Below are 57,671 nucleotides of genomic sequence, written 5' to 3' on the forward strand. Positions count from 1 at the left end.
GGGGTGCCAGCCTCGCCTCGTGCGACCCGTGCCGACCCATCCTCCCTACGACCAGCTCCTCGCGACCGCCGAGTGGGTCGCTGACGCGCGTCCCGAGGTCGACCGGGAGATGGCCCGTGAGGTGTTCGCCGAGGCCGCGACCCTGCTCCACGACGGCCTGGTACTCGACGATCTCGACGAGCACGACGCGAGCGCTGTGGGCACCGGGCTGTGCCTCGACCTCGTGTCACCGGACCCGGGAGCGGCCCTCCGCGAGCGGGCCCGGCTCGTCACCGAGACCCCGGGCGACCTGCACGATCCGGAGTCGGTCGCCCGCTGCTACGCGATCATCGTTCGCCTCTTCCAGCTCTGACCGGGACGACGCCGGTCAGTTCTCCTGGGGCGCACGCGCGATGGCGAACGGGTCGTCGTCGAAGGTCTCGTCGTCTTCACCGTCGTGGGTGAAAAGAGTCGTCACGAAGCGGACCTGCTCGAGGCCGGGGGTCTCGTCGAGCCGGTGGACCGCGTCGCCGTGAATGATCTCACTGGCGGCGCTCACGACGTCCTGCACGCGGAAGGCGGCGTCCTCGTCGGTGTCGTCGCTCCAGTGCGCCAGGTAGCCGCGGCGACCGGACTCCATGAGCGCGTCCGGGTCGGTGACGCGGTAGTCCCAGCGCCCGACGACCGTGAGGACCGGCCCGCTGGCGTCGTCCGGCTCGTCCTCGACCTCGTCCTCCTCGTCGTCCCAGGCGTCGACGCCCAACGGGGAGATACCGGTGAGGTCGAACGCGGCGTCGTCGAACGCGGCCGCCACGGAGCGCAGCCGATCCGAGATGTCGACCAGGTCCGGGAGCTCGGCCTGGCGTCCCTCAAGCGTCGAAAGCGCCTCGACGTAGTGGTTGACGGCGGTTCGCACCTCGTCGGCGCGGGCCAGCAAGACCTGCCTGGCCTCCGGGCTCCACTGGTCCGGACCGTCGTCCAGGGCGTCCGCCTCGTCGTCCATGCGGCGATTGTAGACGGATGCGTCGCAAGGGTTTCGAGGTCGCGCGACATGCCGACCGGCGGACCCGCACGTCCGCATGTCGCGAGACCTCGACTCCGTGTCGGGCCTCAGACGTCGTGGTGGAGGGCCTCGACCGGCGGGTCCTCGGCCGCCGTCGCACCTCGGAGCCGGCGGCGCGAGAGCATCCCGCGCAGCTCGACGAGGTACATCGACGCGACGACGAGGCCACCACCGAGGAGCAGCCGCGCGGTCGCCGACTCACCGCCGAGCAGGACCGCGAAGAACGCCGCGAACACCGGCTCCATCGCCATGACGATGGCCGCCCGGGTCGCGGTGAGGTGCGCCTGCGCCCAGGTCTGCGCCCACAGGGCGGCGGCGCCCGCGACGAGGGCCATGTAGAGCACCGAGGCCCACTGCCCACCCCCGGAGGGGAGGGTGAGCCCGCCGGGCACGGCCGCGACGGCGGCGACGACGGCGATGACCGCGGCCTGGACGGTGGCGAGCCCGACGGCCGCCCGCGGTGTGGACCAGCGGCCGAGGACGATGATGTGCCCGGCGTAGAGGACCGCCGAGGCGAGCGTGACACCCTCGCCGTAGCCGACCGCGAGGCCACGCAGCGACAGGACCGCCAGCCCGGCCGTCGTGAGCAGCACCGCGACCCAGGTGACGCCGTCGACCCGGTCGCGCAGCAGGAGTGCGCCGAGCACCGGCGTGAGGACGACGTAGGTGCCGGTGACGAACCCGCTGACCGACGCGTCCGTGTGCTGCAGCCCGACCGTCTGGAGGACCTGCGCGAGCCCGTAGAGCACCCCGAGCCCGACGCCGAGGCGTACGTCGCGGCGGGAGAGCGCCAGGGTCTGCCGGCGGAAGACGGCGCCCATGACGAGGGCCGCGATGGCGAAGCGGACGGCGAGGAAGTCGGCCGGCGGCACTGACACGACGAGGTCGCGGATGAGGAAGAAGGTCGAGCCCCAGACGGCCGTGACGAAGAGCAGGAGGAGCGTCGCCACGCGGGCGAGGCGGGGGGAGTCGGGCACCGGCGGTCAGACGATCGTGACGGTGACCGTGCTGCCCTTGGGCGCCTGCCCCCGGTCCGGGTCCTGGAACCGGACGGTGCCGAAGATGCCGCCGAGGGCCTTCTCGACCACCACCTTGAAGCCGGCGGCCTCGAGGATGCGGCGGGCGTCGTCGACCTGCTTGCCGATGACGTCCGGCACGTCGACCATCACCGGCCCCTTGGAGACCACGAGGGTGACCTTGTCGCCCTTGAACAGCGTCCCGTCGCGCGGGGACTGGCTGATGACGTCACCCTTGGCGACGGTGTCGCTGTTCTCCTGCTGCGTGGCGTCGACGGTGAGGCCGAGCTTGGCGAGCGCCTGCTGGGCCTCGCTCGCCTTCTTGCCGGTGAAGTCCGGGACCTTGATCGGCTGGCGTCCCCGGGAGACGACGAGGGCGACCGCCGCGCCTCGCTTGAGCTGGGTCCCGGCCTTCGGCGTGCTCGAGACGACCTGGCCGTCCGGGACGGTGTCGGAGTAGGCCTGGGTGACCTTGCCGAGGGTGAGGTTGGTCAACGCGAGCTGTCGCCTGGCCTCGGCCGTGCTCGAGCCGGCGAGGTCGGGCACGGCGTAGCGCTCCGGTCCCTTGGACACCGTGACGATCACCTCGGAACCGCGGCGCACCGACGCCCCGACCCCCGGGTCGACCTGCACGACCGTGCCGGCGGCGACCGTCTCCGAGAACGCCTGGGCCACCGTGGGGTCCAGGTGGGCGTCGCGCAGGGCGGCCACGGCCTGGGCCTGCGGCCGGTCGAGGACCGACGGCACGGTGGTCGTGGCGCCCGGGCCGAGGAGGAAGAACCACCCGGTGGCGGCGGCGAGGAGGGCGGCCACGAGGGCGGCCGGCCACCACGAGCGGCGCCGCCGCCCGTCGTCGAGGACGACGCCCTCGAGCGGGCGCGGCTCGAGCGCGATGGCCGTCGTGCGCGCGGAGTCGCCGGTGGCGAGCGCGGTGCGACCGCGCACGGGCAGGGCCGCCGTGGCGGTCGGGGTGCTCACCGCCGCGGCCGCGGCGACCCCGGCCGGGCGGGCGTCGAGGACGGCCGGGGTGAGGCTGGCCCGGGTGCGCCGGACCAGTTGGAGCAGCTCGGCGGCGTCGGCGGGGCGCTCGTCGGGGTCGCGGGCGGTCGCCACGGCGACGAGGTCGTCGAGGGCCGGCGGCAGGCCCTCCACCCGGGAGGACGGCGCCGGCACCCCACCGTGGACGTGCTGGTACGCGACGTGGATCGGGGTCTCTCCGGTGAACGCCTTGGTCCCGGTGAGCATCTCGAAGAGGACGAGCCCGGTGGCGTAGACGTCGGAACGGGCGTCGGCGATGCCGCGCTCGACCTGCTCGGGGGAGAGGTAGGCCACGGTGCCCAGCAGCACGCCGGACGAGCTCGTCATCGTCTGGCTCGAGACGGCGCGGGCCAGGCCGAAGTCGGCCACCTTGACCGTGCCGTTGTCGTTGATGATGACGTTCTCGGGCTTGACGTCGCGGTGGATGAGGCCCTTGTGGTGCGCCTCCGCGAGGGCCATGAGCACCGGCTCGACGAGGTCGAGCGCGGCTCGCGGCGACAGGCTGCCCTCCTCGTTGAGGACGTCACGGAGGGTGACGCCGGGGACGAGCTCCATCGCGAGGAAGACCTGCCCGTCGTCCTCGCCCTGGTCGTAGACGGCGACGACGTTGGGGTGGGAGAGCGCCGCCGCCGAGCGCGCCTCGCGCCGGAAGCGGCTGACGAAGGTCTCGTCGTGGACGAGGTGCGGCCGCATCACCTTGAGCGCGACCTCGCGCTCGAGCCGCTCGTCGACGGCGAGGTAGACCGTGGCCATCCCGCCCTCGGCGATCCGCGACAGCACGCGGTAGCGGCCGTCGAGGGTGCGCCCGATGAGCGCGTCGCCGGTGGATGACACCGTAGGAGTGTACGTAGTCACGACCTGTCCCCCGTCTCGCCGCCCACGCGTCACATGGTGCGGCGCAGCTGGAGGATGGTGCGCACGTAGGCCTTGGTGTCGGCGTACATCCCGTGCTGCTGCACCGACGCCAGGCCCTGGTAGTACCCCGCGACGGCCTGCTCGGTGCTCGAGGAGGCCCGGCCCAGGGCGCGGAGCATGACGACGCCGGCCGTGATGTTGTCCCGGGTGTCGAGCAGGTCGAGGCGCCGGCCGACGAGGCTCGAGGCCCAGTCGCCGCCGGAGGGGATGACCTGCATGACGCCGACCGCGTTCGCCGGCGAGACCATCCGCTGGTTCCATCCCGACTCGTTGTACGCGACCGCGAGGGCGAGGCGCGGGTCGACCCCGTGCCGGCGGGCGGTCTCGGCGACGAGCCGGCGGGTCTCGGACCGGCTCGGCACCGACCGCTTGGCGAGGAGGTCGTGGTTGCGGCGCGCGGCGGCGACGACGGCCGCCGGGTACCGCACCCCGTTGAAGGTGTCGGACACGGCGTGGGCGGCCGAGACGGGGACCCGCAGCCGCTGGCCGACCTGGAGCAGCGACCCGGGGGAGACCCGGCTCGCGCGCGCGAGGTCGGCGACGGTGACGTCGAACCGGGCGGCGATGCCGCTCAGCGTGTCGCCGGGGCGGACCGTGTAGGTCTTCGTCGCCGGCGTCGTGGCCTTCCGGGCGCTCGCCTTCGTGGCGGACGACGCGACCGCGCCGCCGCGGACGACGACCCGGTCGCCCGGGTGGATGATGCTGGCGGCGGAGAGACGGTTGGCCTTGAGCAGCCCGGCGAGGGAGACGCGGTAGTGGGCCGCGATGTGGCTCATCGTCTCGCCGGCCCGGACGACGTGCACGGTGCGGGCCACGTCGGGCGCCGTGCGGGCGGGGGCGGTGCGCGGGACGGCGACGCGGTCGCCGGCGTGGATCAGCCCGGGGTGGCGCAGCCCGTTGTGGCTCGCGAGCACCCCGACCGTCGTCCCGAACCGGCGGGCGATGCCGTCGAGCGTGTCCCCGTCGTGCACGACGTACGTCGACCATCCGTGCGGGGCGACGCGCCCGGCCACCGGCGCGGCGGTGTGGACGTGCTCGACGGGCGGTGCGGCGGGCGGGGGAGCGGCGGCGACCATGTCACGGGGTCCTGTTCGTCGGGTGTGGTGCTGCAGTGCGTCGTGGGGCCTGTGTGATAACTGGGGCCCACGGTACCGGAGTGACCAGTGATGTGTGTGGTGAAACCGAGGCCGGACGCCCGGGGCCGAGGACCCGACGGGCCACCGCTGTGGCACGCTGGCGCCGTGAGCGAGACCCCGACCGACCCCGTCGCCGACCTCGAGACCGTCGTCCCGGCCTGGCTGACCGTCCCCGACCTCGCGGAGCGGCTCGGCCTGCGGCTGTCCGCCGTGCGGACCCTCCCCGCGGGCCGTCAGCTGCTGGCCCTCCGCCGGGGCCCCAACCGCGCGGTCTCCGTGCCCGCCGGCTTCGTCGACGACGACGGGCCGCTGCCGGCCCTCAAGGGCACCTTCACCGTCCTCGCCGACGGCGGGATGGACGACGTCGAGATCATCCGCTGGCTGCACACCCCGGACACCACGCTCCCGGTGGAGGGCAGCCCGCTCGACGCCATCCGCGCCGGCTTCAAGACCGAGGTGCGCCGGCGCGCCATGGAGGAGGCCTTCTAGCCTCCCGGGGCCCGCGGGCTCAGGCCGTGCGGGCGGTCGCCGTCGCGACGAGCTCGAGCAGCACCCGGCGGGCCTCCGGCTCGAGGGCCGGGGCCGCGGCGAGCGCGGCGCGGGCGGAGTCGGCGAGCCGGGCGATCTCGTCCTCGAGAAGCCCGACCGCCCCCGACCCGGTGATGATGCCGCGCAGCTCGTCGACGTCGGCGTGGCCGAGGTCGGAGCGGCCGACGAGGTGCTCCACCCGCTCGCGCTCGCCGGAGCCGACGCCCGCGAGGGCGCGGGCGAGGAGCACGGTGCGCTTGCCCTCGCGCAGGTCGTCGCCGGCCGGCTTGCCCGTCTCGTCGGGGTCGCCGAAGACCCCGAGCAGGTCGTCGCGCAGCTGGAACGCCTGGCCGACGTCGAGGCCGTAGCGCGAGAGGGCCTCGAGGCCGGCGGGGTCCAGCCCGCCGACCGTCGCGCCGATGAGGAGCGGGTGCTCGACCGTGTACTTGGCGCTCTTGTACCGGATGACGCGGCCGGCGCGGGCGACCCGCTCGTCGTCGGGCAGGCCGTCCCAGGGCCGCACCGACTCGACGACGTCGAGGAACTGGCCGGCCATCAGCTGGGTGCGCATCCGGTCGAAGACGGGACGGCCCCGGGCGAGGTCGGGGGCGGGGAGGCCGCAGGTGGCGTAGAGCTCGTCGGTCCAGGTGAGGCAGAGGTTGCCGGCGAGGACGGCCCCGGCGAGGCCGAAGCGGGCGTCGTCGCCGGACCAGCCGCGGTCGACGTGCCGGGTCGCGAGCGCTCGGTGCGCCGCCGGACGGCCGCGCCGGGTGTCCGAGTCGTCCATCACGTCGTCGTGGATGAGGGCCGCGGCCTGGAACAGCTCCATCGCCGAGGCGAGCCGGACGAGCGGGTCGGAGTCGGGGAGCCCGGCGGCCCGGGCTCCCCAGTAGAGGAAGGCCGCCCGCAGCCGCTTGCCCCCGCGCAGCAGGTCACCGACGGCGTGGAGGAGGTCCTCGACGTCCGGGCCGAGCTCGGCGAGCACCCCGGCCTGGGTGGCCAGCTCGTCGTCGAGGACGCGCTGGACCCGCCGCCGCAGGTCGGCGGTGTCGAGCACGCTGGTCACGCGAGGGCTCCTGGCTGGTCGGCGGGGGCCGGCGGTCGGTCGGATACCGGCGCCCCGAGCCTACGGTGTCGGGCCTCGCGTACCCTCGCCGCCATGGCCCACTACGGCGGAGGAGGGCGCCCGGAGCACCTCGTGGCGTCCATCCCGGCACGCCTGCGCGAGGACCGGCCGGCCGTGAGCTTCGAGTTCTTCCCCCCGAAGGACGACGCCGCCGAGACCCAGCTGTGGGACGCCGTCCGGCGCCTCGAGCGGGTCCGGCCGGCGTTCGTGTCGGTCACCTACGGCGCCGGCGGCACGAGCCAGGACCGCACCGTCCGGGTCACCGGCCGCATCGCCGACGAGACCTCGCTGACGCCCTTGGCGCACCTGACCTGCGTCGGGCAGTCGGTCGCCGACCTGCGTCGCGTCGTGGGGAACTACGCCGCGTCCGGGGTCCGCAACGTGCTCGCCCTGCGCGGAGACCCGCCGGGGGACGTCGGCGGCACCTGGACCCCGCACCCGGACGGCCTCGACCACGCCGAGCACCTCGTCCGGCTGGTCCGCGGGCTCGGCGACTTCACCGTCGGGGTCGCGGCCTTCCCCGACGTGCACCCGGACAGCCCCGACCTCGACCACGACGTCGAGGTGCTCGTGCGCAAGGCCGACGCGGGGGCGCAGTTCGCGATCACCCAGATGGTCTTCGACGCCGACACCTACCTGCGGCTGCGCGACCGGGTCGCCGCCCGGCGCGACCTGCCGGTGACGCCCGGGCTGATGCCGGTGACCAACGTCCGGCAGATCCAGCGGATGTCCGAGCTGATGGGCACGCCGCTGCCGCCGCAGGTGGTCGCGCGGCTCGAGGCGGTCAAGGACGACCCGGCCGCAGTGCGGGCCGTCGGGGTGCAGATCGCCGTCGAGCTCGGCCGGCGGATGCTCGACGAGGGCGCGCCGGGGCTGCACTTCATCACGATGAACCGCTCGACGGCGACGCTCGAGGTGCACGAGGCACTCGGCCTCTGAGCTGCGGCCCCTCGTCCGGCCGGGAGGCGGGCGGTCGCGACGACCGGCCGACGACACGGAACGGGGACGTCGGCCGGTCGGACGCGCACGGGAGAGCGACCTGCGTGCCCTTCGTGTCGTCGGTCCGTCGCGACCCGGTCGGCACCTCACGATCCCGAGGGGTCAGGCGACGTCCATCGGCTGGCCGCCGGTGATCCGGATCAGCTCGTCGTAGGTCGTCGCGAAGACGGCGTGGCTGTGCCCGGCCGCCGCCCAGACGCGGTCGTAACGGCCGAGCGTCACGTCGACGACGGTGCGCAGGTGCCGGGGGTGGCCGACCGGGGCGACACCGCCGATCGCCATCCCGGTGTGCTCGCGGACGAAGTCGGGGTCGGCCCGGTCGAGCGAGGCCACCTCGAGCAGGCTCGCGACCTTGGCGGTGTCGACCCGGTGGCCCCCCGAGGCGAGGACGAGCAGCGGCTCGACGGTGCCGTCGGGGTGCGTCGCGGCGAAGACGAGGCTGTTCGCGATCTCGGCCGGGGTGACCCCGAGCGCGTCGGCGGCGGCCTGCGCGGTGCGCACCGCGCCGGGCAGCTGGCGCAGCTCGGGGCGGACGTGGTGGAGGGCGAGGGTCTCGAGCACCGTGGCGACGCGGCGGTGCGCGGTGAGGTCGCGCTGCGGGGCGGGGTCCTCGGGGGCCACGCCGACGGGCTCGGGCGTCATGACCGGAGCGTAGTGACCCGGCGCACCGGGTGCCCGCGGCTCGCCGAACCGCTTGACGGGACGTCGGGACCGGGGGGTACAGTGGTGGAGTGATCGAACACGCGTTCGATCACTCCACCACCGGGGTCGGCCGGCGGGCGGCCTGCCCACCGGGCGCTCGGTGCTGCCCGCGGGAGGTCCCCATGGTACGTCGGCACGACGAGCCGGTCCGGGTCCGGGCGGCGGCTCCCGCGGGGGTGGCTCCCGCGGGGGTGGCTCCCGCCGGGGTGGCTCCCGCCGGGGCGGCCCCCGACGGGGCGGTGGGGACGCAGGACGTCCCGCGCTCCTTCGTCTGGCGCGGGCGCCGCTACACCGTGTGCGCGGTGCTCGACGCCTGGCAGGAGCGGCGGGCCTGGTGGCGCGGGGTCGGCGAGGACGCCGCGCCCGGCGACACCGAACGGCGGGTGTGGCGGGTCGAGGCCCGTCCGCCGGCCGGCCCGGTCGGGGTCTTCGACCTCGGCCGCGACGACGACCACTGGCTCCTCCTGCGGGCCCACGACTGAGAGGGACCAGACCCGATGCCCCACGCCGCGACCACCCTCGACCTCCTCGAGCGCTCCCACGAGGCCCTCGCCTCCGGGTACGCGGCCGGCCGGGCGGGCGAGCGCTACCTCGAGGCCTCGCTCGCCGCGCTGCGGGCCGCGGCGGCGCTGCTCGCGGCCCGTCCCGTCCCGGCCACGCCCGGGGCCGGCCCGCACGACGTCTGGGTGCTCCTCGCCCGCACCGCCCCCGAGCTCGCCGAGTGGGCCGAGCGGTTCGCCGCCGTCACCGGGCAGCGGGTCGGGGTCGAGACCGGGTTGGTGCGGGTCGGCGCCCGCGAGGCCGACGACCTGCTGCGCGAGGCCGAGACCTTCGTCGACCTCGTCGCGGCGCGCCTCGGCGTCCCCGTCGCCCACGGTGCCCGACGGCTGGCCCCCGTCCGCTCCGCCTGAGGCCGGCCGTGTCCGCCGCCGACGGCTTCGCCCACCTCCACGTCGCCTCGGGCTTCTCGATGCGCTACGGCGCCTCGATGCCCGAGGACCTCGTCGCCCGTGCCACCGACCTCGGCCAGGGCGCGCTCGCGCTCACCGACCGCGACGGCCTCTACGGCGCGGTCCGGTTCGCGCAGGCGTGCGGCGCGGCCGGCATCGACCCGCTCCTCGGGGTCGACCTCGCCGTCGAGGAGCTGCTGCCCGTCCCGCGGGCCGCCCGCACCCGCACCCCGGTGCGCGGCGGCGCCGTCGTCGACCCGCGCCGGCCCCGGGTCACCGTCCTCGCCAGGGGCGGCGCCGGGGGAGTGGCCGCCGGCGCCGGCTGGGCGGCGCTCTGCCGGCTCGTCACCGAGACCCACCTGCGCGGCGAGCGCGGGGTCCCCGTGACGACGCCCGCCCTCCTCGCCCGCTGGTCCGCGCCCGGCGGCGACGACACCGCGGCCCCGGCGCGCCTCGCCGTCCTCCTCGGTCCCGACTCCGACGTCGGGCGGGCCGTCCTCGCCGGGCAGCGCGAGCGGGCCCGCGACCTCCTCGCCCGGTGGCGGGCGCTGCTCCCGCGCGACGCGCTCGTCCTCGAGGTCGTCCTCCACGGCGGTCCCGAGGGCACCCCCGGCTGCCGCAGCCACGCCGCCCGCCTCCTCGCCCTCGCCGACGCCGCGGGCGTCCCGGCCGTCCTCACCGCCGCCGCCCGGCACGCCGAGCCCGGGCAGGTGCGCACCGTCGACGTCCTCGACGCCGCGCGCCGGCTCGTCGTCCTCGACTCCCGCCACCTCGACCGCGTCACCGACGCCGGCCACCTCGCCCCGACCGCCGACATGCACGCCCGGGCGCTCACCGTCGCCGGCGGCGACACCGCCCGCGCCGAGCGGCTCCTCGCGATGACCGCCCGGCTGGCCACCGAGTGCGTCCAGCACGCCCGCGACGACCTCGGCATCGGCGCGGTCCACCTGCCCGAGCCCGAGGTCCTCGGCATCGCCCCCGGCACCGACCCGATGGACGTCCTCACCCAGCGCTGCCGGGCCGGGGTCGCGCGGCGTTACCCCGGGGCGTCCGCGGTGCACCTCGAGGTCGTCCACGACCGGCTCGACGCCGAGCTCACCGTCATCCGCTCGCTCGGCTACCCCACGTACTTCCTCACCGTCGCCGAGGTCACCGACCTCATCCGCGAGCGCGGCGTCCGGGTGGCCGCCCGCGGCTCGGGCGCCGGCAGCCTCGTCAACCACCTGCTCGGCATCAGCGGCGTCGACCCGATCCGCCACCGCCTCCTCATGGAGCGGTTCTGCTCCCCGCTGCGCGCCGAGCTCCCCGACATCGACGTCGACGTCGAGTCCGCGCGCCGCACCGAGATCTACGAGGCGGTCCTCGAGCGGTTCGGCGGCGAGCGCGTCACGTGCGTCTCGATGATGGACACCTACAAGGTCCGGCACGCGGTCCGCGACGTCGGTGCGGCGCTCGGGATGCCCCCGCTCGAGGTCGACGAGATCGCGAAGGCGTTCCCGCACATCCGGGCCCGCGACGCCCGGCACGCCATCGCCGACCTCCCCGAGCTGCGCAGCCGCGGCCTGGACTCCCCGCGGATGGCCCAGTTCTTCGACCTCGTCGAGGCCCTCGACGGCCTGCCCCGCCACATCGCGCTGCACCCGTGCGGCGTCGTCCTGTCCAACGCCGGGATGCTCGACCGCACGCCGGTCGAGGCCTCCTGGCTCGGCTTCCCGATGAGCCAGTTCGACAAGGACGACGTCGAGACCCTCGGCTTCCTCAAGCTCGACGTCCTCGGCATCCGGATGCAGTCCTCGATGGCGCACGCGGTCGCCGAGGTCGAGCGGGTGAGCGGCGAGCACATCGACCTCGACGACGAGGCGCAGGTGCCGCTCGACGACCCCGACACCTTCGAGCTCATCCGCACCACCCGCACCCTCGGGATGTTCCAGATCGAGAGCCCCGGCCAGCGCGAGCTCGTCGGCAAGCTCGGCCCGACCGCCTTCGACGACCTGATCGTCGACATCTCGCTCTTCCGGCCCGGGCCGGTCAAGTCCGACATGATCACGCCGTTCCTCGAGTCCCGGCACGGCTGGCGCGAGCGGCGCTTCCTCCACCCGAGCCTCGTCCCGGCGCTCGAGGAGACCGAGGGCGTCGTCGTCTTCCACGAGCAGGTGCTGCTCATCGTCGCCGAGACCACCGGGGTCAGCCTCGCCCAGGCCGACGAGGTGCGCCGGTCGATGGGCACCCCGCGCGGCCAGGAGGAGGTCGAGGCGTGGTGGCGCCCGGCGGCGCAGGCCCGGGGCTACGCCGCCGAGGACCGCGACCGCATCTGGGAGGTGCTGAAGTCCTTCGCGTCCTTCGGGTTCTGCAAGGCGCACGCCGCGGCGTTCGCGCTGCCGACCTACCACTCGGCGTGGCTCAAGGCCCACCACCCGGCGGCCTTCCTCTCCGGCATCCTCACCCACGACCCGGGGATGTACCCGAAGCGGCTGCTCCTCGACGACGCCCGCTCCTTCGGCATCCCGGTGCTCGGCCTCGACGTCAACGCCTCCGGCGACACCTACCGCATCGAGCCGGTGCTCGAGCCGCTCGCCGACCACCCCGACGAACGACGAGAACATGCCGCCGGCCCGGGGGAGGAGACGGCACGTCCTCGTCGTTCGACCGGTGGACCGGGGTGGAAGCAGGACCCGCAGCCGTACGGCATCCGGCTCTCGCTCGCCGACGTCAAGGGCATCAGCGAAGCCGAGGTCGCCCGGGTCGTCGCCGGCCAGCCGTACTCCGACCTCGGCGACTTCTGGACCCGCGCCCGGGTCAGCCGGCCGGTCGTCGAGCGGCTCGTCCTCGCCGGCGCCTTCGACTCCCTCCACGGCACCGCCACCGGCGGCGGCCTCGGCCGGCGCGGCCGGGTCACCCGTCGCGACCTGCTCCTCCACGTCGCCGAGCTCGACCGCTGGGAGCGGGGTGGGGGCCGCGGCGGCACCCGGGGCGGCTCGCGCGGGAGCACCCGCCGCCGTGCCCTGCCGGCGTCGGCGGCCCGTGAGGTCGAACCCGCGGGCGTCGACGTCCGGGTCCGGGCCGCCGCGCAGTCGCAGGCGGCCCGCGAGGTCGTGCCCGCCGCCGAGCAGCCGACCCAGCTCACCCTCGACCTCGGCGACCGCCCGCGGCTCGTCGCCGGCACCGGCCTGCCCGAGATGACCGGCCCGGAGCGGGTGCGCGCCGAGCTCGACGTCCTCGGCCTCGACGTCTCGAACCACGTCGTCACCTTCTACGAGCCGCTGCTCACCGCGCTCGGGGTCACCCGCAGCCGCGACCTGCTCGCGGCCCGCAGCCGCTCCGAGGTGTGGGTCGCCGGGGTCAAGGTCGCGACCCAGACCCCGCCGGTGCGCTCCGGGCGCCGGGTGGTCTTCCTCACCCTCGACGACGGCACCGGCCCCTCCGACTGCACCTTCTTCGAGGACGTCCAGGGCCCCTACGCCGGAGTCGTCTTCCACTCCTGGATGCTCCTCGTGCGCGGCGTGCTGCGGCGCACCGGCGACCGCGGTGTCTCGATCCGGGCCACCGGTGCCTGGGAGCTCGCGGCGCTCTGGGACGCCTGGCAGCTCGGCGGGCTCGAGGCGGTGCACGCGGCGGTCGCGGCGGGGGAGGCCGAGGCCGTCGCCCGGGCCGAGGCCGCCGAGCACGCGGCCCGCGAGGCCGACGCGCGCACCGGGCGACGGGTCCTCGTCCACGCCTCGGGGTTCCGGCAGTCGCCGTACGCCGACACCCGCCCACCGGGCGCCGACCCGCGGGCCGGACGGGGGGCTCCGGTCCTCGACCACCCGGGGGGCCTGCCGCGCCCGGTCCCGGAGACGCCCCCGGGAGGGGTCGTGCCCGCGGCGGCCTCCGCCCCGGCGCTGCCCTCGCGCAAGCTGTGGCACGCGAGCCCCGGCAGCTCGGGACACTAGGGTGGGCACCGCACCAGCACCCCGCCCCCGAGGAGACCTCCCGTGCCCGACGACCGCGGCCGGCGCCCCGGCCCCAGCGGCCCGCGGACGACGGCGGTCCAGCGCGTCCTCGACGCCCACACCGAGCAGCAGCGGACCGCGCTCGGCCGGCCGTTGCGGGTCCTCGACCTCGGCGGCGGCACCGGCGGCACGGCCGTCCCGCTCGCCGTCGCCGGCCACGAGCTCACCGTCGTCGACCCCAGCCCCGACGCGCTCTTCTCGCTGCGTCGCCGGGCCGCCGAACGCGGCGTCGAGGACCACGTCCGGGCGCTCCAGGGCGACGCCGACACCGTCGGCTCCCTCGTCGGCGCCGATGCCCCCTTCGACCTCGTCTGCCTCCACGGCACCCTCGAGCTCGTCGACGACCCCGCGGCCGCCGTCGGGTCCGCCGCCGCGCTGCTCGCGCCCGGTGGCACGCTCAGCCTCGTCGTCGCCCAGCGGCTGCACGCGGTGCTCGGCAACGCCCTCGCCGGCCGGCTCGAGCGGGCCCGGGCCGTCCTCGAGCGCCCGGACGGCCGGTGGGGCGAGGACGACCCCGCACCACGCCGGTTCGACGAGGCCGCCGTCGTCACGCTCGTCGCGGCGCACGGGCTCACCCCGGTGCGCGTCCAGGGGGTGCGGGTCTTCGCCGACCTCGTCCCCTCCGCGCTGCTCGACTCCGAGGCCGACCGCGCCGCCCTCGACGCCCTCGAGGAGGCCGCGGCGGCCGACACCGACCACCCGCTCCTCGGCAGCCTCGGCAGCGCCCTGCACGTCCTCGCCACCCGCAGCTGAGGCGGCCACCACCGCCGTCACCGCCGCCGCCACCGCCGTCACCGCCACCCCCGCCGCCACCGCCGTCACCGCCGCCGTCACCGTCTCGCCCGACCTCCGTGACCACCCAGGACGCGGGCTACGGCGCAGTACGTGCTGCGATCACGACACGTACTGCGCCGTAGCCCGCGCCGTAGCCCGCGTCGTGGGCGGGGCGGCGGCGGGAATGCGCGGGCACCGGGGGAGCGCCCGGTGAGCCGGCGCCGGTTCGCGCTGCCCGAACGGGTCGCCGACGCCCCGCCGGACGACACCGGCTGCACCGTCCTCCACGTCGACATGGACGCCTTCTACGCGTCCGCGAGCCTCCTCGCGCACCCCGAGCTCGTCGGCACCCCGGTGATCATCGGCGGCGGCACCCGCGGCGTCGTCCTCTCGGCCACCTACGAGGCCCGCCGGTTCGGGGTGGCCAGCGCGATGCCGATGTCCCGCGCCCGCCGGCTCTGCCCGCAGGCCACCGTGCTGCGCCCCGACCACGACCTCTACGCGACGATCTCGGCCGGGGTGATGGAGACCTTCCGCTCGGTCACCCCGCACCTCGAGCCGCTCTCGCTCGACGAGGCCTTCCTCGACGTCTCGGGCGCGGTCCGGCGGCTCGGCAGCCCGGCGGCCATCGGCCGGATGATCCGCGACACCGTCCACGACGAGCAGGGCATCACCTGCTCGGTCGGGGTGGCCTCGAGCAAGTTCGTCGCCAAGCTCGCCTCCGGCCTGGCCAAGCCCGACGGCATGGTCGTCGTGCCCCGCGACGAGGTCGTCCCGTTCGTCCAGCAGCTGCCCGTCGCGGCGCTCTGGGGGGTCGGCGACCGCACCGAGGAGGCCCTCCTCCGGCTCGGCCTGCACACGGTCGCCGACATCGCCCACACCCCGCTGGCCACCCTCGAGCGGGCCCTCGGCCCGGCGACCGGCCGCCACCTCCACGAGCTCTCGTGGGGGCGCGACCCCCGGCCGGTCGAGCGCGAGCAGCGCGAGAAGAGCATCGGCAGCGACGAGACCTTCGAGGCCGACCTCGACGACGCCGTCGTCATCCGCCGCCACCTGCTCGCCCTCGCCGAGCGCACCGCGGGCCGCAGCCGGGCCGCCGGGATGACCGGGCGCACCGTCACCCTCAAGGTGAGGTTCAGCGACTTCACGACGACCACCCGGGCGCGCACCCTCCGCGAGCCGACCGACAGCGGGCGCACCGTCCACGCCACCGCCGTCTCCCTCTTCGACGCCCTCGGGCTGCAGCGGGCCCGCATCCGGCTCGTCGGGGTGCGGCTCTCCGGGCTCGTCCCGGCCACCCAGGCGCCGCTCCAGGGGGTCCTCGGCGAGCCGGAGCACGGCTGGCGGGACGCCGACCGCGCGGTCGACCGGGCCCGCGCGCGGTTCGGTTCGGGGGTGGTCCGGCCGGCCAGTCTCGTCCAACCTCGTCCATCGGCTTCCGTGGGGCGGGCTCGCGACATATCCTGAGGTCTCAGAGCAGTACGAGGGGTGCCCCCGGGCACCTCGGGCCGACCACGGGAGGATCTGTGCCCCTCTCAGACCACGAGCAGAAGATGCTCGAGCAGATGGAGCAGGCGCTCGCCGCCGAGGACCCGAAGTTCGCGTCGCAGATGAAGGGCGGCGGGCTGGGGTCGCTCCAGCGACGACGGTGGGTCGTCGGTGTCCTCGGGCTCCTCGCCGGTCTGGGACTGGTCCTCGTCGGCATCAGCACGACGATGTGGGTCGGCGCCGTCGGCTTCGCCCTCATGGTCGCCTCGGTCGCCTTCGCCGTCACCCCGCCGCGCAAGTCCCGCCGCCTCGGCGTCGTCGGCGAGGGCGGCACCGTCCAGCAGCCCAAGGGCGGCAAGGGCAAGCGCAAGAGCTCGCTCATGGACCGCCTCGACGAGCGCTGGGAGCGCCGCGAGAACAACTGGTGAGCCGCGACCTCCGACGACGGCTCAGGTGAGCAGCAGCCCGAGGACGTAGAGCCCCACGACGACGAGCGCCGCCGCGAGCTCGATGCCCATGCTCTGGGCCACCGCGACGACCGCGTGCCGGGTGCGCGCCCACGCCTCCCGGCGCGAGGCGCCCCGGCCGGTCTCGACGAGCCAGATGCCGAGCACGAAGCCGAGCAGCGCCCCGATGACCGGGACGACGAAGAAGCCCACGACCGCGAGCAGTAGCGCGAGCAGGAGGGTCGAGGTGCGGACCCCGCGCTCCTTCATCCGCCGCCCGGGGACCAGGTACTGCAGCACCCGGCCGGCGACCGCGACGACGACGGCGAGCGCGAGCAGCACCCACGCCGTCACCGTGTGCGTCGTCACCGCCCACACCGCGATGCCGGCGACGACGAGCAGGGTGCCGGGCAGGGCCGGGACGACGATCCCGACCAGCCCGAGCACCATGAGCAGCGGGGGCAGGACGAGCCAGATGTCGTCCTGCGTGGAGCTCACCGCGGAGGCGTTCGTCAGTCCTCGGTGACGACGACCTGCGGCTCGGTGAGCCGCTCGCTCTCGTCGATGATGTCGGCCTTGTCGACGAGGGCCGGCACGTGCTCACGGCCGTGGTGGGCGCAGAAGAGGAGCTCTCCGCCGGCGTGGAGGCGGGCGCGGACGTACGCCTGCGCTCCGCAGCGGTCGCAACGGTCCGCGGGGGTCAGGGTGGGTGCCAGTGCGGCGTTCACGTCGGCCTCCTCGGCTCGTCCATGGGGTGGTGCTGGTGGTTCGTGACGTCGACCCGGACGGATCGGCGCCTCGTGCAACAGTCAAGCACGCCGGATCCTTCCCACGGCGCAGGGGGCCACCAATGGGCCGGCCGGTGTCGAGATCGTGACCTTTCGGTCGAGCGACGGACCCCCCGGACGGTGCGCCTCTCCGGGCCCGTCGGGGCCGCCGGTTACCCTGCCTGACGTGCCGACGACCACCGCGAAGAAGGCCGCGACGAGCAAGTCCGCGTCCGAGTACACCGCCCACCACCTCCAGGTCCTCGAGGGCCTCGAGGCGGTGCGCAAGCGTCCCGGCATGTACATCGGCTCCACCGACTCCCGCGGCCTCATGCACTGCCTCTGGGAGATCATCGACAACTCCGTCGACGAGGCCCTCGGCGGCCACTGTGACCGGGTCGAGGTGGTCTTGCACGCCGACGGCTCGGTCGAGGTCGGCGACAACGGCCGCGGCGTCCCCGTCGACATCGAGCCGCGCACCGGCCTCACCGGCGTCGAGCTCGTCTACACGCGCCTGCACGCGGGCGGCAAGTTCGGCGGCGGCTCGTACACCGCCTCCGGCGGCCTGCACGGCGTCGGCGCGTCGGTCGTCAACGCCCTGTCCTCGCGCCTCGACGTCGAGGTCGACCGCGGCGGCAAGACCTACGCGATGAGCTTCCGGCGCGGCGAGCCCGGGGTCTTCTCCGACGTCGCCGGTGCCCACGGCCGCAAGGACCCCGAGCACGAGTTCACCCCGTACACCCGCACGAGCGACCTCGAGGTCGTCGGGAAGGCGAAGCGGGGGGTCACCGGCACCCGTGTGCGCTACTGGGCCGACCGGCAGATCTTCCTCAAGGACGCCACCTTCGACCTCGAGGGCCTGCTCGGGCGGGCGCGCCAGACCTCCTTCCTCGTCCCCGGTCTCACCATCGTCGTGCGCGACGAGCGCGGCGAGGAGCCGGTCGAGGAGGTCTTCCTCCACGACGGCGGCATCTCCGAGTTCTGCGACTACCTCGCCACCGAAGCCCCGGTCACCGACGTCTGGCGGCTCCAGGGCACCGGCACCTTCACCGAGACCGTGCCGGTCCTCGACGCCAAGGGCCACATGACCCCCACCGAGGTCGAGCGCGAGTGCGCCGTCGACGTCGCGGTGCGCTGGGGCACCGGCTACGACACGACGGTCCGCTCCTTCGTCAACATCATCGCCACCCCCAAGGGCGGCACCCACCTGGCGGGCTTCGAGCAGGCCCTGCTCAAGGTGCTGCGCAAGCAGGTCGAGACCAACGCCCGCCGGCTCAAGGCCGGCAGCGACAAGCTCGAGAAGGACGACGCCCTCGCCGGGCTGACCGCCGTCGTCACCGTGCGCCTCGCCGAGCCGCAGTTCGAGGGGCAGACCAAGGAGGTCCTCGGCACGGCCGCGGTCCGGGCCATCGTCGCCAAGGTCGTCGAGACCGAGCTCACCGGGCTGCTCACCTCGACCAGGCGGCCGGTCAAGCAGCAGGCGGCGAGCCTCCTCGAGAAGGTCGTCGCCGAGATGAAGTCACGCATCAGCGCGCGGCTGCACAAGGAGACCCAGCGCCGCAAGAGCGCCCTCGAGTCCTCGAGCCTGCCGGCCAAGCTCGCCGACTGCCGCAGCAGCGACCCCGAGCACACCGAGCTGTTCATCGTCGAGGGCGACAGTGCGCTCGGCACCGCGAAGCTCGCTCGCAGCAGCGACCACCAGGCCCTGCTGCCGATCCGGGGCAAGATCCTCAACGTCCAGAAGGCGTCGGTCACCGACATGCTCGGCAACGCCGAGTGCGCCTCGATCATCCAGGTCATCGGCGCCGGCTCCGGGCGCACCTTCGACCTCGAGTCGGCCCGCTACGGCAAGGTCATCATCATGACCGACGCCGACGTCGACGGCGCCCACATCCGCACCCTGCTGCTCACCCTCTTCTTCCGCTACATGCGCCCCCTCGTCGAGGCCGGCCGGGTCTACGCCGCGGTGCCGCCGCTGCACCGCATCGAGGTCGTCAACCCCGGCAGCAAGGCGAACGAGGTGATCTACACCTACTCCGAGGCCGAGATGCGCCGGACGATGGCCACGCTCGCCAAGCGCGGCCGCAGGACCAAGCCGATCCAGCGCTACAAGGGCCTCGGCGAGATGGACGCCGACCAGCTGGCCGAGACGACGATGGACCCCGCGCACCGCACGCTGCGCAAGGTCACCCTCGGCGACATCGAGGCCGCCGGGCGGGTCTTCGAGCTGCTCATGGGCGGCGAGGTCGGCCCGCGCAAGGACTTCATCATCGACAGCGCGGGTGCCCTCGACCGCGAGCGCATCGACGCCTGACCCCCGCTCCGTCCCTGTTGCCGGCGGTCGGCCGGTGGGTCACAGTGGTGCGACCGACGCCGCCGCCGGGGGCGTCCCGCCGAGGGGAGCACCGATGAGCACCGAGGTCGAGCGGCCGGAGGTCGCGGGGGAGGAGTCGACCGAGCTCAAGCGGGCCATCGGGCCGAAGCTGCTCCTGCTCTTCATCGTCGGGGACATCCTCGGCACCGGCGTCTACGCGCTGACCGGGCAGGTGGCCGGCGAGGTCGGTGGTGCCGCCTGGGCCCCGTTCCTCGTCGCGTTCGCCATCGCGATGGTCACCGCGTTCTCCTACCTCGAGCTCGTGACGAAGTACCCGCGGGCCGCCGGAGCGGCGCTCTACACGCACAAGGCGTTCGGCATCCACTTCGTCACCTTCCTCGTCGCCTTCACCGTGATGTCCTCGGGCATCACCTCCGCGTCGACGGCGAGCAAGGCGTTCGCGGCCAACCTCGTCGACGGCTTCGGCCTCGACTCCGAGAGCACCGGCCTCGTCCTCGGCATCGCGGTCGCCTTCATGCTGCTCGTCGCCGCGGTCAACGTCCGCGGGGTCGGCGAGAGCGTGCGGGCCAACGTCGTCCTCACCTGCGTCGAGCTCTCCGGGCTGCTCCTCGTCATCCTCGTCGGGGTCTACGCCGCGACCGGCGGCAAGGCCGACTTCTCCCGGGTCGTCGTCTTCGACACCTCGAGGGAGCGCAACGTCTTCCTCGCGGTGACCGCCGCCACCGCGCTGGCCTTCTTCGCGATGGTCGGGTTCGAGGACGCCGTCAACATGGCCGAGGAGACCCACGACCCGGTGCGCACCTTCCCCCGGATGATGATCACCGGCATCGGCATCACCGGCGTCATCTATGCGCTCGTCGCGGTCTTCGCCGTGGCCCTGGTCCCCGTCGGCGAGCTCGGCGAGGGCGACACGCCGCTGACCAAGGTGGTCTCGGTCGGGGCGCCCGGGCTGCCGATCGACTCGGTCATGCCGTTCATCGCGATGTTCGCCGTCGCGAACTCGGCCCTGATCAACATGCTCATGGCCAGCCGCCTCATCTACGGCATGGCCAGGCAGGAGGTGCTGCCGCCGGTGCTCGGGCGGGTGCACAGCGGCCGGCGCACCCCGTGGGTGGCCATCGTCTTCACGACCGTCATCGCCCTCGGGCTCATCACCCTCGTCACGACGAACGACGGCAGCGCGGTGGCCGCGCTCGGCGGCACGACGGCGCTGCTCCTGCTCGGGGTGTTCACCGTCGTCAACGTCGCCGTGCTCGTCCTGCGGCGCGACCCCATCGACCGCGACCACTTCGTCACCCCGACGGCCCTGCCGGTGGTCGGCGCGCTCGTCTGCTTCTTCTTCACCCTGCCGGTCACGGGCCGCGACGTCGTGCAGTACGAGATCGCGGGCTGGCTCCTCGCGCTCGGCGTCGTGCTCTGGGCCCTCACGTGGTCGGCCAACCGCGCTCTCCGTGGCAAGCGCACCTACCTGCGCGACCCCGACGAGCTCTCCGGGGACGAGACCGTCAACTGACGGGCGCCGGGCCGGTCGAGTCGCGGACGACGAGCTCGGTGGGCAGCACGACCTGGTCCTCGACCGAGGCCCCGCCGGCCAGGGCCCGCAGGAGGAGGGAGGCGGCCTCGCGGCCCTGGGCGGCGACGTCCTGGCGCACGGTGGTGAGCCCGAGGACGCCGGAGAGGACGTAGTCGTCGATGCCGATGACCGAGAGGTCCTCCGGCACCCGGACGCCGAGCCGGCGGGCGCTCTCGCGCACCCCGATCGCCATCTCGTCCGACGCGGCGACGATCGCGGTCGGGCGCTCGGCCCGCGAGAGGAGGACGGCACTGTCACGGGCCGCGGCCTCGGCGGTCCAGTCCGAGCCGAGGATCCAGTCCTCGACGACCGGGAGGCCGGCAGCGGCCATGGTCTCGCGGAACGCCGTGAGGCGGTCCTGGGGGGTCTGCACGTGGGCGACGTTGCGGGGCACGTCGCCGATGTAGCCGATCCGCTCGTGGCCGAGCGAGATGAGGTGCTCGACGGCGGTGCGCATCGTCGCCCGGTCGTCGATACGCACGCAGGCCCGGCCGGGGACGGCCGAGCCGATGGAGACCAGCGGCAGGCCGAGCCGGTCGACCAGCTCGACCTCGTCGGCCTCCATCGGCACGTTGAGCGTGATGACGCCGTCGACCCGCTTCCACAGCATGTTCTGGGTCAGCGGCAGCCGCTGGTCGTAGCTGTCGTCCTCGAGGTCGAAGAGGATCGCGTGGTGGCCCTGGGAGCGCAGCTCCTTCTCGATGGCGCTGACGAGCGTCGCGAAGAACCACCGGGTGAGGAACGGCGCGACGACGGCGACGACGCGGGTCCGTCCGGACGCCAGCGACGTCGCCGTCGGCGACGCGACGTAGTGCAGCTCCTCGGCGACCTCGAGGACCCGCTGCCGGGTCTCGGGGGAGACCCGGTCCAGGCCCCGGAGCGCGCGGGAGACCGTGGCGACCGACACCCCGGCCGCCCGCGCGACATCCGTGATCGTGCTGATGGCGACGACCTTCCCCTCGGCCGGTCCGCTCAGCCCTTCGTGCCGCCGGCGAGCAGCCCGCGGACGAAGTACCGCTGCAGGCTGAGGAACACGATGACCGGGAAGGCGATCGAGACGAACGCCGCCGCGGACATCAGGTACCACCGGTTGCCGAGGGTGCCGCTGATGTTGTTGAGCACCATCGTCAGCGGGGCGTTGCTGCCCTCGCCGGCGTTGCCGCCCAGCATGGTGATGGCCACGAGCAGGTCGTTCCAGACCCAGAGGAACTGGAAGATGCCGAACGAGGCCAGCGCCGGGGTGATCAGCGGGAGGAGGACCTGGAAGAAGATGCGGACGTGGCCCGCACCGTCGACCCGGGCCGCCTCGAGCAGCGACGGCGGGATCTCCTTCATGAAGTTGTGGAGGAGGAAGACCGCCAACGGCAGCGCGAAGGCGCTGTGCGACAACCAGAGCGACCAGTACGTGCCGCCGATCCCGATCTGCTGGTACATCGTGACGAGCGGCAGCAGGGCGATCTGGAGGGGGACGATCTGCAGCGCGAACACGGCGACGAACAGCGCGTTGCGGAACGGGAAGTCGATCCACGCGAACGCGTACGCCGCCAGCGAGGCGAGCAGGAGGGGCAGGAACACCGACGGGATCGCGATGACGAAGCTGTTGACGATGAAGTCGGTGAGCGGGGGCTGTCCCTGCGCTCCGGAGAGCACCTGGGAGTAGTTGTCGAGCGTGAAGCTGCTCCCGAGGGCCTGCCACCAGCCGGTCTCCTGGATGTCCTTCTGGTTGCGGAAGGAGGTGACGAGGAGGCCGAAGGTCGGCGTGGTCCACGCGATCGCCATGATGATGGCGACGGCGGAGGCCCACGGCGAGGTGACGGCGCGGGCGGCGTTGCCGGCCGCCGACTTGTGCCGGCGGCGGCCCTTCGGGGTGTCGGTGTGGACGTCGGCGGCCTCGTCGGCGACCTGGTCGGAGACCGGAGGGGGAGTCGCGGTGCTCATCAGGCGTCCTTCCGCAGCTGGATGACGTTGAACACGATGATCGGCGAGACGAGCAGGAAGATGACGATGGCGATCGCCGCACCCAGCCCGGGCTCCTGCGTGACGAAGGAGCGGTTGTAGAACTCGTTCGCGAGGATCGAGTCGCCGAACTTGCCTCCGCTGGAGGCCTGCACGATGTCGAACGCCTTGAGGGTGGCGATGGCGATCGTCGTGAGCACGACGATGACCGAGGAGCGGATGCTCGGCAGGGTGACGAACCGGAACATCTGCATGCCCTTGACGCCGTCGAGCTTGGCGGCCTCGATGATGTCGTCGGGGATCGCCTTGATCGCGGCCGAGAGGACGGTCATCGCGAAGCCGGCCTGGATCCAGACCATGATCGCGATGAGCGCGAAGGTGTTGCCCGGTGGGTTGCCGATGAAGTCGACCGGGTCCATGCCGAGCTTGGTGATGATGGCGTTGAGCAGGCCGGTCTGCGTGGCACCCGGCGCGCCGTTGTAGAAGTAGACGAACTTCCAGATGAGGGTCGCGCCGACCATCGAGATGGCCATCGGCAGGAAGATCAGGGCCTTGGCGGCGGCCTCGCCGCGGGCCCGGTCGATGAGGATCGCGTAGAGGAGACCGAGACCCGTCGCGAGGAGCGGGACGAGGACGACCCAGAACGCGGTGTTGCGGAAGACGTCCGGCAGGCCCGGCGTCGTCCACAGCTTCTGGAAGTTCTCGAACCCGACGTACTTGCCGCGGGTGCGCGGCGTGCCGAAGTTGAGGTCGAAGAACTTGCCCGAGTAGAACGCGCGGCGGACCGTGAGGATCGCGGGGTAGATCAGCGCGATCGCGATGAAGAAGACCGTGGGGCCGACGAACGCGACGGCCTGCACCTTCTCGCCGACGCGGCCCTTGAAGAGCGACGCGATGAGCAGGATGCCGATGAAGACCGCGCCGAAGACGACGAGGCCGAGGAACATCGTCCCGATCCGGCTCGCGGTCCCGCCGGCGGTGGCGGTGAGAACTGACGTGGCGAACATGCGCACCTCCCGTGCTGGGGTCTGCCGGTGGGCGGGGCGTCGCAACGCCCCGCCCACCGGCCCTGGAGGGTCCTGGTGCTCAGGTCCCGGTCAGCTCGTCGGCCAGGACTTCTCGATGTTGTCGAGGGTGGTCTTGTCGTCCTGGCCCTTGATCCAGTTGGTCATCTCCGACCAGAAGGTGCCCGCACCGACGGCGCTCGGCATCATGTCCGACCCGTCGAACCGGAAGACGGCCTTGGGGTCCTGGAGGATCTCCGCGGACTGCTGGTCGATCGGCGAGACGAGGTTCTTCGGGTCGAGGCCCTTGTTGGCGCTGACCCAGCCACCACCGGTCGTCGCCTTCGCCTTGGCGTTGGCCCAGTCGGGGGAGGCGAGGAACGCGGCGAAGGCCTTGACCTCGGGGGCGTCACGGAAGGTGGCCACGAACTCGCCACCACCGAGGACCGGCTTGCTGGTGTCGTCGACGCTCGGCAGGTAGAAGGCCCACACGTCGCCGTCCTCGGCGACCTTGGTGCCCTCGGGCCAGTTCGAGGCGTAGAACGACGCCTGACGGTGCATGTAGCACTTGTTCTTGAGGATCGGCTGGCCGCCGTCCTGGAACGTCGTCGTGGCGATCGTCGACGGCGCGCCGAAGCCACCGTTGGTGTACTTCGGGTCCTTGAGGATGGCGCCGACCTTGGCGAGCGCGTCCGCGACCTTGGGGTCGTTGAACGGGATCTTGTGGGCCACCCACTGGTCGTAGACGTCCGGGCCGGCCGTGCGGAGCAGCACGTCCTCGACCCAGTCTGTGCCCGGCCAGCCGGTGGCGACACCGGAGTTGAAGCCCGCGCACCACGGCTTGGCGTTCGGGTCGTCCGCGGCGATCTTCGCGGTGAGGGTCATCAGCTCGTCCCAGGTCTTGGGGACGGTGTAGCCCTTGGCGGCGAAGGTCTTCGGCGAGTACCAGACGTAGGACTTGACGTTGGCGCCGAGCGGGGCGGCGTAGAGCGTGCCGTCGACCGAGCCGTACTTGCGCCAGTCGGCGCCGAAGTACTGGTCGACCTCCTTGCCGACGGTCTCGCTGGCCGGGATGGCCTTGCCGGTGTCGACCATGGTCTGGAGGAGGCCGGGCTGCGGGATGAAGGCGATGTCGGGCAGGTTGCCGCTCTGGGCGCGCTGCGGGAGGTTCTTCTCGAAGTCCTTGTCGCCCTCGTAGTTGATCTTGACGCCGGTGCAGTCCTCGAACGCCTTGTAGGACGCCTTGTGCGAGGCGTCCTCGGGGGTGACGATCGAGGTGTAGATGCTCACCGACTTGCCGGTGAGCTCCGACTTCATGTCGCACCACTTCGAGTAGTCGGTGGTGTCGGCCTTGCCGGTGTCTCCGCCGGTGTTGTCGTTGCTCGAACCGGAGCTGCACGCAGCGGTGACGAGGGACATCGCAGCGATGCCCGCGAACGCCACCACCTTGCGCTTCGAGTTCAGGGCCATTGCCCGCCTCCATTTCACTGGGTCGCGTCGAGGCGGGATGCCTCGACGGTGAGGGGAACCGGGACAAACGTAAAAGCGTTTACACACGCGGTCAACGCCCTGTGGAGCGTGGGCGGTAACGATTCCGTAACGCGCCCGTCACCGGGCCGTCGGACGGCGCGGGGTCAGCGCACCGGCGCGCCGATGCCCGCGACGACCGCGCCGTGGGCCACGCCCGAGCCGTCGCGCCGGCCGGTCGCGGCGGGCAGCTCGAGGGCGACGCCGCCCGCGCCGGACGCCCGGGCCGGGGTGGCGCCCACCCAGGCGAGGACGAGGGCGTCCTCACCGCGGAGGAACCGGTGCGCGCGCACCCCGCCCGTGCCGCGCCCCTTGGCGGGGTACTCGGTGTACGGCGCGACCTTGAGCGAGCCGGCCTGCGTGCCGGGGAGGGCGTCGGCGGAGCCGGCCGAGGTGACGACGACGTTCTCGGCGGAGGGGTCGACGGCGCCGAAGAAGACGACGGATGCCTTGGGGGAGAGGCGGATCCCCGCCATGCCGCCGGCGCCGCGCCCCTGCGGGCGGACCGACGCGGCGGGGAACCGGAGGAGCTGTGCGTCGCTGGTGACGAACACGAGGTCCTCGTCGGCGGTGCGCAGCTCGACGGCCCCGACGACGGTGTCGCCGTCCTTGAGTGCGACGACCTCCCAGTCGGTGCTCCTCGGGTACTCCGGCACGACCCGCTTGACGACGCCCTGCGCGGTGCCGAGGGCAAGCCCGGGCCCGCTGGGGTCGAGGGAGGCGATGGTCAGCGGCTCCTCGCCGCGCGGCAGGTCGACGAAGACGGCGAGCGGCGCCCCGCCGGACAGGCTCGGGGCCCCGCCGAGCGGCGGCAGCGCGGGCAGCTCGAGCGCGGACATCCGGATCATCCGGCCGCGCGAGGTGAGCAGGCCGAACTCGCCGCGCGCCGTGGTGCGGACCGCCCCGACGATCGCGTCGTGCTTGGCCCGCGGCCCGTCGCTCGGCACCGGGTCGGCGCCCGAGGTGCGGGCGAGCAGCCCGGTCGAGGAGAGCAGCACCCAGCACGGGTCGTCGCTGACCTCGAGCGGCGTGGTCTGGGTGGCCGGGGTGCCGGCGGACTCGAGGAGCACCGTGCGGCGCGGGGTGCCGTGGGCCTTGGCGACGTCGGCGAGCTCGCCGGAGACGGTGCGGCGCAGCAGCTTCTCGTCGGCGAGGATCGCCTCGAGCTGCTCGATGAGACGTTGCAGCTCGTCGCGCTCGGCCTCGAGCTCGATGCGGGAGAACTTCGTGAGGCGGCGCAGCTGGAGCTCGAGGATGTACTCGGCCTGGACGTCGCTGAGGTCGAAGACGGAGACGAGGCGCTCCTTGGCCGCCGCGGCGTCGTCGCTCGCGCGGATCAGCTGGATGACCTCGTCGATGTCGAGGATGGCGACGAGCAGCCCCTCGACGAGGTGGAGGCGGTCGCGGCGCTTCCCGAGCCGGTACTCGGTGCGCCGGCGAACGACCTCGATGCGGAAGTCGACGTAGACCCGCAGCAGGTCCTTGAGGCCGAGGGTCTGCGGCTGGCCGTCGACGAGCGCGACGTTGTTGATGCCGAAGGAGTCCTCCATCGGGGTGTGCTTGTACAGCTGCTCGAGGACGGCCTCGGGGTTGAACCCGTTCTTGACCTCGAAGACGAGGCGCAGGCCGTTCTTGCGGTCGGTGAGGTCCTTGACGTCGGAGATGCCCTGCAGCTTCTTGGACTGCACGAGCACCTTGACCCGCTCGATGACCTTCTCCGGGCCGATGAGGTAGGGCAGCTCGGTGACGACGATGCCCATCCGGCGCGGGGTCAGCTTCTCGACGCGGGCGGTGGCCCGGGTGAGGAACTTGCCGCGGCCGGTGAGGTAGGCGTCGCGGATGCCCTCGAGCCCGACGATGCGCCCGCCGCCGGGCAGGTCCGGGCCGGGGACGAACCGCATGAGGTCGTCGAGCGAGCAGTCCGGGTGGTCGATGAGGTGGCGGGCCGCGCCGATGACCTCGACGAGGTTGTGCGGCGCCATGTTCGTCGCCATGCCGACCGCGATGCCGCTCGTGCCGTTGACGAGCAGGTTGGGGAACGCCGCCGGCAGCACGCCGGGCTGCTCGAGCGAGTCGTCGTAGTTGGGGACGTAGTCGACGGTGTCCTCGTCGAGGCCGGTCACCATGAGGAGCGCGGCCGGGGCCATCCGGGCCTCGGTGTACCGGGAGGCGGCCGGGCCGTCGTCGAGGGAGCCGAAGTTGCCGTGGCCGTCGACGAGCGGGAGGCGCATCGTGAACGGCTGGGCGAGCCGGACGAGCGCGTCGTAGATCGCCTGGTCGCCGTGCGGGTGGTACTTGCCCATCACCTCGCCGACGACGCGGCTGGACTTCACGTGCGGGCGGTCCGGGCGCAGGCCCAGCTCGGACATCCCGTAGAGGATGCGGCGCTGCACCGGCTTGAGGCCGTCGCGCGCGTCCGGGAGGGCCCGGCTGTAGATGACGCTGTAGGAGTACTCGAGGAACGCGCTGCGCATCTCCTCCTCGACGTCGATGTCGACGATGCGGCCGAGGGCGTCCTCGGGCGGCGGGGTGCTCGTGCGCTTGGCCATGGGGTGGTGCGGTTCCTCGTCTGGTCGGTCACCGGGCCGGGGGCCCGGCAGGGCTCGGCACCATCCTCACAAACGCCCGGACCGGCTCCACGACGACACTCCGAACCGGCCGTGGTGGACGACCTCGGCGAGGGGGCGGCGGCGCCGGGTGCGGGCCGAGCCGGAGGTGCGCCGCGCCTCGTGGCCCAGGGCGACGACACCGACGACCCGCCGGCCGTCGGGGACCCCCAGGGCCTCCCGCACCGCGTCGTGCCGACCGGCCGGCACCCCGAAGAAGAGGCCCCCGATCCCGGCGTCCTCGGCCCCGAGCAGGAGGATCATCGCCGCCATGGCCACGTCGGTGTCCCAGTAAGGGATCGGCCACCGGTCGAGCGAGCGGTCGGTCCAGCCCTTGTCGGGCAGCGCGTAGCGCTCGAGGTAGGCCTCGGGGTCGGACAGGCAGACGACGAGCACCGGTGCGGCGGAGACCCCCTGCAGCCAGGCGTCACGGCGGCCGGTCTCGGTCGCGGCCTCCCAGAACAGCCCGCGGTCGGCGGGGTCGTCGAGGACGACGAAGTCCCAGCCCTGGCTGAAGCCCGCGCTCGGTGCCCGCACCGCGAGGGCGAGGAGGGAGTCGACGAGCCCGGGCGCGACCGGCCGGGACGGGTCGAACCGGCGCACCATCCGCCGCCGGCGCACGGCCTCACGTAGCTCCACGCCGACAGTCTGCCCGCCGCCCCACCCGGCACCCGGCACCCGGTCGCGGATGGCAGGATGGGGGCCATGGTGGAGGCGACGCTCCCCCCCGGCTACCCGACCGCGTGGGAGGCCGACGTCGTGCTCCGCGACGGCACGGTGGCCAGCCTGCGCCCGATCCGGCCCGACGACGGCGACGCCCTGCGCCGCTTCCACGACGCGCAGTCCGACGAGTCGATCTACCTGCGCTTCTTCGCCCCGCTGCGACGCCTCTCCGACGCCGACGTCCACCGGTTCACCCACGTCGACTACGTCGACCGGGTCGCCCTCGTGGTGACGATGCGCGAGGAGATCATCGGGGTGGGCCGCTTCGACCGGCTCGACGCCCGCAGCGCCGAGGTCGCCTTCAACATCAGCGACCACTACCAGGGCAAGGGCATCGGGTCGGTGCTCCTCGAGCACCTGGCCGCCGTCGCCCGCGACCTCGGCATCAGCCGGTTCACCGCCGAGGTGCTGCCGCAGAACCGCAAGATGCTCGCCGTCTTCTCCGACGCCGGGTACGAGGTGACCCGCCGGGTCGAGGACGGCGTCGTCGAGGTCGGGTTCGACATCGAGCCGACCGACCGCTCCCGGGCGGTCGAGATGAGCCGCGAGCACCGCGCCGAGGCGCAGAGCCTGCGCTCGGTCCTCACTCCCGGGACGATCGCCGTCATCGGCGCCAGCCGGCGCAAGGACACCGTCGGCGGCCAGCTCCTCGACCGGCTCCTGGAGTCCGGGTTCGCCGGGCGGGTGGTCCCGGTCAACCCGCGCTCGAAGCGGCTGCGCCGCCTCACCTGCTACCCACGGGTCACCGACGTCCCGGGCCCGGTCGACCTCGCGATCGTCGCGGTGCCGGCCGAGGCGGTCCTCGACGTCGTCGACGAGTGCGCCGAGGTGGGCGTCAAGGGCCTCCTCGTCGTCTCGGCCGGGTTCGCCGAGGACGGTCCCGAGGGGGCGGCCCGCCAGGCCGAGCTGGTCCGCCGCGCCCGCGGCGCCGGGATGCGGGTCATCGGGCCCAACTCCTTCGGGATCATCAACAACGACCCGGAGGTGCGCCTCAACGCGACGCTCGCCCCCACCCTGCCCCCGCCCGGCCACCTCGGCCTCTTCGCGCAGTCCGGCGCCCTCGGCATCGCGGTCCTCGCCTCGGCCGCCCGGCGCAACCTCGGCATCTCCACGTTCGGCTCCGCCGGCAACCGGGCCGACGTCTCCGGCAACGACTTCATGCAGTACTGGATCGACGACGCGTCCACCGAGGCCGTCGGGCTCTACCTCGAGTCGATGGGCAACCCGCGCAAGTTCTCCCGGATCGCCCGCAAGCTCGCGATCGTCAAGCCGGTCATCGTCGTCAAGTCCGGGGTCTCGCGCTTCGGGGTGCCGCCGGGGCACGCCGTGCGCGAGACCAAGGCGCGCCCGGAGGTCTTCCGGGCGATGCTCAACCAGGCCGGCGTGATCCGCGTCGAGAACGTCCACCAGCTCTTCGACGTGGCCCAGCTCGTCGTCCACCAGCCGCTGCCGGCGGGGGACCGGGTGGCCATCGTCGGCAACTCGGCCGCCCTCGGCGCGCTGACCGGGGACGCCTGCTCGAGCTGGGGCCTCACCGTGGCGCACGGCCCGGTGTGCCTGCCCAGCGAGGCCTCGGCCGAGGACTTCCGCGCGGCGCTCGAGCGGGCGTTCGCCGACCCGGGCGTGGACTCCGTCGTCTCGTGCTTCATCCCACCGCTCGCGACCGGTGACGCCGACGTCGCCGCCGCCGTCCGCGACGCCGCCGCGGGGTCCGACAAGCCGTGCGTGGCGACCTTCCTCGGGCTGCGCGGTGTCGACGACCGCGGCTCGGTCACCGGCACCGGTGGCGAGGTCCGGGCCATCCCGGTCTACGCGATGCCCGAGGACGCCGTGCGCGCCCTCGCCGCCGCGACCCGCTACGGCCAGTGGCGCTCCCGCGACCAGGGCACGCCCGTCGCGCCGGTCGGCATCAACCGCCGCGTCGCCGAGGACGTCGTCGAGACGGTCCTCTCGGTCAGCCCGAACGGCCGCCGGCTCACCCACGACGAGTCGACCGCGCTGCTCTCGGCGTACGGCATCGACCTGTGGGGGCAGCACGAGGTGGAGACGGTCGAGGACGCCGTGGAGGCCGCCGGCCGCGTCGGCTACCCCGTCGTCCTCAAGTCGGTCGCCCCGATGGTGCGCCACCAGGGCGGCAGCGGCGGCGTACGGGTCGACCTCGGCAGCGAGGCGGAGCTGCGGGCCGCCTGGCACTCGCTGAGCGAGCGGCTGGCACCGCTGCAGGCCGACCGCTTCGTCGTCCAGCGGATGGCCAGCCCCGGGGTGGCGTGCGTCGTCACCTCCGACGAGGACCCGCTGTTCGGGCCGGTCATCGGGTTCTCCGTCGCCGGCCTGCCGACCGAGCTGCTCGACGACGTGGCCCACCGCATCCCGCCCCTCACCGACGTCACGGTCTCCGAGCTCATCTCGTCGGTCAAGGCGGCGCCCGTGCTCCACGGCTACCGCGGGCAGACGCCGGTCCACCGGGCCGCGCTCGCCGACCTCATCGCCCGGGTCTCCGTGCTCGCCGACGACATGCCGGAGGTCGCCTCGCTCGTGCTCAACCCGGTCAACGCGCACCCGGGGGGCGTCGAGGTGCTGGGGGCCGAGATCACGCTCGCGCCCGCCCCGCGGCGGATCGACCCGGGACGCCGTTCGCTCACCTGAGCCGGCGGCGCGCGCGGGCCCCGCGCCGGGGCGCGGCACAATGGGGCCATGACCAGCGCCCACGACGCCCCCGTCCTCCCGGCGGACCTCACCTCCGCCATCGAGTCCGCCGGCTACTACCCGGCCCTCGTCGCGGACGTCGTGGCGGCGGCGCTCGGCGAGGAGCGGCTCGACAACCACCTCGTCCACCTCGAGACGACCTTCGACCGCGACGTCGTCCGCCGGCACATCACCGTCCTCGCCCTCACCCCCTCGCGCCTGCTCATCGCGCACGCCGACGACCACGCGGACGAGCCGCCGGCGCCGCAGGAGGTCGCCACCGCGACGACCGAGGCCATCCCGCTCTCGGCGGTCAAGGGCGTCATGCTCACCCACGTCGTCGAGAACCCCGAGTCCTACGTGCCGGGCTCGCTCGGCCGTGAGGTCACCCTCACCCTCGGCTGGGGCACGGTGGCCCGCGTCGACCTCGTCCCCGCGTCGTGCAGCGACCCCGACTGCGAGGCCGACCACGGCTACGAGGGCACCATCACCGGCGACGACATCGCGCTGCGCATCTCGGCCGCCGCCGACGGCGACGACAAGCTCGCCCGGGCGCTCGCCTTCGCCCGCGACCTGTCCGCCGCCATCGGGCAGGGCTGAGTGCCGCTGCCCGCCGCGCCCGACTACGCCGGCGCGAGCCTCGCCGACGTGCTGCCCGGCGTCTGTGCCTCGCTCGGGGTGCCGTCGGCGACGGGGGAGCGGGCGTGGCCCGCCCGCCTCGCCCTGCCGCCGGCCCGGCGGGCGGTCGTCGTCCTCGTCGACGGCCTCGGCGCCGACCAGCTCGGTCGCCGGCTCGGGCACGCCCCGTGGCTGCGTTCGCTCGCCGGCTCGACCCGCCGGGTGCCGGCCGGGTTCCCCTCGACCACGGCCACCTCGCTGGCCACCTTCGGCACCGGGACGCCACCCGGCGCGCACGGGATGCTCGGCTACGAGGTGCTCGTGCCGGAGCAGGACCGCGTCTTCAACGAGCTGTCCTGGGAGGACGGCCCGGTCCCGGAGCGCTGGCAGGCGCTCCCGACGTGGTTCGAGCGCGCGGCCGCGGACGGCGTCGCGGTGACGCGCATCGGCCCGGCGTTCTTCGACGGCTCGGGCCTGACCCGGGCCGCCCTGCGCGGGGGCCGGTTCGCGGCGGCCGACTCCCTCGCCGACCGCGTCGACGCGGCCCTGACGGCGCTGCGCGCGCACCCGCGCTCGCTCGTCTACCTCTACTGGGGCGAGGTGGACAAGCTCGGCCACGTGCACGGCCCGGAGTCCTTCGAGTGGACCACCGAGCTCGAGGCCGTCGACCGCGAACTGGCCCGGCTCGCGGCCGGTCTCCCGCCGGACACCTCGCTCACCGTCACCGCCGACCACGGCATGGTGGCCTGTCCGCACGAGTCCAGGCTCGACGTGGCCGAGGACCCGGGGATGCTCGAGGGGGTGCGCCACCTCGGCGGGGAGCCCCGCGCGACCCACGTCTACTGCCGGCCCGGTGCCGCGCCCGACGTCGCCGCCGCGTGGAGCGCGCGGCTCGGCGACCGCGCGGTCGTCCGGACCCGGGCCGACGCCGTCGCCGACGGCTGGTTCGGGCCGGTCTCGCCCGGCAACCTCGAGCGCATCGGCGACCTCGTCGTCGTCGCCCAGGGCGACTTCTGCCTCGTCGACTCGGCCCGGATGCGACCTCAGTTCCTCGCCCTCGTCGGGATGCACGGCGGCCTCACCGGCGAGGAGCTGGACGTGCCGGTGGTCCACGTCCCCGCCTCCGTCGCCTAGGGTGGGCGCCCGTGGCGGACCTGGTCTTCTTCTCGGGCACGATGGACTGCGGCAAGTCGACGCTCGCGCTGCAGATCGACCACAACCAGCGCGCCCGTGACCGCCGGGGGCTGATCTTCACCAAGCTCGACCGCGCCGGGGAGTCGGTGCTCTCCTCACGGCTCGGCCTCGAGACGACGGCCGTCGAGGTGCACGACGACCTCGACTTCTGGGACGTCGTCGTCGAGTGCCTGACGGCCGGCGCACGGGTCGACTACGTCATCTGCGACGAGGCGCAGTTCTACACCCCGACCCAGGTCGAGCAGCTGGCCCGGCTCGTCGACGAGCTCGGCATCGAGGTGACGGCGTTCGGCATCACCGCCGACTTCCGGACCGAGCTGTTCCCCGGGTCGCGCCGGCTCATCGAGCTCGCCGACCGGGTCGAGGTGCTCCAGGTCGAGGCCCTCTGCTGGTGCGGCCGGCGGGCCACGCACAACGCCCGGGTCGTCGACGGCGTCATGGTCGTCGAGGGCGAGCAGGTGGTGGTCGGCGACACCGCCGCGGCGAGCGCCGGTCTCGTCGAGTACGAGGTGCTCTGCCGCCGCCACCACATGCGGCGGATGAACAGCCACGCCGCGCGGGCCGCGTCGCCGACGCCGGACACCCTGCCCTTCGACCTCGACGCCTGCCCCGTGCCGCCGCGCGGCTGACCGCCCGCGCCGGACCCGGGAGGACTCAGGCCGGGCCGGAGCCCTTGGTGCCGAAGACGATGTCGTCCCAGCTGGGGACACTCGGGCGACCCTTGCGCGACGACGACGCGCCCGCGGGACGGCTGCGGTCGGGCTCGTCCTCGCCCGGGCGCTCGGCGGCATCGGTCTCCGGCCGCTGCGGCTCGTCGTCCTCCGGCCACCCCCCGACGACGGCCGACGAGCGGGTGGGCCGTTCGAGGTGCTCGCCGACCGGCTTGCGGGCCCGGGCGGCCGGGGGCGGGGGAGCGGAGGCGAGGTCGAGGGCGAGCTCCTCGATGGGGAGGGCGTCCGGGCGCGACTCGTCGTCGCCGGGGGTGTGCGTCGGGGAGGAGCGGCGCCGCGAGCGTCGGCCCCGCGCACTGTGCTCGCGCATCGCCGCCATGAGGTCGATCGGCTCGTGCGCGGCCCGGGGGGTGCTCGTCGCGCGCTCGATGCCGCCGTCGGCGTCGACGTCGTAGACGTCGAGGTCGCCGGGTGTGGGCGCCCGGTGCGGTGCCGGGATGAGGCCGGAGGTGGCGTCCTCGCTCAGCCAGCGGGCCTCGTCGTTGGTCGGGAGGACCGACCCGCCGAGCGGCTCGTAGTGCCACGTCGCGGTGCGCCGGCGCCCGCCGGCCGCGAAGGTCATCGTCAGCTGCCAGACGCCGTCCTCGTCGCGGCTGGAGTCCCACTCGACGTCGTCACGCTCGACGCCGCGGTCGCGCAGCCGCTCGGAGACGCGGTCCTCGAGGGAGACCGGTGACGGGCCGCGGACGCCGACGGCACAGCGCCGCGCCAGGCCGGCGACGTGCTCGCGCTCGGCGAGGATCGGGCCCTCGAACCGGTGGACCTTCTCGACCGGCCAGCCGGAGCGCTCGGCGACCTCCTCGGCCGACAGGCCCCGGCGGATGAGGGCCTGCACCTCGCGCGGGCGCATGCCCCCCTCCATCTCGATCTGGAGCTGGCCGAGCCGCGGTCGGTCGCGGCGGGCCGCGGCTCGCAGGGGCTCGTCGAGGGCGAGCCGGAACCGGCCCCCGTCGGCGTCCGCGAGCAGGAGGTGCTGACCGTCCTCGTGGACGCCGATCAGGCGAAGGTCCTGCATGTCGGTCTCCCGGGTCGCTGGTCGTCACGCCGACGATGCCACCTCGGCGGGCCCGGATGGTGGAGCCCACGCCGGGCGTGGCCCGATTGCCCGGATAGCCTCGTGCCATGCCCGACGCGCCCGCCGACCTCGCGCCCTACGACGTCGTCCTCCTCGGGTCCTTCGGGGGCCCCGAGGCCGAGGACGAGGTGATGCCGTTCCTCCGGCGGGTCACGGCCGGACGGAACATCCCGGACGAGCGGCTCGTCGCCGTCGGCGAGCACTACTACGCGCGCGGCGGGCGCAGCCCGATCAACGACCTCAACCGCGACCTGCTCACCCGGCTGCGGGCCGAGCTCGACCGCCGTGGCCTCGAGCTGCCGCTCGTGTGGGGCAACCGCAACTCCGAGCCGTTCTTCGCGGACGCGCTGCACGAGGCCCTCGACCTCGGTGCGTCCCGGGTGCTGGCCCTCTTCACCAGCGCGTACTCGTGCTACTCCTCGTGCCGTCAGTACCGCGAGGACCTCGCCGCGGCGCTCGAGCAGGTCGGCCCGGCCGGCGACGGTCTCGTCATCGACAAGGTGCGCCAGTACGTCACCCACCCGGGCCTCGGGCGGGCATGGGCTCGGGCGATGGTCGCGTCGCTGCGCGGGCTGCCGGACCCGGGGGCCGCGCGCGTCCTCTACGTGACCCACTCGGTGCCGCTCGCCATGGACGACACCTCCGGGCCGGGGGACGGCGAGGGCAACCTCTACACCGACCAGCACCTGCGGCTCGGCCGCCGGCTCGACGAGGTCGTCGGCGCCGAGCTCGGCACGACGGTGCGCGGCGAGCTCGTCTTCTGCTCGCGCTCCGGGCCGCCGAGCCAGCCGTGGCTCGAGCCGGACGTGAACGACCGGATCGAGGAGCTCGCCGCCGAGGACCCGGCCGCGCCGGTCGTCGTCGTGCCGATCGGTTTCGTGTCCGACCACATGGAGGTCGTCCACGACCTCGACACCGAGGCCGCCGAGACGGCGGCCCGGGTGGGCGTCCCGTTCGTCCGCGTCCCGACGCCGCACGGCGACGACGTCTTCGTCGAGGGGCTCGTCGACCTGCTGCTCGAGCGGGCCGCCGAGGCCCGCGGCGAGGTCGTCGTGCCCGAGTCCTGGCTGCCCGGCGACGTGCGCCCCTCGGTGTGCGCCCCGGGGTGTTGCCCCAACCTGCGGGTCGCGCGGCCGGCGCTCTGCGGGAGCGACTGATGCCGCCGGAGCTCCCCGAGGGCACCGACCCCGCGGCCCTCGAGGCGGTCGCGTGCACGGTGGCCCGCGCGGCCGGCCGGCTGGTGCGCGACGAGCGGCCGGACGACCTCGGCGTCACCGCCAAGTCGACCCGCACCGACGTCGTCACCGAGATGGACCAGCGCAGCCAGGAGCTGCTCCTGGACCGGCTCGCCGCGCTGCGGTCGGACGACGCCGTCCTCGGCGAGGAGGAGGGCGGCCGCGAGGGCACGAGCGGTGTGACGTGGGTCGTCGACCCGATCGACGGCACGACGAACTACCTCTACGGGGTGCCCGCCTACGCCGTGTCGGTGGCCGCCGTCGTCGGCGACCCCACCGTGCCGGGCCACTGGTCGCCCGTCGCGGGCGCGGTCCTCGACCCCGAGCGCGGCGAGCTCTACCACGCGCACCTCGGCGGCGGCGCGTCCCTGACCACCGCCGCCGGCACCCGCGCGCTGCGACCGCGCCCGACGACCGACCTCGCCCTCGCGCTCGTCGGCACCGGCTTCGGCTACGCCGCGGACGTGCGTCGCCGCCAGGCCCGCCTCCTCGTCGACCTCCTGCCCCGGGTGCGCGACATCCGGCGGCACGGCAGCGCGGCCCTCGACCTGTGCGCCGTCGCCTCCGGCCGCCTCGACGGCTACTACGAGACCGGCCTCAACCCGTGGGACCGCGCGGCCGGTGAGCTCGTCGCCACCGAGGCCGGCGCCGTCGTCGGCGGGCCGGCCGACGAGGTCCCCACCCGCGACCTCACCTGGGCGGCGGCGCCCGGCCTCGCGGTCGAGCTGTCCGCCCTCGTCCGCGAGCTCGCGGCCCGCCACGTCGGGTCGGTCGGCGAGCCCCGCTGACGCCCGTCGGGAGCGGTGCGGAACCGGCCCGGCAGGGTCGTCCGGTGGACCCGCGTGGCGGCACGGGCACGCGATGGTGCACAATCTGGCGCGCACGGCTGCCGACCGGGCACAAAGCCGACGCCCCGTGCGTTGTCAGGGCCGGCCGACGATGTGGGTCGACCGGCACGGTCGGCCGGCCCGGCCGACCGGCACGACGAAGGGTGGAACACCAACAATGGCGACGGACTACGACGCACCGCGCAAGACCGACGACGAGCTCTCCGAGGACTCCATCGAGGAGCTGAAGAACCGGCGCGTCGACAAGCGGTCCTCGAGCGTCGACGTCGACGAGACCGAGCAGGCCGAGGGCTTCGAGCTGCCCGGAGCCGACCTCTCCGGTGAGGAGCTCTCGGTGCGGGTCCTCCCGCGCCAGGCGGACGAGTTCACCTGCTCGCAGTGCTTCCTCGTGCACCACCGCAGCCAGCTCGCGAGCGACAAGGCCGGCGTGCTCGTCTGCCGCGACTGCGCCGCCTGAGGGGACGCACCACCGTGGGGGAACCGACCCGCGTCCCCGTCGCCGTCCGGCGGCTGCACGAGGACGCCGTCCTCCCGCGCTACAGCACCGACGGCGACGCGGGCGCCGACCTCACGAGCGTCGCCGAGGTGACGCTGGCGCCGGGGGAGCGCGCGCTCGTCCCGACCGGTATCGCCCTGGCCCTGCCGCCGGGGACCGTCGGCCTCGTGCACCCGCGCTCGGGCCTGGCCGCCCGGCACGGCGTGAGCATCGTCAACGCCCCCGGCACCGTCGACTCCGGCTACCGCGGTGAGCTGCTCGTCAACCTCGTCAACCTCGACCCGCACGAGGCGTTCACCGTCCGGGTCGGGGACCGCATCGCCCAGCTCGTCGTCCAGGAGTACCTCCACGCCGACTTCTCGGAGGCCGATTCGCTTCCGGGGAGCGCCCGGGGGGAGACTGGACACGGGTCCACCGGCGGCTTCGGCCCGTCCGTCCGCCGGTGACCCACCGCCCACCACCCGTCCCGAGGACCACACGACCGTGAGCATCTTCCGCAGGAACAAGTCCGCCGAGCCGGCCGCCCCCGACGAGCTCGACGACGTCACCCCGTCCGAGGTCGACGAGGAGGCCGCGGCCGACGACGCCGAGGTCGGGACCGAGGACGAGGTGGACCGCAGCGGCGGGCCGCACGACGTCGCCGACGTCGAGGGCCGTGACGGCCGGCTCGACCTCGGCGCGATCTGGGTGCGGGGCCTGCCGGGGATGGAGCTGCGGCTCGAGGTCGAGCAGGAGTCGCAGCAGGTCAACGCGGCGACCGCCGTCCTCGGCGAGTCGGCGCTCCAGCTCCAGGCCTTCGCCGCGCCGCGCTCCGAGGGCCTCTGGGGCGAGATCCGCCGCGAGATCGCGATGTCCGTCGAGCGCCAGGGCGGCACGGTCGAGGAGCTGCGCACCGACCTCGGCACCCAGCTGCGCACCCGGCTCCCGTCCGCGGGCCCGGACGGTCGCACCGTCTTCGCCCCGGCGACCTTCGTGGGGGTCGACGGCCCCCGCTGGTTCCTCCGCGGCGTGCTCTCCGGCCGCGCGGCCATCGACGACGACGCCGCCGAGCCGCTCCTCGAGGTCTTCCGCGAGGTGGTCGTCGTCCGCGGCGGCGACCCGATGGCTCCGCGCGAGCTCCTCCCGCTCCGGCTGCCGCAGGACGGCGCCCCCGAGGCCGCGGCCGACGCGGACGAGGACCGGACGCCGGACCTCGACCCGTTCGAGCGCGGTCCCGAGATCACCGAGGTGCGCTGATGAGCGTGCGCGAGCGGCTGCGTGACCTCACCCGCACCCCGTCCGAGCGCGACGACGCGGAGCTGCAGCAGCAGGCGGCGTCCGAGGGTGGCGACGACCTGTCCGCCCTCGCGCCGCGCTACCCGGCGTGCGTCTGCGGCACGGTCCGCGCCGTCACCCTGCCACCCAGGCGCAGCGTGCCCGCGCTCGTCGCGGAGGTCTGGGACGGCAAGGGCTCGGTCAACCTCGTGTGGGTCGGCCGGCGCTCCATCGGGGGCATCGAACCGGGGACCTTCCTGCGGGCCCGGGGCCGGGTCACGACGGTCAAGGGCACCCCCACGATCTTCAACCCCGCCTACGAGATCCTCCCGACGCAGTGACGGCCGAGCACACCCGGCCCCCGAGCGCGGAGACGGTCGAGGCCCTCATCCGGCACCGGCTCTCGACCGCCCTCGGCGGGTGGCGCGGGTCGCTCGAGACGGCGCTGCCCACCGTGGTGTTCGTGCTCGCGTGGTCGCTGAGCGACCACGACGTGCGCAGGGCGGCGGTCTGGGCGATCGGGGTCGCGCTCCTCCTCGCGCTCGTGCGGGTGGTGCAGCGATCCTCCCTCCAGCACGTGCTCGGCGCGGTGTTCGCCACGGCCGTCGCGGCGTTCTTCGCCCTGCGCTCGGGGCAGGCCCAGGACGCCTTCCTCCCCGGCATCCTCACGAGCGCGGGCTTCCTGCTCGCCTCGCTCGTCTCCATCCTCACCCGGTGGCCGGCCGTCGGCTTCCTCGTCGGGGCCGGCGACCCCCGGGCCGCGGAGGATCCCTTCGGCTGGCGGCGCGACCGCGGGATGGTGCGGGTCTGCTCCCGGCTCACGTGGGTCCTCGTCGCGATCTACCTCGTCCGGCTGGTGCTCATGGTGCCCCTCTACCTCGCCGAGCAGGTGACGCTCCTCGGCGTCGCGAAGGTCGTCCTCGGCTGGCCGCTCTGGGTCGCCGGGCTGGCCGTCATGGGCTGGCTGCTCGTCTCCGGGCACACCCCGCTCGAGCCCGAGGACGAGCCGGTGCTCGAGGTCGACTGACCGCCCGGCCGCAGGAGGTCAGCCCTCCTCGTCCTCCTCGCGCTTCTGGCGCCGGCCGGGGGAGAGGAGCGACTCCAGCTCGGACTCGGCCTCCGGCGTCGTGACGAAGAGCAGCTCGTCGAGCGGCTCGAGGGCGTCGTCGCGGCTCGGGGCGATCGCGTGACCGTCCCGGATGATGGCGGTCCGCACCGTGTCCCCGGGGGACGGCCCGTCGCCGACCCGCGCGCCCGAGGAGGGGCTGCCGACCGGGAGAGTCATCTCGACCATCATCGCTCGGCCCTGCTGGAACTCGAAGATGCGCACGAGGTCGCCGACGCTCACGGCCTCCTCGACGAGGGCCGTCATGAGGCGCGGGGTGGACACCGCGACGTCGACGCCCCACGCCTCGTCGAACATCCACTCGTTCTTGGGGTTGTTGACCCGGGCGACCGTCCGCGGCACGCCGAACTCGGTCTTGGCCAGGAGGGAGAGCACGAGGTTGACCTTGTCGTCGCCGGTCGCCGCGACGACGACGTCGCAGTCGGCGAGGCCGGCCTCGGAGAGCGTGTCGATCTCGCAGGCGTCGGCCTGGAGCCAGCTGGCGTCCGGGACCTTCGAGACGCGCTCGCCGTCGGCCTCGCGGTCGACGAGCAGGACGCTGTGGCCGTTGCGGATCAGCTCGCGGGCGATGGAGCGCCCGACGCTGCCGGCTCCGGCGATGACGACGCGCATGGAGGGTGGCCTTTCGGGGTCAGTGGGTCGGGGGCGGCCCGTCGAGCACGCGCTCGGCGGTGGCGAGGTCCTCGCGCAGCAACGCGAGGTGGACGAGGTCGCCCTCCTGGTAGACCGTGTCGGCCCCGGGCAGGAAGCCGTCGCCGAGGCGCGTCACGTACGCGAGGCGCCCGCCGGTGGCCGCCTCGACCTCGGCCAGCCGGTGCCCGACCCAGGCCGCGGAGATCGGCATCTCGGCGATGACGACGTGGCCCGAGGGGTCGGTGTACTCCGGCACGTGTCCCTGGGGCAGCAGCCGCCGGAGCATCTGGTCGCTGGTCCACTTGACCGTCGCGACGGTCGGGATGCCGAGCCGCTGGTAGATCTCGGCACGGCCGGGGTCGTAGATGCGGGCGACGACGTTCTCGACGCCGAACTTCTCGCGGGCCACGCGGGCGGCGAGGATGTTCGAGTTGTCGCCGCTGGAGACCGCGGCGAAGGCGTAGGCGTCCTCGATGCCGGCGGCGCGCAGGGTGTCGCGGTCGAAGCCGACGCCGGTGACCGTGCGGCCCTCGAACGAGGTGCCGAGGCGGCGGAAGGCCGACTCGTCCTGGTCGACGACGGCGACCTCGTGGCCGGCCCGCTCCAGGGCCCGGGCGAGGGAGGCGCCGACGCGGCCGCAGCCCATGATGACGAAGTGCACGACGCCGACGCTACTACGGGCCCGCCCGCCCGGGTCGGCCGTCCGGCCGGTGCCCGTGGACACCGCCCCACGGAACACCGCCCGCCCTGAATACAGTGGGCCTCGTGTCCACACCGGGTCGTCTCGTCAAGCGCGTCATCCTCGGGCGCGCGATGCGCAGCGACCGGCTGGGCGAGACGCTGCTGCCGAAGAAGCTCGCCCTCCCGGTGTTCGCCAGCGACGCCCTCTCGTCGGTGGCCTACGCCCCGGACGAGATCCTCCTCACCCTCGGGCTCGCCGGCGGCACGCTCGCGCTGACCCAGTCGTGGAAGATCGCGCTCGTCGTCGTCGCCGTGATGGCCGTCGTCATCATGAGCTACCGGCAGAACGTGCACGCCTACCCGAGCGGCGGAGGCGACTACGAGGTCGCGAGCGTCAATCTCGGGCCGCGGGCCGGGCTCACCGTGGCGAGCGCGCTGCTCGTCGACTACGTGCTGACCGTCGCGGTGTCGGTGTCGTCGGGCGTCCAGAACGCCGCGTCCGCCTTCACCTTCATCCGCGGGCACGAGGCGCTGGCCGCCGTGGTGATCATCATGGCGCTCACGGCGATGAACCTGCGGGGGGTGCGCGAGTCGGGGACCGCGTTCGCCATCCCGACGTACCTCTTCATGGCGAGCGTGCTCGGGATGGCCGCGTTCGGGGTCTTCCGCAAGGTCTCCGGCGACCTGCCGCTCGCCGAGAGCGCGCCGCTGACGATCCGGCCCGAGGACGGCTTCGGCCAGCTGGGCACCATCGCGATGGCCTTCCTCTTCCTCCGCGCCTTCTCCTCGGGCTGTGCCGCGCTCACCGGCGTCGAGGCCATCTCCAACGGCGTCCCGGCGTTCAAGAAGCCGAAGAGCCAGAACGCCGCCAACACCCTCCTGCTCATGGGCACCATCTCGGTCACGATGCTCATGTCGATGATCGCGCTGGCCGGCTGGACCCAGGTCAAGATCGCCGACGACGAGGCCAACCAGCTGCTGCGCGACGGCGTGCCGGTCGGCGACGACTACGTCCAGGACACGGTGATGGGCCAGGTGTCCAAGGCCGTCTTCTCGAACTTCCACCTCGGCGTGGTGGTCGTCTCGATCGTCACCGGCCTCATCCTCGTCCTCGCCGCGAACACCGCGTTCAACGGCTTCCCCGTCCTCGGGTCGATCCTCGCCCGCGACGGCTTCCTCCCGCGCCAGCTGCACACCCGTGGCGACCGGCTCGCGTTCTCCAACGGCATCCTCATCCTCGCCGGTGCAGCGGCCGCGCTCGTCGTCGTGTTCAACGCCGACGTCACCCGGCTCATCCAGCTGTACATCGTCGGGGTGTTCGTCTCGTTCACGTTGTCGCAGACCGGGATGGTGCGGCACTGGAACCGCTACCTGCGGGTCGAGAAGGACCCCGCGGCCCGGGCCCGGATGATGCGCAGCCGCGTCATCAACGGCGTCGGCGCGACGATGTCCGGCCTCGTCCTGCTCGTCGTCCTCGCGACCAAGTTCATCCACGGCGCGGGTTACGCGATCGCCGCGATGGCTGTCCTCTTCTTCCTCATGCTGGGCATCCGCCGCCACTACGACCACGTGCGCGACGAGCTGAGCGTCAGGGAGGGAGACACCAAGGCGCAGATGCTGCCCTCACGGGTCCACGCGATCGTCCTCGTCGCGAAGATCCACAAGCCGACGCTCCGGGCGCTCGCCTACGCCCGGGCCACCCGCCCCTCGGTCCTCGAGGCGATCACCGTCTCGGTCGACCCGGACGAGACCAAGGCCCTGCAGCAGGAGTGGGACCGCCGCGACATCCCCGTGCCGCTCAAGGCCCTGGACAGCCCCTATCGCGAGATCACCCGGCCGGTCACCGAGTACGTGAAGTCGATCCGCACCGACAACCCGCGCGACATCGTCGTCGTCTACATCCCGCAGTACGTCGTCGGTCACTGGTGGGAGCAGCTTCTGCACAACCAGAGCGCGCTGCGGCTGCGCACCCGGCTGCTCTTCACCCCGGGCGTCATGGTCTCCTCGGTGCCCTGGCAGCTCGCGTCCTCCGAGGGGGCCGAGGAGCGGATGGACGGCCCGGTCGCCGGCGACGTCCGTCGCGGCGAGTGATGCCCGACCGGGGGCCCGGCCTCGCGGTCGGCGACGAGGTCGAGGTAGAGGTCACCGCGTTCGCGCACGGCGGGCACTGCGTCGCCCGGCACGACGGCCAGGTGCTCTTCGTCCGGCACACCCTGCCCGGTGAGCGCGTGCGGGCCCGGGTGACCGAGGTCGGCTCCGGGGCCCGCTTCGTGCGGGCGGACGCGGTCGGCGTCGTCTCGGCCTCGCCGGACCGGGTCGAGCCCCCGTGCCCGTGGAGCGGGCCGGGGGCCTGTGGCGGCTGCGACCTCCAGCACGTCGACCTCGCCGCGCAGCGCCGGCTCAAGGCCGGGGTGGTGCGCGAGCAGCTGCGCCGGCTGGCCGGCCTCGACGCGGAGGTCGAGGTCGAACCGGTCCCCGGCGACGCGGACGGGCTCGGGTGGCGCACGCGCGTCGAGTTCGCCGTGGACCCCGCCGGGCGGGCCGGCCTGCGCCGCCACCGCTCGCACGAGGTGGTCCGCGTCGACACCTGCCGGATCGCCACGCCCGGGGTGGACTCGCTGGCCGTGACCGCGCGCACCTGGCCGGGGGTCGAGGCCGTCGACGCCGTCGCCCCGTCGGTCGGACCACCGGTGGCGGTCGCGGTCCCGGCCGAGGAGGTCCCGGAGGTCACCGAGCGGGTCGTCGCCGCCTGGGGACCGTCCGGTGCGCCGACCCGGTTCGAGCACGACTTCACGGTGTCGGCCCGCGGCTTCTGGCAGGTGCACCCCGGCGCCGCCGCCACCTTCCTCGCGGCGGCGATGGAGGGGCTCGCGGTCCGACCGGGGGAGCGGGCCCTCGACCTCTACTCCGGCGTGGGGCTCTTCGCGGCGGCGCTCTCCGACGCGGTCGGACCGGACGGCCAGGTGGTCGCCGTCGAGGCCGACCGCGACGCCGTGGCCCGCGCCACCGCCGACCTCGCCGGCCGCGGCAACGTCGTGGTCCTCGGGGCGCGGGTCGACGACGCGTTCGGGCTCCCGCGCACCGACCGACGACGCGGGCGCGCCGGGGGGCCCGGCCGCCGCCGTCCGACGCGCTCGCCCCTGCTGCCGCAGCGGGCCGACGTCGTCGTCCTCGACCCGCCGCGCACCGGGGCCGGGGTGGCGGTCGTCGGCGCGGTCACCGACCTGCGCCCGCGGGTCGTCGCCTACGTCGCCTGCGACCCCGCGGCGCTCGCCCGCGACACCGCGGCGCTGCTGGAGCGTGGCTACCGGCTCGCGGCGCTGCGGGCCTTCGACGCGTTCCCGATGACCCACCACGTCGAGTGCGTGGCCCACTTCGTGCCCGACGCCGGATGATGCGGGGGCCGGGTGCGCGGCCCACGCGGCGGACGGCCCTCGGGCTCGCGGCCCTGTCGGCCGGCGGGCTGCTCGGCGGCTGCGGGCGGCCGTCGACCCCGTCGGACCCGTCGACCCCACCCACCGCAGAGGGCGGTGTCGAGCGGATCGAGTACGGCTCGGACGCGGCCCAGTTCGTCGAGCTGACCCGTCCCCGCGGCGCCTCCCGTGGCACGGTCGTCGTCCTCCACGGCGGGTTCTGGCTCGAGGCGTACGACGTCTCGCTCGCCCGGCCGCTGGCCGCCGACCTCGCCGCGCGGGGGTGGACGGCGCTCGCCGTCGAGTACCGGCGGGTCGGCGGTGGGGGCGGCTACCCGGCGACCCTCGACGACGTGTCGGCCGCGCTCGACCTGCTGGCCGGCCGGACGGGGGCCGGCCCGCTCGTGGTGCTGGGGCACTCCGCCGGGGGCCAGCTGGCCGTGTGGGCCGCGACCCGGCGCCGGCTCGCGCGGTGGCGGTCCGCCCGGGTCGTGCCGACCCACGTCGTCGCGCAGGCCGGTGTCCTCGACCTGCGGGCCGCCGCCGCAGAGGACCTCGGTGGCGGAGCGGTGCGGGGCTTCCTCGGCGGGTCGCCGGGCGAGCGGCCGGCGGCGTACGCCGCCGCCGACCCGCGCTCGCTCGTCCCCGCCGGCGTCCCCGTCGTCTGCGTCCACGGCCGGGACGACGCCACCGTGCCGATCGAGCAGTCGCGCTCCTACGTGCGGGCCGCGCGGGCCGCCGGGGCCGGGGCGAGCCTCGTGGAGGTACCGGGCGACCACCTCGACCAGGTCGACACCGGGTCGCGGGCGTGGGCCCGCACCCTGGCCGTCCTCGACGACCTCTGACCCGGTCCGAGCACGTGTCCGAGCACCGGCCGGAGCACTCCCTCGCGACACCCACACGGCGGGCATAGGCTCGACGGGACCGACCCGGTGTGGTTAGATATCTTGACGTCAAGATAAATGACGGGACCGCGCGACGACGCAGCGACCCGGAAGGGAGACCCGGTGGCCAGCACGAACAGCTTCGACGCCCACGGCACGCTCGAGGTGGGTGAGCAGTCCTACGAGATCTACCGGCTCGCGTCGGTCGAGGGCCACGAGACCCTCCCGTACAGCCTCAAGGTGCTGCTCGAGAACCTGCTGCGCACGGAGGACGGCGCGAACATCACGGCCGACCACATCCGCGCCCTCGGCGGCTGGGACGAGAACGCCGACCCGGACACCGAGATCCAGTTCACGCCGGCGCGCGTCATCATGCAGGACTTCACCGGGGTGCCGTGCGTCGTCGACCTCGCGACGATGCGCGAGGCGATGAAGGACCTCGGCGGCGACGCGACGAAGATCAACCCGCTCGCGCCGGCCGAGCTCGTCATCGACCACTCCGTGCAGATCGACGTCTTCGGCCGGGCCGACGCCTTCGAGCGCAACGTCGAGATCGAGTACCAGCGCAACGGCGAGCGCTACAAGTTCCTCCGCTGGGGCCAGACCGCGTTCGACGACTTCAAGGTCGTCCCGCCGGGCACCGGCATCGTCCACCAGGTCAACATCGAGCACCTGGCTCGCACGGTCATGGTCCGTGACGGCGTCGCCTACCCCGACACCTGCGTCGGCACCGACAGCCACACGACGATGGTCAACGGCCTCGGCGTCCTCGGCTGGGGCGTCGGCGGCATCGAGGCCGAGGCCGCGATGCTCGGCCAGCCGGTCTCGATGCTCATCCCGCGGGTCGTCGGCTTCAAGCTGTCCGGCGCGATCCCGGACGGCGCCACCGCCACCGACGTGGTCCTCACGATCACCGAGATGCTGCGCAAGCACGGTGTCGTCGGCAAGTTCGTCGAGTTCTACGGTGAGGGCGTCGCGGCGGTGCCGTTGGCCAACCGCGCGACGATCGGCAACATGAGCCCCGAGTTCGGCTCCACCTGCGCGATCTTCCCGATCGACGGCGTCACCCTCGACTACCTGCGCCTCACCGGCCGCTCCGAGGAGTCGGTCGCGCTCGTCGAGGCGTACGCCAAGGAGCAGGGGATGTGGCTCGACCCGAGCCGCGAGGCCCGCTACAGCGAGTACCTCGAGCTCGACCTGTCGACCGTCGTGCCGTCGATCGCCGGCCCGAAGCGTCCCCAGGACCGCATCGTCCTCACCGAGGCCAAGCAGTCCTTCCGCGAGGTGCTGCCCACCTACGTCTCGCACGAGGAGGGCTCGGACGGTGAGGCCTCGTCCTTCCCGGCCTCCGACCCGACCCCGCAGGGCAGCCCGGACGGCCGCAACGGCGGTGACGCCCCGGCGCACTCGCACGGTGCCGGTCGCCCGTCGAAGAAGGTCACCGTGACGACCGCCGACGGCGCGTCGTTCGAGATCGACCACGGCATCGTCTCGATCGCCTCGATCACCTCGTGCACGAACACCTCGAACCCGTCGGTGATGATGGCCGCCGCGATGCTCGCGAAGAACGCCGTCGAGCGCGGCCTCACGGTCGCGCCGTGGGTCAAGACCTCGATGGCGCCGGGCTCGAAGGTCGTCACCGGCTACTACGAGAAGGCCGGCATGTGGCCCTACCTCGAGAAGCTCGGCTTCCACCTCGTCGGCTACGGCTGCACGACCTGCATCGGCAACTCGGGCCCGCTGAACGACGAGATCAGCCAGGCCATCAACGACAACGACCTGGCCGTCGTCTCGGTGCTCTCCGGCAACCGCAACTTCGAGGGCCGGATCAACCCCGACGTCAAGATGAACTACCTCGCCTCGCCGCCGCTGGTGATCGCCTACGCGCTGGCCGGGACGATGGACTTCGACTTCGAGACCGAGCCGCTCGGGCAGGACGAGTCCGGCGCCGACGTCTTCCTCCGCGACATCTGGCCGGCCCCGGCCGACGTCGAGGCGACCATCCAGCGGGCGATCAGCCAGGAGATGTTCACCGAGGACTACGCCGACGTGTTCGCCGGCGACGAGCGCTGGCAGTCGCTGCCGACGCCGGAGGGCGACACCTTCGACTGGGACGCCGACTCCACCTACGTCCGCAGGCCCCCGTACTTCGAGGGCATGGGGATGGACCCGGAGCCCGTGTCCGACATCAGCGGTGCGCGGGTCCTGGCGAAGCTCGGCGACTCCGTGACCACCGACCACATCAGTCCGGCGGGATCGATCAAGGGCGACAGCCCGGCCGGCACCTACCTCGCCGAGCACGGCGTCGAGCGCAAGGACTTCAACTCCTACGGCTCGCGGCGCGGCAACCACGAGGTGATGATCCGCGGCACCTTCGCGAACATCCGGTTGAAGAACCTCCTCCTCGACGGCGTCGAGGGCGGCTTCACCCGCAACTTCCTCGCCGGCGGCGAGCAGACCTCGATCTACGACGCCTCCGCCGCCTACCAGGCGGCCGGTGTCCCGCTCGTCGTCCTCGCCGGCAAGGAGTACGGCTCCGGGTCCTCGCGCGACTGGGCGGCCAAGGGCACCGCGCTGCTCGGGGTCAAGGCGGTCATCGCCGAGTCCTACGAGCGCATCCACCGCTCCAACCTCATCGGGATGGGCGTCCTGCCGCTCCAGTTCCCGCAGGGTGAGTCGGCCGAGTCCCTCGGGCTCAACGGCACGGAGACGTTCTCGGTGACCGGGATCGAGGCCCTCAACGACGGCACGACGCCACGCACCGTCTCGGTCGTCGCCATCGCCGAGGACGGTTCGGAGACCTCGTTCGACGCGGTCGTCCGGATCGACACCCCCGGTGAGGCCGACTACTACCGCAACGGCGGCATCCTCCAGTACGTGCTGCGCAGCCTCGTGCGCTGACGTCGCCGCCCGGCACACGCCGCCCCGGACCCTCACCGTCCGGGGCGGCGTGCCGCGTCCCCCGGGGAGCGCCCCGGGGTGGTCCTCAGCCCTTCTCGGCGCCGGCGTTGGCGCCCTGGGTGAAGTAGCGCTGGAAGAGGACGAAGACCAGCGCCGTCGGGATGGTCATGAGCAGGCCGGCGGCCATCGTGATCGGGAACTGGTTGCCCGAGCCCAGTCCGCCGGAGGTCAGGCTCGCGACGCCGCGGGTCAGGGTGTACAGGCGCGGGTCGTCGGCGGCGATGATGAAGTGCGCCAGCTCGTTCCACGACCCCTGGAACGAGAGGATGGTCAGGGTGATGACGGCCGGGCGGGCCATCGGCAGCACGATCGACCAGAAGATCCGGAAGGTGCCGGCGCCGTCGATCCGGGCCGCCTCCTCGACCGAGGCGGGAATCGTCTCGAAGAACTGCTTCATGATGAAGACGCCGGCGGCGTCGACGAGCAGCGGGAGGATGAGCGCCGGGTAGGTGTTGTAGATCCCGAGGTAGTTGAGCACGAGGAACTTCGGGATGAGCAGGACGATGCCCGGCACCGCCAGCACGGCGAGGATCGCCGTGAAGACCGCCTCGCGGCCCCGGAACCTCAGCCGGGCCAGCGCGTAGCCCGCGAGCGAGTTGAAGAACACCCGGCCGATGGTCACGCAGACGGTGACGACGACCGAGTTGGTGAACCACAACGGGAAGTCGGTCTCGGCGAGCCGCCGGAACGCCTCGGTCGTCACCGGGTTCGGGACGAGGCCGAGGGGCCGCCCGACGGCGTCCCCGTTGGTCTTGAGCGAGGTGGAGAGCTGGACCACGAACGGGTAGATGTAGATGACCGCGAAGACGACGAGGGCGAGGTAGACGGCCAGCTTCCTGCCCCGGCCGCCCGACCGCTCGGCGGCGGTCCCTGCCCGCATCGGTCGCATGAGCTCGGCCTCGGCCCGGGCCCGGGCCTCCGGGGCGACGCTGTCGGTGGGGGCGAGGTCGCTCATGCCGCCGCCCCCGATCCGGCCGCCCGCTGCTGGCGTCGCTGCCGCCGCTCGGCCCGCTTGCGGGCCGCCTCGTCCTTGTCGCGCAGGACGAAGCGCTGCAGCGAGGTGAGCACGAAGATGAGCACGAAGAGGATGAACGCGATCGCGGCGCCCTGGCCCCACTGCTGCTGGCCGAAGGCGGCCTGGTACGAGAGGTAGGCCGGGGTGAGCGTCGTCTTCGCCGGGCCGCCCTGGGTCATGACGTACATCTGGTCGAACACCTGCCAGGTGCCGATCACCCCGAGCGTCACGACGAGGAGGATCGTCGGGCGCAGGTGCGGGACGGTGACGTTCCGGAACCGCTGCCAGCGGTTCGCGCCGTCGACCAGCGCGGCCTCCTCGACCTCGGTGGGCAGGTCCTGGAGGGCGGCGATGAACATGAGCATGAAGGTGCCGGTCGTCGTCCAGACCACCTGGAGCATGATCGCCGAGAGCGCGACCGACGGCCCGGAGATCCACTGCCACACCGGAAGTCCGGCGATGACCGTGTCGTTGAGACCGGACGGCGGTCTGTCGATGCTCCACAGGCCGAGCCCCTGGCCGACGAGGTGGATGAGGCCACGCGGGTCGGAGAACCACGTCGGGCCGTCGATCCCGAAGATCCCGAGGAAGCGGTTGACCGCACCGGTGCCGGTGAAGAGGAAGAGGAAGACGAGGGAGATCGCGACCGAGGAGACGACTGACGGGAAGTAGAAGGCGGTGCGGAAGAAGGTGCGTCCCTTGAGGAAGCGCTGGTTGACGATGACGGCGAGGAGCAGGGCGCCGACGGTCTGGAGGGGGACTACCCCGATGACGTAGTAGAAGGTGTTGCGCAGCGAGATCATGAAGTCCTGCTGCGAGAGCCCCGGGCCCGCGAGCAGCGCCCGGTAGTTGTCGGTCCCGACGAAGCCGACGCCGGTCGAGAAGGGGCTGCCCCGGCCGGACCAGTCGGTGAACGAGACCCACAGCGCCATGACGATGGGCACGACGAGGAACAGCCCGAGGACGACGAGCACCGGCGTGACGAACAGCCATCCGGCGCCGGACTGACGCTGCGGCGCCCCGCGGCGGCGTCCGGCGCCCGGGACCCCGCCCCGTGGGGCCCGGCCGGTGCCGGACCCCACGGACGTCTGGGTGGTGGTCACTTCCCGAGCACCGCGCCGGCGTTGGTGTCGAAGCCCTTGAGGACGCTCGACAGGTCGGCGCCGCCGAAGTTCTCGAGCTTGGAGTTGAGGTCGGCGACCACCTGCTCCATCCCCGGGGCGTTGATCGGGCCGTGGCCGTACTCACCACCGGCGATGAACGGGGCGTCCTCCGGGAACTTCGTCTTGTACTGGTCGGCCGCGGACTGCCGGCTCGGCATGACCCCGAACGCGTCGGCGAAGGCCATCTGCTGCTCGACCGTCGTCAGGGACTTCACGAGGTCGACGGCCTGCGCCTGGGCCGTGGAGTCGGAGGCGATGCCCCAGCACTGGGTGAACTGGAGGGTGCCCTTGCCCTTCGGCCCGGCGGGCAGCTCGACGGTCTTGTACTTGAGGTCGGGGTAGTCGTTCTTCACCGCGCCCTTGATCCAGTTGCCCTCGATCGTCATCGCGGCCTTCTTGGTGCCGAACGCCTCACCGCCCCAGCCGGAGTCGAGCTGGTTGGACATCTTGAAGTTGCCGGCCTTGACGTTGCGCTGCACGTACTGGAGCGCCTCGGTGACGGCCGGGGTGCTCGCCGTCGGCTTGGTTCCGTCCTCGGAGAGCCACCAGCCGCCGTTCTGCACGACGAAGGCGCCGAGCCGGTCGATCCCGACCCCGATGCCGAGCCCGACCTGGTCCTTGGTCGTGAGCTTCTTCGAGACGGCCTCGAGCTGCTCCCACGTCGTCGGGACGTCGGCGTCGGTGAGCCCGGCCTTGGCCCAGGAGTCGGTGTTGATCTCGAGGGCGAGGGTGGAGAAGTCCTTGGGGACGCAGTACTGCTTGCCGTCGTAGGTGAAGGTCCGGCGCAGCGACTCGTAGAAGTCGCTGTTGTCCTTGAACTGGTCGGCGTAGGCGAAGAGGCTGCCGTTCTTCGCGTAGTCGGCGAACCGCGAGGCGTCGAGGTAGAAGACGTCGGCCGGCTTGCCGCTCGCGAAGCCCTGGGCGAGCTGCTGGTTCATGTCGCTCGCGACGGTGACCGTCACGGTGTTCCCGCTCTTCTTGGCCCAGGCGTCGGCGGCCGCCTTGACGGCGTTGGTCTCGGCGTCGCCGGAGGACGCGATGAGCATCTTGAGGTCGACCGGGCCGCTCGCCGAGGCGGGGGCGCTGGAGCCGCTGTCGTCCTTGAACCCCCCTCCGCCACAGGCGCTCAGGGTGAGTGCTCCGGCGATGGCCAAGGCCAGGCTGGTCGTGCGGACGGTGCGCGTCATCGGGTGACTCCTTCGTCGGGGTGGTGCGCGGGGGAGGGGGAGGCCGGTCAGGCCCGGGTGCTGCGGGAGGTGGTCAGGGTGGGCAGGAGCAGGCGCCCCTCGTCGGGGGCCGGGTCGCCGACGAGCGCCGAGCTGACGAGCCGCAGCGACTCCTCGGCGATGGCGTCGAAGGGCTGGGCGACGGACGTGAGGTGGTGCATCGAGGCGGTCTCGGACCCGTCGAAGCCGACGATGCCGAGGTCGGCGCCGGGCTCGAGCCCGGCGCGGACGGCCGCGTGGTGCACCCCGAGGGCGAGGACGTCCGAGGCGCAGACGACGGCGTCGCCGGGCGAGAGGTGGCCCAGCAGGCCGGTGGCGGCGCGCACGGCGTCGTCGAGGTCCTGCTCGGCCTCCCCCTCGGGCCCGAGGGCGTCAGCCGCGACCGCGGCCCGGTGCCAGCCCTCGCGACGGTCGTCCCCCACGACCGAGCCTGACGGCCAGCCGAGGAACCCCACCCGCCGGTAGCCCTGCGTCAGGCAGTGCTCGACGGCGGCGCGGGTGCCGGCGCCGCCGTCGACGTCGACCCAGCGGGTGAAGGTGGGGTCGTCCCAGACCCGCCCGAAGGTCGCGTAGGGGATGCCCTGGTCCTCGAGCCACGGCGGCCGCGGGTCGCCGTGGTGGGTCTCGGCGAGGAGGAAGGCGTCGACGAGCCGGCCGGCCCACATCGTCCGGTAGCCCTCGAGCATCGGGTGGCCGGTCTCGGAGCCGAACGGGACGACGTGGCAGTCGAACCGGGCCGCCCGCAGGGAGAGGGCGGTGAGGACCGGGGCGGTCGTCGCGTTGTGCGAGCCGAGGGTGTGCAGCTCGACGCCGATGGCTCCGGCGCGCCGGTTGCGCAGCGACTGGGCCGAGCTCGAGGGGTGGTAGCCGAGCTCGTCGATGGCGGCGCGGACCCGTTCGAGGGTGTCGGCGCGGACCCGGTCGGGGTTGTTGACGGCATTGCTCACGGTCTGCCGGCTCACCCCGGCGGCGCGCGCGACGTCGTGGATGGTGACGCGGTCGCCGTCCGGCGGGTGCGGTGTCATCGGTCCTCCTCGACCCGGGCGTCGGGGCCCGTCCCGTCCTGCTGTGAACGTTCAAACCACTGAGGGAAAGGCATTGATTTGAACGATCAAATGGATAGGGTCGTCACTGTGCATCCTCCCGACGCCGGAAGTCAAGACCCCCCGACCGCGCCCGAGCGCTCGCGGCAGCCGTGGCTCCACCGGCTCGAGGTGGCGGTCCGGGGTCCGGTGACGTGCCTCGCCGCGTCGGACGGCGACGTCGACGCCGGGGCGCCCGCTTCGGAGGCCGCCGGCCTCTTCGTCGACGACCGGAGGGTGGTCCACCGCCTCCTGCTCCGGGTCGACGGGCGGGCGCCGACCGGGGTCGTCGCCGCCAGCCGCGGCGGCCGCACCGAGACCCTCGCGGTCGCCCGGCACCTGGGTGACCCCGGGCCGGACCCGACCGTCGAGGTGGCGCGCCGGCGGCTGCTCACCGACCGTGGTCTCGACGAGACGGTCGAGGTCCGCAACCGCTCGGCGGAGCCCGTGCGCTGCGTCGTCGAGCTGCGGCTCTCCGGTGACGGCGCCGACCTGCATGACGTCAAGCACGGTGTCGCACAGCCGCATCCGTTGCCGGTTCTCGTCGCGGACGGCACGGCGTCGTGGGCCGACGACCGGCACGCGGTCTCCGTCCGGGGCGAGGGAGCGCAGGTCCTGGTCGACGGCCCGGACGCGGTGCTGCGCTGGACGCTCGAGGTGCCGCCCGCCGGCCGCCGCGAGGTGACCGGCAGCGTCGTCGCGGCGCGGGTGGCGGCGACGGCCTTCGACGCGGAGGGCGGCGTCGAGGCCCTCGACCTCGACGCGGTGCGGGTGGAGGCCGGCGACGCCCGGCTCGGGCACACCGTCGCACACGGGATCGACGACCTGCGCCACCTCGCGATGCGCGACCCGCTCGCGCCCGAGGACGTCTTCGCGGCGGCGGGCACGCCGTGGTACCTCACCCTCTTCGGCCGGGACGCGGTCTGGGCGGCGCGCCTGGCCCTGCCGTTCGGCACCGACCTCGCCCGTGGGACGCTCCGCGCGCTGGCCCGGCGCCAGGGGCGGACCGACGACGTCGCGACCGCCGAGGCGCCCGGCAAGATCCCGCACGAGGTCCGGCGGACCGCGTTCGGCAGCTCCGGGGGGATGGTCCTGCCGACGACCTACTACGGCACGGTCGACGCCACGCCGCTGTGGGTCTGCCTGCTCCACGACGCATGGCGCTGGGGGCTCCCGGCCGCGGAGGTCCGCGATCTGGCACCCGCCCTGCACGCGGCGCTCGGGTGGATGGAGCGCGCGGTGCGGGAGAGCCCCGACGGCTTCCTGCGCTACCTCGACGAGTCGGGGACCGGCCTGGCCAACCAGGGCTGGAAGGACTCGGGCGACTCGATGCGCGACGCCGTCGGACAGGTCGCCGTCGGGCCCATCGCCCTCGTCGAGACCCAGGCCTACGCCGTCGAGGCGGCGCGGTCCGCCGCGAGCCTCCTCGAGGAGGTCCTCGGTGCCGACGGCGACCCCTGGCGGGCCTGGGCGGGAGCCCTCGCAGGCCGGGTCGAGGAGCGGTTCTGGGTCGACACCGGCGGCCGGCGCGTCCTCGCCATGGCCCTCGACGGTGCCGGTCGGCCGGTCGACGGGCTGGGGAGCAACATCGGCCACGTCCTCGGCACCGGAACGCTCGGGGCGGCCGGCGAGGCCCGCGTCGCCGCAGCGCTCGCCGGGCCGGACCTGCTCGGGCCGCTCGGCGTCTCGACGCTGGCCCGGGGCAACCCCGCGTTCAACCCGATCGGGTACCACACCGGCTCGGTCTGGACCCACGACAGCGCCATCTGCGGGCTCGGGCTGGCCCGCGCCGGGCACCTCGACGGCGCGACGGCCGTCGTGCGCGCCCTCGTCGACGTCGCCGCGGCCAGCGGGTACCGGTGGCCCGAGCTCTACGGGGCCGACCCCGTCCTCGGCCGGCCGGCCCCCTACCCGGCGAGCTGCCGGCCGCAGGCCTGGGCGGCGGCGAGCACCGGCGCGCTCGTCACCATCGCGCTCGGGCTGCGGCCCGACGCCCCGGGCGGCACGCTGCACCTCGCCCCGCTGGCCTCGGCGCCGTTCGGGGCGCTGCGCGTCGAGGGACTGCGGCTCGGCGGGGCGCCCGTCGCGGTCTCCGTCGACGCCGAGGGGCAGGTCGTCTCGGTCGACGCTCCGGCGGGAGTCGACGTCGTCGTCGGCTGACCGGCCCCCCGGTCGCCTCCCTCAGGTGGGGACGGGTGCCGGGGCGTCCGCCATCGCCGCCGCGAGGGTGCGACCGTCGTCCGGGTCGACGAGGAGGAAGGACCCGCCGCTGCGTGAGCGGGCGTACTCCTCGACGGGCAGGGCGGAGGCCAGGCGCACCGTCACCCGGCCGATGTCGTTGAGCGACAGCGAGTCGGCGGCCGACAGCTCGAGCGCGTCGAGGTCGAGCCGGCCGTCGACGGAGCGGACGACGGCGAGCACCGTGCGCGCGCCGTGCTTGACGAGCAGGCGGGCGCCGGGGTGCAGCGGGGTGTCGGCGAGCCAGCAGACGAGGGCCTCGACGTCCTGGGTGAGCAGCGGCACCGCATCGGCGGCGACGACCACGTCGCCCCGGCTGACGTCGACGTCGTCGGCGAGCCGGAGGGTGACCGACTGAGGCGCGACGGCGACCTCCAGCGAGCGCTCGCCGAGGTCGATCCCGACGACCCGCGTCCGGGTGCCCGCGGGCTGCACGACGACCTCGTCGCCGACCCGGACGGCGCCGGAGGCAACCGGCCCCGCGTAGCCGCGGTACTCGACGTGCTCGGCCGAGCGGGCCGCACCCTGCGGCCGGATGACGGCCTGGACCGGCAGGCGGAAGTGCTCGGCAGCCGGGTCGGCGGCGGGCTCGAGGGTCTCGAGGAGCTCGAGCAGCGACGGCCCGTCGTACCACGGCGTGGACGCCGACCGCTCGACGACGTTGTCCCCGTGGAGGGCCGAGACCGGCACGGCGTGGGCGTCCGGGATGCCGAGCGCGGTGGCGATCCGGCGGACGTCGGCGGCGACCGTGGCGAACACCTCCTCGCTGTGCTCGACGAGGTCGATCTTGTTGACCGCGATGACGACGTGCGGCACGCGCATCAGGCCGGCGACCGCGAGGTGCCGGCGGGTCTGCTCCAGCACGCCCTTGCGCGCGTCGACGAGGAGCACGAGAGCGTCGGCGGTCGAGGAGCCGGTCACCGTGTTGCGCGTGTACTGCACGTGGCCGGGGCAGTCGGCGAGCACGAAGGAGCGCTTCGCGGTCGCGAAGTAGCGGTAGGCGACGTCGATGGTGATGCCCTGCTCGCGCTCGGCGCGCAGGCCGTCGGTGAGCAGTGCGAGGTCGGCGCCCTCGAGCCCGCGGGCGCGGCTGACCCGCTCGACGGCGTCGAGCTGGTCGGCGAGGACGGACTTGCTGTCGTGCAGCAGCCGGCCGACGAGGGTGGACTTGCCGTCGTCGACCGATCCGGCGGTCGCGAGGCGCAGCAGGGTCGGCATCTCAGAAATACCCTTCCTTCTTGCGGTCCTCCATGGCGGCCTCGGACAGCCGGTCGTCGGCCCGGGTCGCCCCGCGCTCGGTGACGCGGGTCGCCGCCACCTCGGCGACGACGTCGGCCACGGTGGCGGCGTCGCTCTCGACCGCTCCGGTGCACGACATGTCGCCGACGGTCCGGTAGCGCACCCTCCGCCGCTCGACCGCCTCGCCGTCCCGGGGCGGCGACCACGGGCCGACCGCGATGAGCATCCCGTCGCGCTCGACGACCTCGCGCTCGTGCGCGTAGTAGAGGTCGGGCAGCTCGATGCCCTCCCGCTCGACGTAGCGCCACACGTCGAGCTCGGTCCAGTTCGACAGCGGGAAGGCGCGCACGTGCTCGCCCGGACGGTGGCGGGGGTTGAAGAGCGACCACAGCTCCGGGCGCTGGTTGCGCGGGTCCCACTGCCCGAACTCGTCGCGGAGGCTGACGATCCGCTCCTTGGCACGGGCCTTCTCCTCGTCGCGCCGACCGCCGCCGAAGACGCCGTCGAAGCGGTGCCGGGCGATGGCGTCGAGCAGCGGCCGGGTCTGCAGCGGGTTGCGGGTGCCGTCCGGGCGCTCGCGCAGCCGGCCGTCGTCGATCCAGTCCTGCACCGAGGCGACCTCGAGCCGCAGCCCGAGCCGCTCGACGGTGGCGTCGCGGTAGGCGAGCACCTCGGGGAAGTTGTGCCCGGTGTCGACGTGGAGCACGGGGAAGGGCACCGGGGCGGGCCAGAACGCCTTCGCCGCGAGGTGCAGCATGACGACGGAGTCCTTGCCGCCGCTGAAGAGCAGGACCGGTCGCTCGAGCTCGGCGGTGACCTCGCGGATCACGAGGATCGCCTCGGCCTCGAGCACGTCGAGCTGGCTGAGGACCGGCTGGTCGGTGGACGCGCGAGGCGCCAGGTCGGTGGTCACGTCGGTGAGGACCTCGTTCGTGGTCGTGGTGGTCATGACGGGTGCAGCCCGCACTCGGTCTTGGCGAACCCGGCCCAGCGCCCGGACCGGGGGTCGGCGCCGGGCTCGACCCGACGGGTGCACGGCTCGCAGCCGATCGAGGGGTAGCCGTCGGAGAGCAGGAGGTTGACCGGCACCTGGTGCTCGGCGGCGTACCCGACGAGCTCGTCGACGGTCCACGCCGCGAGCGGGTTGACCTTGACGAGACCGAACTGCTGGTCCCACTGGACCAGCGGGGTGTCGGCGCGGGTCGGGCCCTCCTCGCGGCGCACCCCGGTGACC

51 protein-coding genes (1 of these 51 running past the window's edge) are annotated in these 57,671 nt (G+C 73.8%); 27 read left to right on the forward strand and 24 right to left on the reverse strand.

Features of this window, described 5'->3' with window-relative positions:
- The coding region (locus PKA89_RS08720; RefSeq protein WP_324418608.1) for a hypothetical protein at positions 1-352 on the forward strand (352 nt) is incomplete at its 5' end.
- 15 nt (positions 353-367) lie between these two features.
- Here the strand turns inward: PKA89_RS08720 and PKA89_RS08725 are convergent.
- From PKA89_RS08725 to PKA89_RS08740, 4 genes are all read right to left on the reverse strand, one after another.
- Positions 368-982, reverse strand: a complete 615-nt coding sequence (locus tag PKA89_RS08725; RefSeq protein ID WP_324418610.1) for a hypothetical protein — start codon at positions 980-982, stop codon at positions 368-370.
- Positions 983-1,089: 107 nt separating this feature from the next.
- Positions 1,090-2,019 carry a DMT family transporter gene (locus PKA89_RS08730; RefSeq protein ID WP_324418612.1) on the reverse strand — a complete coding sequence of 310 codons (930 nt, stop codon included), beginning with the start codon at positions 2,017-2,019 and terminating at the stop codon, positions 1,090-1,092.
- 6 nt (positions 2,020-2,025) lie between these two features.
- On the reverse strand, positions 2,026-3,930 hold the full coding sequence (pknB, locus tag PKA89_RS08735; protein ID WP_324418614.1) for a Stk1 family PASTA domain-containing Ser/Thr kinase: 1,905 nt from the start codon (positions 3,928-3,930) through the stop codon (positions 2,026-2,028).
- 50 nt (positions 3,931-3,980) lie between these two features.
- Complete coding sequence (locus PKA89_RS08740) at positions 3,981-5,087, reverse strand: LysM peptidoglycan-binding domain-containing protein (RefSeq protein ID WP_324418616.1); 1,107 nt, start codon at positions 5,085-5,087, stop codon at positions 3,981-3,983.
- Positions 5,088-5,252: 165 nt separating this feature from the next.
- Here PKA89_RS08740 and PKA89_RS08745 point away from each other — a divergent pair, with 165 nt between their 5' ends.
- Positions 5,253-5,636, forward strand: a complete 384-nt coding sequence (locus tag PKA89_RS08745; RefSeq protein ID WP_324418619.1) for an Rv2175c family DNA-binding protein — start codon at positions 5,253-5,255, stop codon at positions 5,634-5,636.
- Between the two features lie 19 nt (positions 5,637-5,655).
- Here the strand turns inward: PKA89_RS08745 and PKA89_RS08750 are convergent, their stop codons facing one another.
- Complete coding sequence (locus PKA89_RS08750; RefSeq protein ID WP_324418621.1) at positions 5,656-6,741, reverse strand: polyprenyl synthetase family protein; 1,086 nt, start codon at positions 6,739-6,741, stop codon at positions 5,656-5,658.
- A gap of 93 nt (positions 6,742-6,834) precedes the next feature.
- Here PKA89_RS08750 and metF point away from each other — a divergent pair, with 93 nt between their 5' ends.
- Positions 6,835-7,740 (forward strand): methylenetetrahydrofolate reductase [NAD(P)H], encoded by a 906-nt coding sequence (metF, locus tag PKA89_RS08755; RefSeq protein ID WP_324418623.1) that lies wholly within the window; start codon positions 6,835-6,837, stop codon positions 7,738-7,740.
- Between the two features lie 162 nt (positions 7,741-7,902).
- Here metF and PKA89_RS08760 read toward each other — a convergent pair whose 3' ends face one another.
- Positions 7,903-8,442 (reverse strand): YbaK/EbsC family protein, encoded by a 540-nt coding sequence (locus tag PKA89_RS08760; protein WP_324418626.1) that lies wholly within the window; start codon positions 8,440-8,442, stop codon positions 7,903-7,905.
- A 182-nt stretch (positions 8,443-8,624) separates the two neighbouring features.
- On the opposite strand from PKA89_RS08760, the gene PKA89_RS08765 reads away from it, so the two are divergent.
- From PKA89_RS08765 to PKA89_RS08790, 6 genes are all read left to right on the forward strand, one after another.
- On the forward strand, positions 8,625-8,984 hold the full coding sequence (locus tag PKA89_RS08765; protein WP_324418628.1) for a DUF6504 family protein: 360 nt from the start codon (positions 8,625-8,627) through the stop codon (positions 8,982-8,984).
- 15 nt (positions 8,985-8,999) lie between these two features.
- Positions 9,000-9,413, forward strand: coding sequence for an SAV_6107 family HEPN domain-containing protein (locus PKA89_RS08770; protein ID WP_324418630.1), 414 nt, complete (start codon positions 9,000-9,002; stop codon positions 9,411-9,413).
- Positions 9,414-9,421: 8 nt separating this feature from the next.
- A complete protein-coding gene (dnaE, locus tag PKA89_RS08775; protein WP_324418632.1) occupies positions 9,422-13,381 on the forward strand; it encodes a DNA polymerase III subunit alpha in 3,960 nt (1,319 codons plus the stop codon).
- A gap of 42 nt (positions 13,382-13,423) precedes the next feature.
- Positions 13,424-14,194 (forward strand): methyltransferase domain-containing protein, encoded by a 771-nt coding sequence (locus PKA89_RS08780; protein WP_324418634.1) that lies wholly within the window; start codon positions 13,424-13,426, stop codon positions 14,192-14,194.
- Between the two features lie 231 nt (positions 14,195-14,425).
- Entirely contained in the window at positions 14,426-15,682 is a 1,257-nt protein-coding gene (gene dinB / locus PKA89_RS08785; RefSeq protein WP_324418636.1) for a DNA polymerase IV, read from the forward strand.
- A gap of 59 nt (positions 15,683-15,741) precedes the next feature.
- Entirely contained in the window at positions 15,742-16,131 is a 390-nt protein-coding gene (locus PKA89_RS08790; protein ID WP_324418638.1) for a DUF3040 domain-containing protein, read from the forward strand.
- Positions 16,132-16,152: 21 nt separating this feature from the next.
- Here the strand turns inward: PKA89_RS08790 and PKA89_RS08795 are convergent, their stop codons facing one another.
- Together PKA89_RS08795 and PKA89_RS08800 are read right to left on the reverse strand one after the other, a co-directional pair.
- Positions 16,153-16,647, reverse strand: a complete 495-nt coding sequence (locus PKA89_RS08795) for a DUF456 domain-containing protein (protein ID WP_324418640.1) — start codon at positions 16,645-16,647, stop codon at positions 16,153-16,155.
- A 14-nt stretch (positions 16,648-16,661) separates the two neighbouring features.
- Complete coding sequence (locus PKA89_RS08800) at positions 16,662-16,877, reverse strand: hypothetical protein (RefSeq protein ID WP_324418642.1); 216 nt, start codon at positions 16,875-16,877, stop codon at positions 16,662-16,664.
- Positions 16,878-17,103: 226 nt separating this feature from the next.
- Between PKA89_RS08800 and PKA89_RS08805 the strand changes: the two genes are divergently transcribed.
- A complete protein-coding gene (locus tag PKA89_RS08805; protein ID WP_324418644.1) occupies positions 17,104-19,230 on the forward strand; it encodes a DNA topoisomerase IV subunit B in 2,127 nt (708 codons plus the stop codon).
- 94 nt (positions 19,231-19,324) lie between these two features.
- Positions 19,325-20,764: an APC family permease gene (locus PKA89_RS08810; protein WP_324418646.1), complete on the forward strand. Its 1,440-nt coding sequence runs from the start codon at positions 19,325-19,327 to the stop codon at positions 20,762-20,764.
- Here PKA89_RS08810 and PKA89_RS08815 read toward each other — a convergent pair.
- The 6 genes from PKA89_RS08815 to PKA89_RS08840 form a co-directional block, all read right to left on the reverse strand.
- On the reverse strand, positions 20,757-21,800 hold the full coding sequence (locus PKA89_RS08815) for a LacI family DNA-binding transcriptional regulator (protein WP_324418790.1): 1,044 nt from the start codon (positions 21,798-21,800) through the stop codon (positions 20,757-20,759). The genes PKA89_RS08810 and PKA89_RS08815 overlap by 8 nt on opposite strands.
- Positions 21,797-22,762 carry a carbohydrate ABC transporter permease gene (locus tag PKA89_RS08820; RefSeq protein ID WP_324418648.1) on the reverse strand — a complete coding sequence of 322 codons (966 nt, stop codon included), beginning with the start codon at positions 22,760-22,762 and terminating at the stop codon, positions 21,797-21,799. Before PKA89_RS08820 ends, PKA89_RS08815 begins: the two co-directional genes overlap by 4 nt.
- The gene (locus PKA89_RS08825) at positions 22,762-23,787 is read right to left on the reverse strand and encodes a sugar ABC transporter permease (protein WP_324418650.1); all 1,026 of its coding nucleotides are present in this window, start codon (positions 23,785-23,787) and stop codon (positions 22,762-22,764) included. The genes PKA89_RS08820 and PKA89_RS08825 overlap by 1 nt, the downstream gene beginning before the upstream one ends.
- Before the next feature lie 90 nt (positions 23,788-23,877).
- Positions 23,878-25,254: an ABC transporter substrate-binding protein gene (locus tag PKA89_RS08830; protein ID WP_324418652.1), complete on the reverse strand. Its 1,377-nt coding sequence runs from the start codon at positions 25,252-25,254 to the stop codon at positions 23,878-23,880.
- 164 nt (positions 25,255-25,418) lie between these two features.
- Positions 25,419-27,860, reverse strand: coding sequence for a DNA topoisomerase IV subunit A (locus PKA89_RS08835; protein WP_324418654.1), 2,442 nt, complete (start codon positions 27,858-27,860; stop codon positions 25,419-25,421).
- Positions 27,861-27,926: 66 nt separating this feature from the next.
- Positions 27,927-28,556 carry a nitroreductase family protein gene (locus tag PKA89_RS08840; protein ID WP_324418656.1) on the reverse strand — a complete coding sequence of 210 codons (630 nt, stop codon included), beginning with the start codon at positions 28,554-28,556 and terminating at the stop codon, positions 27,927-27,929.
- Between the two features lie 66 nt (positions 28,557-28,622).
- Between PKA89_RS08840 and PKA89_RS08845 the strand changes: the two genes are divergently transcribed.
- Genes PKA89_RS08845 through PKA89_RS08860 form a run of 4 tightly spaced genes read left to right on the forward strand, consistent with a single transcriptional unit; the run spans position 28,623 to position 33,766 of the window.
- A complete protein-coding gene (locus PKA89_RS08845; RefSeq protein ID WP_324418658.1) occupies positions 28,623-31,286 on the forward strand; it encodes a GNAT family N-acetyltransferase in 2,664 nt (887 codons plus the stop codon).
- A 48-nt stretch (positions 31,287-31,334) separates the two neighbouring features.
- Complete coding sequence (locus PKA89_RS08850) at positions 31,335-31,925, forward strand: DUF5998 family protein (protein WP_324418660.1); 591 nt, start codon at positions 31,335-31,337, stop codon at positions 31,923-31,925.
- Positions 31,926-33,077 carry an alkaline phosphatase family protein gene (locus PKA89_RS08855; protein WP_324418662.1) on the forward strand — a complete coding sequence of 384 codons (1,152 nt, stop codon included), beginning with the start codon at positions 31,926-31,928 and terminating at the stop codon, positions 33,075-33,077.
- 11 nt (positions 33,078-33,088) lie between these two features.
- Positions 33,089-33,766: a thymidine kinase gene (locus PKA89_RS08860; RefSeq protein ID WP_324418664.1), complete on the forward strand. Its 678-nt coding sequence runs from the start codon at positions 33,089-33,091 to the stop codon at positions 33,764-33,766.
- A 25-nt stretch (positions 33,767-33,791) separates the two neighbouring features.
- Here the strand turns inward: PKA89_RS08860 and sepH are convergent, their stop codons facing one another.
- The gene (gene sepH, locus PKA89_RS08865; protein ID WP_324418666.1) at positions 33,792-34,883 is read right to left on the reverse strand and encodes a septation protein SepH; all 1,092 of its coding nucleotides are present in this window, start codon (positions 34,881-34,883) and stop codon (positions 33,792-33,794) included.
- Between the two features lie 107 nt (positions 34,884-34,990).
- Between sepH and PKA89_RS08870 the strand changes: the two genes are divergently transcribed.
- The 7 genes from PKA89_RS08870 to PKA89_RS08900 all read left to right on the forward strand — a co-directional run bounded on the left by PKA89_RS08870 (position 34,991) and on the right by PKA89_RS08900 (position 39,803).
- Positions 34,991-36,100 (forward strand): ferrochelatase, encoded by a 1,110-nt coding sequence (locus PKA89_RS08870; RefSeq protein ID WP_324418668.1) that lies wholly within the window; start codon positions 34,991-34,993, stop codon positions 36,098-36,100.
- The gene (locus PKA89_RS08875) at positions 36,100-36,966 is read left to right on the forward strand and encodes an inositol monophosphatase family protein (RefSeq protein WP_324418670.1); all 867 of its coding nucleotides are present in this window, start codon (positions 36,100-36,102) and stop codon (positions 36,964-36,966) included. Before PKA89_RS08870 ends, PKA89_RS08875 begins: the two co-directional genes overlap by 1 nt.
- A gap of 217 nt (positions 36,967-37,183) precedes the next feature.
- On the forward strand, positions 37,184-37,483 hold the full coding sequence (locus PKA89_RS08880) for a DUF4193 domain-containing protein (protein WP_324418672.1): 300 nt from the start codon (positions 37,184-37,186) through the stop codon (positions 37,481-37,483).
- Between the two features lie 14 nt (positions 37,484-37,497).
- Positions 37,498-37,968 carry a dUTP diphosphatase gene (gene dut, locus PKA89_RS08885; protein ID WP_324418674.1) on the forward strand — a complete coding sequence of 157 codons (471 nt, stop codon included), beginning with the start codon at positions 37,498-37,500 and terminating at the stop codon, positions 37,966-37,968.
- A gap of 37 nt (positions 37,969-38,005) precedes the next feature.
- On the forward strand, positions 38,006-38,758 hold the full coding sequence (locus PKA89_RS08890; protein WP_324418676.1) for a DUF3710 domain-containing protein: 753 nt from the start codon (positions 38,006-38,008) through the stop codon (positions 38,756-38,758).
- Positions 38,758-39,117, forward strand: coding sequence for an OB-fold nucleic acid binding domain-containing protein (locus tag PKA89_RS08895; protein WP_324418678.1), 360 nt, complete (start codon positions 38,758-38,760; stop codon positions 39,115-39,117). Before PKA89_RS08890 ends, PKA89_RS08895 begins: the two co-directional genes overlap by 1 nt.
- A complete protein-coding gene (locus PKA89_RS08900; protein ID WP_324418680.1) occupies positions 39,114-39,803 on the forward strand; it encodes a DUF3159 domain-containing protein in 690 nt (229 codons plus the stop codon). Before PKA89_RS08895 ends, PKA89_RS08900 begins: the two co-directional genes overlap by 4 nt.
- Positions 39,804-39,821: 18 nt before the next feature.
- Here PKA89_RS08900 and PKA89_RS08905 read toward each other — a convergent pair whose 3' ends face one another.
- Positions 39,822-40,514 (reverse strand): TrkA family potassium uptake protein, encoded by a 693-nt coding sequence (locus PKA89_RS08905; protein ID WP_324418682.1) that lies wholly within the window; start codon positions 40,512-40,514, stop codon positions 39,822-39,824.
- A 19-nt stretch (positions 40,515-40,533) separates the two neighbouring features.
- The gene (locus PKA89_RS08910; protein WP_324418793.1) at positions 40,534-41,196 is read right to left on the reverse strand and encodes a TrkA family potassium uptake protein; all 663 of its coding nucleotides are present in this window, start codon (positions 41,194-41,196) and stop codon (positions 40,534-40,536) included.
- 152 nt (positions 41,197-41,348) lie between these two features.
- Here PKA89_RS08910 and PKA89_RS08915 point away from each other — a divergent pair, with 152 nt between their 5' ends.
- The 4 genes from PKA89_RS08915 (at position 41,349) to acnA (ending at position 48,414) form a co-directional block, all read left to right on the forward strand.
- Positions 41,349-43,307 carry an APC family permease gene (locus PKA89_RS08915; RefSeq protein WP_324418795.1) on the forward strand — a complete coding sequence of 653 codons (1,959 nt, stop codon included), beginning with the start codon at positions 41,349-41,351 and terminating at the stop codon, positions 43,305-43,307.
- Positions 43,307-44,611: a TRAM domain-containing protein gene (locus PKA89_RS08920; protein ID WP_324418684.1), complete on the forward strand. Its 1,305-nt coding sequence runs from the start codon at positions 43,307-43,309 to the stop codon at positions 44,609-44,611. Before PKA89_RS08915 ends, PKA89_RS08920 begins: the two co-directional genes overlap by 1 nt.
- The gene (locus PKA89_RS08925) at positions 44,608-45,474 is read left to right on the forward strand and encodes an alpha/beta hydrolase (protein ID WP_324418686.1); all 867 of its coding nucleotides are present in this window, start codon (positions 44,608-44,610) and stop codon (positions 45,472-45,474) included. The genes PKA89_RS08920 and PKA89_RS08925 overlap by 4 nt, the downstream gene beginning before the upstream one ends.
- Positions 45,475-45,636: 162 nt before the next feature.
- Positions 45,637-48,414, forward strand: coding sequence for an aconitate hydratase AcnA (acnA, locus tag PKA89_RS08930; protein ID WP_324418688.1), 2,778 nt, complete (start codon positions 45,637-45,639; stop codon positions 48,412-48,414).
- An 85-nt stretch (positions 48,415-48,499) separates the two neighbouring features.
- On the opposite strand, the gene PKA89_RS08935 is transcribed toward acnA, so the two are convergent.
- From PKA89_RS08935 to PKA89_RS08950, 4 genes are read right to left on the reverse strand one after another with little or no spacing between them, the layout of a single operon-like run.
- Positions 48,500-49,429: a carbohydrate ABC transporter permease gene (locus PKA89_RS08935; RefSeq protein ID WP_324418690.1), complete on the reverse strand. Its 930-nt coding sequence runs from the start codon at positions 49,427-49,429 to the stop codon at positions 48,500-48,502.
- Positions 49,426-50,592 carry a sugar ABC transporter permease gene (locus PKA89_RS08940; RefSeq protein ID WP_324418692.1) on the reverse strand — a complete coding sequence of 389 codons (1,167 nt, stop codon included), beginning with the start codon at positions 50,590-50,592 and terminating at the stop codon, positions 49,426-49,428. Before PKA89_RS08940 ends, PKA89_RS08935 begins: the two co-directional genes overlap by 4 nt.
- The gene (locus PKA89_RS08945; RefSeq protein WP_324418694.1) at positions 50,589-51,839 is read right to left on the reverse strand and encodes an extracellular solute-binding protein; all 1,251 of its coding nucleotides are present in this window, start codon (positions 51,837-51,839) and stop codon (positions 50,589-50,591) included. Before PKA89_RS08945 ends, PKA89_RS08940 begins: the two co-directional genes overlap by 4 nt.
- Before the next feature lie 47 nt (positions 51,840-51,886).
- A complete protein-coding gene (locus PKA89_RS08950; RefSeq protein ID WP_324418696.1) occupies positions 51,887-52,903 on the reverse strand; it encodes a LacI family DNA-binding transcriptional regulator in 1,017 nt (338 codons plus the stop codon).
- 108 nt (positions 52,904-53,011) lie between these two features.
- Here PKA89_RS08950 and PKA89_RS08955 point away from each other — a divergent pair, with 108 nt between their 5' ends.
- Complete coding sequence (locus tag PKA89_RS08955; RefSeq protein WP_324418698.1) at positions 53,012-55,120, forward strand: glycogen debranching N-terminal domain-containing protein; 2,109 nt, start codon at positions 53,012-53,014, stop codon at positions 55,118-55,120.
- 21 nt (positions 55,121-55,141) lie between these two features.
- Here the strand turns inward: PKA89_RS08955 and PKA89_RS08960 are convergent, their stop codons facing one another.
- The 3 genes in view from PKA89_RS08960 to PKA89_RS08970 are tightly spaced (at most 1 nt apart) and all read right to left on the reverse strand, a layout consistent with a single transcriptional unit that may run on beyond the window.
- Positions 55,142-56,416 (reverse strand): GTP-binding protein, encoded by a 1,275-nt coding sequence (locus tag PKA89_RS08960; RefSeq protein WP_324418700.1) that lies wholly within the window; start codon positions 56,414-56,416, stop codon positions 55,142-55,144.
- A 1-nt stretch (position 56,417) separates the two neighbouring features.
- The gene (gene cysD / locus PKA89_RS08965) at positions 56,418-57,386 is read right to left on the reverse strand and encodes a sulfate adenylyltransferase subunit CysD (protein ID WP_324418702.1); all 969 of its coding nucleotides are present in this window, start codon (positions 57,384-57,386) and stop codon (positions 56,418-56,420) included.
- A protein-coding gene (locus PKA89_RS08970) for a phosphoadenylyl-sulfate reductase (RefSeq protein ID WP_324418705.1) crosses the window boundary here: on the reverse strand, positions 57,383-57,671 show its end. 440 nt of this gene lie beyond the right edge of the window; 289 of the gene's 729 nt are visible here — the last part of the coding sequence; its start codon lies off the right edge, out of view — the gene reads right to left on this strand; it ends in the stop codon at positions 57,383-57,385. Before PKA89_RS08970 ends, cysD begins: the two co-directional genes overlap by 4 nt.

The sequence above is a fragment of the Phycicoccus sp. genome (assembly GCF_035325325.1).
Lineage (GTDB): Bacteria > Actinomycetota > Actinomycetes > Actinomycetales > Dermatophilaceae > Phycicoccus.

Coding starts and splice junctions, on each gene's coding strand:
- sepH (WP_324418666.1), bottom strand. CDS start 34,883: ATGCAGGACCTTCGCCTGATCGGCGTCCACGAGGACGGTCAGCACCTC.
- PKA89_RS08920 (WP_324418684.1), top strand. CDS start 43,307: ATGCCCGACCGGGGGCCCGGCCTCGCGGTCGGCGACGAGGTCGAGGTA.
- PKA89_RS08770 (WP_324418630.1), top strand. CDS start 9,000: ATGCCCCACGCCGCGACCACCCTCGACCTCCTCGAGCGCTCCCACGAG.
- PKA89_RS08895 (WP_324418678.1), top strand. CDS start 38,758: ATGAGCGTGCGCGAGCGGCTGCGTGACCTCACCCGCACCCCGTCCGAG.
- PKA89_RS08915 (WP_324418795.1), top strand. CDS start 41,349: ATGCGCAGCGACCGGCTGGGCGAGACGCTGCTGCCGAAGAAGCTCGCC.
- PKA89_RS08925 (WP_324418686.1), top strand. CDS start 44,608: ATGATGCGGGGGCCGGGTGCGCGGCCCACGCGGCGGACGGCCCTCGGG.
- PKA89_RS08825 (WP_324418650.1), bottom strand. CDS start 23,787: ATGTTCGCCACGTCAGTTCTCACCGCCACCGCCGGCGGGACCGCGAGC.
- metF (WP_324418623.1), top strand. CDS start 6,835: ATGGCCCACTACGGCGGAGGAGGGCGCCCGGAGCACCTCGTGGCGTCC.
- PKA89_RS08935 (WP_324418690.1), bottom strand. CDS start 49,429: ATGAGCGACCTCGCCCCCACCGACAGCGTCGCCCCGGAGGCCCGGGCC.
- PKA89_RS08870 (WP_324418668.1), top strand. CDS start 34,991: ATGCCCGACGCGCCCGCCGACCTCGCGCCCTACGACGTCGTCCTCCTC.
- PKA89_RS08830 (WP_324418652.1), bottom strand. CDS start 25,254: ATGGCCCTGAACTCGAAGCGCAAGGTGGTGGCGTTCGCGGGCATCGCT.
- PKA89_RS08850 (WP_324418660.1), top strand. CDS start 31,335: ATGACCAGCGCCCACGACGCCCCCGTCCTCCCGGCGGACCTCACCTCC.
- PKA89_RS08880 (WP_324418672.1), top strand. CDS start 37,184: ATGGCGACGGACTACGACGCACCGCGCAAGACCGACGACGAGCTCTCC.
- PKA89_RS08945 (WP_324418694.1), bottom strand. CDS start 51,839: ATGACGCGCACCGTCCGCACGACCAGCCTGGCCTTGGCCATCGCCGGA.
- PKA89_RS08835 (WP_324418654.1), bottom strand. CDS start 27,860: ATGGCCAAGCGCACGAGCACCCCGCCGCCCGAGGACGCCCTCGGCCGC.
- PKA89_RS08960 (WP_324418700.1), bottom strand. CDS start 56,416: ATGCCGACCCTGCTGCGCCTCGCGACCGCCGGATCGGTCGACGACGGC.
- PKA89_RS08740 (WP_324418616.1), bottom strand. CDS start 5,087: ATGGTCGCCGCCGCTCCCCCGCCCGCCGCACCGCCCGTCGAGCACGTC.
- PKA89_RS08950 (WP_324418696.1), bottom strand. CDS start 52,903: ATGACACCGCACCCGCCGGACGGCGACCGCGTCACCATCCACGACGTC.
- PKA89_RS08875 (WP_324418670.1), top strand. CDS start 36,100: ATGCCGCCGGAGCTCCCCGAGGGCACCGACCCCGCGGCCCTCGAGGCG.
- cysD (WP_324418702.1), bottom strand. CDS start 57,386: ATGACCACCACGACCACGAACGAGGTCCTCACCGACGTGACCACCGAC.
- PKA89_RS08760 (WP_324418626.1), bottom strand. CDS start 8,442: ATGACGCCCGAGCCCGTCGGCGTGGCCCCCGAGGACCCCGCCCCGCAG.
- PKA89_RS08765 (WP_324418628.1), top strand. CDS start 8,625: ATGGTACGTCGGCACGACGAGCCGGTCCGGGTCCGGGCGGCGGCTCCC.
- PKA89_RS08725 (WP_324418610.1), bottom strand. CDS start 982: ATGGACGACGAGGCGGACGCCCTGGACGACGGTCCGGACCAGTGGAGC.
- PKA89_RS08810 (WP_324418646.1), top strand. CDS start 19,325: ATGAGCACCGAGGTCGAGCGGCCGGAGGTCGCGGGGGAGGAGTCGACC.
- PKA89_RS08845 (WP_324418658.1), top strand. CDS start 28,623: ATGGTGGAGGCGACGCTCCCCCCCGGCTACCCGACCGCGTGGGAGGCC.
- PKA89_RS08820 (WP_324418648.1), bottom strand. CDS start 22,762: ATGAGCACCGCGACTCCCCCTCCGGTCTCCGACCAGGTCGCCGACGAG.
- PKA89_RS08905 (WP_324418682.1), bottom strand. CDS start 40,514: ATGCGCGTCGTCATCGCCGGAGCCGGCAGCGTCGGGCGCTCCATCGCC.